Source organism: Pseudomonas sp. LS-2 (assembly GCF_003605735.1).
Lineage (GTDB): Bacteria > Pseudomonadota > Gammaproteobacteria > Pseudomonadales > Pseudomonadaceae > Aquipseudomonas.
Genome location: NZ_QXTJ01000015.1, coordinates 460,585 through 518,255, shown reverse-complemented (window position 1 = coordinate 518,255; position 57,671 = coordinate 460,585). Strand labels below are relative to the sequence as shown.

The 57,671-nt window shown below is 60.6% G+C and carries 50 protein-coding genes and 1 pseudogene; 30 read left to right on the top strand and 21 right to left on the bottom strand.

From position 1 onward, the window contains the following. Positions 1 to 215: 215 nt before the first annotated feature. Complete coding sequence (locus tag D3M70_RS10685; protein ID WP_120125719.1) at positions 216 to 1,430, top strand: zinc-dependent alcohol dehydrogenase; 1,215 nt, start codon at positions 216 to 218, stop codon at positions 1,428 to 1,430. A 71-nt stretch (positions 1,431 to 1,501) separates the two neighbouring features. On the opposite strand, the gene D3M70_RS10680 is transcribed toward D3M70_RS10685, so the two are convergent. The 6 genes from D3M70_RS10680 to cra all read right to left on the bottom strand — a co-directional run bounded on the left by D3M70_RS10680 (position 1,502) and on the right by cra (position 6,283). Beyond that, entirely contained in the window at positions 1,502 to 2,272 is a 771-nt protein-coding gene (locus tag D3M70_RS10680) for a S9 family peptidase (RefSeq protein ID WP_120125718.1), read from the bottom strand. Beyond that, positions 2,256 to 3,377: a DUF3182 family protein gene (locus D3M70_RS10675; RefSeq protein WP_120125717.1), complete on the bottom strand. Its 1,122-nt coding sequence runs from the start codon at positions 3,375 to 3,377 to the stop codon at positions 2,256 to 2,258. Before D3M70_RS10675 ends, D3M70_RS10680 begins: the two co-directional genes overlap by 17 nt. A 118-nt stretch (positions 3,378 to 3,495) precedes the next feature. Beyond that, complete coding sequence (locus D3M70_RS10670) at positions 3,496 to 3,879, bottom strand: Rho termination factor N-terminal domain-containing protein (RefSeq protein ID WP_120125716.1); 384 nt, start codon at positions 3,877 to 3,879, stop codon at positions 3,496 to 3,498. Positions 3,880 to 3,982: 103 nt separating this feature from the next. Beyond that, positions 3,983 to 4,411 (bottom strand): low affinity iron permease family protein, encoded by a 429-nt coding sequence (locus D3M70_RS10665; RefSeq protein ID WP_120125715.1) that lies wholly within the window; start codon positions 4,409 to 4,411, stop codon positions 3,983 to 3,985. A gap of 94 nt (positions 4,412 to 4,505) precedes the next feature. Further along, positions 4,506 to 5,291: a TatD family hydrolase gene (locus D3M70_RS10660; protein ID WP_120125714.1), complete on the bottom strand. Its 786-nt coding sequence runs from the start codon at positions 5,289 to 5,291 to the stop codon at positions 4,506 to 4,508. Beyond that, entirely contained in the window at positions 5,288 to 6,283 is a 996-nt protein-coding gene (gene cra / locus D3M70_RS10655; RefSeq protein ID WP_120125713.1) for a catabolite repressor/activator, read from the bottom strand. The genes D3M70_RS10660 and cra overlap by 4 nt, the downstream gene beginning before the upstream one ends. Positions 6,284 to 6,616: 333 nt before the next feature. Here cra and ptsP point away from each other — a divergent pair, with 333 nt between their 5' ends. From ptsP to D3M70_RS10630, 5 genes are all read left to right on the top strand, one after another. Continuing rightward, a complete protein-coding gene (gene ptsP / locus D3M70_RS10650; protein WP_120125712.1) occupies positions 6,617 to 9,478 on the top strand; it encodes a phosphoenolpyruvate--protein phosphotransferase in 2,862 nt (953 codons plus the stop codon). Beyond that, entirely contained in the window at positions 9,478 to 10,419 is a 942-nt protein-coding gene (gene pfkB / locus D3M70_RS10645) for a 1-phosphofructokinase (protein ID WP_120125711.1), read from the top strand. Before ptsP ends, pfkB begins: the two co-directional genes overlap by 1 nt. 13 nt (positions 10,420 to 10,432) lie before the next feature. After that, positions 10,433 to 12,169: a PTS fructose-like transporter subunit IIB gene (locus D3M70_RS10640; protein ID WP_120125710.1), complete on the top strand. Its 1,737-nt coding sequence runs from the start codon at positions 10,433 to 10,435 to the stop codon at positions 12,167 to 12,169. 185 nt (positions 12,170 to 12,354) lie between these two features. Further along, positions 12,355 to 13,917, top strand: a complete 1,563-nt coding sequence (locus tag D3M70_RS10635) for an alkaline phosphatase (protein WP_120125709.1) — start codon at positions 12,355 to 12,357, stop codon at positions 13,915 to 13,917. 196 nt (positions 13,918 to 14,113) lie between these two features. After that, on the top strand, positions 14,114 to 15,055 hold the full coding sequence (locus tag D3M70_RS10630) for an AEC family transporter (RefSeq protein WP_120125708.1): 942 nt from the start codon (positions 14,114 to 14,116) through the stop codon (positions 15,053 to 15,055). A gap of 134 nt (positions 15,056 to 15,189) precedes the next feature. On the opposite strand, the gene D3M70_RS10625 is transcribed toward D3M70_RS10630, so the two are convergent. The 5 genes from D3M70_RS10625 to gatC form a co-directional block, all read right to left on the bottom strand. Then, positions 15,190 to 16,242: a calcium/sodium antiporter gene (locus D3M70_RS10625; RefSeq protein WP_120125741.1), complete on the bottom strand. Its 1,053-nt coding sequence runs from the start codon at positions 16,240 to 16,242 to the stop codon at positions 15,190 to 15,192. 59 nt (positions 16,243 to 16,301) lie between these two features. Beyond that, positions 16,302 to 16,676: a septal ring lytic transglycosylase RlpA family protein gene (locus D3M70_RS10620; protein WP_120125707.1), complete on the bottom strand. Its 375-nt coding sequence runs from the start codon at positions 16,674 to 16,676 to the stop codon at positions 16,302 to 16,304. A gap of 136 nt (positions 16,677 to 16,812) precedes the next feature. After that, a complete protein-coding gene (gene gatB, locus D3M70_RS10615) occupies positions 16,813 to 18,258 on the bottom strand; it encodes an Asp-tRNA(Asn)/Glu-tRNA(Gln) amidotransferase subunit GatB (protein WP_120125706.1) in 1,446 nt (481 codons plus the stop codon). Positions 18,259 to 18,269: 11 nt separating this feature from the next. Beyond that, entirely contained in the window at positions 18,270 to 19,721 is a 1,452-nt protein-coding gene (gatA, locus tag D3M70_RS10610) for an Asp-tRNA(Asn)/Glu-tRNA(Gln) amidotransferase subunit GatA (protein WP_120125705.1), read from the bottom strand. 15 nt (positions 19,722 to 19,736) lie between these two features. After that, positions 19,737 to 20,024: an Asp-tRNA(Asn)/Glu-tRNA(Gln) amidotransferase subunit GatC gene (gatC, locus tag D3M70_RS10605; protein ID WP_074755999.1), complete on the bottom strand. Its 288-nt coding sequence runs from the start codon at positions 20,022 to 20,024 to the stop codon at positions 19,737 to 19,739. Between the two features lie 206 nt (positions 20,025 to 20,230). Between gatC and D3M70_RS33020 the strand changes: the two are divergent. The 9 genes and pseudogenes from D3M70_RS33020 to tldD form a co-directional block, all read left to right on the top strand. Continuing rightward, a pseudogene (locus tag D3M70_RS33020) lies at positions 20,231 to 20,314 on the top strand (hypothetical protein); the annotation flags it as partial. 1 nt (position 20,315) lies between these two features. Next, a partial coding sequence (gene mreB, locus D3M70_RS10600) for a rod shape-determining protein MreB (protein WP_256659795.1) occupies positions 20,316 to 21,213 on the top strand: 898 nt, incomplete at its 5' end. Positions 21,214 to 21,446: 233 nt separating this feature from the next. Next, positions 21,447 to 22,580, top strand: a complete 1,134-nt coding sequence (gene mreC, locus D3M70_RS10595; RefSeq protein ID WP_375232945.1) for a rod shape-determining protein MreC — start codon at positions 21,447 to 21,449, stop codon at positions 22,578 to 22,580. Then, a complete protein-coding gene (mreD, locus tag D3M70_RS10590) occupies positions 22,580 to 23,071 on the top strand; it encodes a rod shape-determining protein MreD (RefSeq protein WP_120125703.1) in 492 nt (163 codons plus the stop codon). Before mreC ends, mreD begins: the two co-directional genes overlap by 1 nt. A gap of 126 nt (positions 23,072 to 23,197) precedes the next feature. Then, entirely contained in the window at positions 23,198 to 23,809 is a 612-nt protein-coding gene (locus D3M70_RS10585; protein WP_120125702.1) for a nucleoside triphosphate pyrophosphatase, read from the top strand. Further along, the gene (rng, locus tag D3M70_RS10580) at positions 23,806 to 25,263 is read left to right on the top strand and encodes a ribonuclease G (RefSeq protein WP_120125701.1); all 1,458 of its coding nucleotides are present in this window, start codon (positions 23,806 to 23,808) and stop codon (positions 25,261 to 25,263) included. The genes D3M70_RS10585 and rng overlap by 4 nt, the downstream gene beginning before the upstream one ends. Positions 25,264 to 25,475: 212 nt before the next feature. Continuing rightward, a complete protein-coding gene (locus tag D3M70_RS10575) occupies positions 25,476 to 29,291 on the top strand; it encodes a YhdP family protein (RefSeq protein ID WP_120125700.1) in 3,816 nt (1,271 codons plus the stop codon). A gap of 310 nt (positions 29,292 to 29,601) precedes the next feature. After that, a complete protein-coding gene (locus tag D3M70_RS10570; protein WP_120125699.1) occupies positions 29,602 to 30,453 on the top strand; it encodes a carbon-nitrogen hydrolase family protein in 852 nt (283 codons plus the stop codon). A 2-nt stretch (positions 30,454 to 30,455) separates the two neighbouring features. Further along, complete coding sequence (gene tldD / locus D3M70_RS10565; protein WP_120125698.1) at positions 30,456 to 31,895, top strand: metalloprotease TldD; 1,440 nt, start codon at positions 30,456 to 30,458, stop codon at positions 31,893 to 31,895. 118 nt (positions 31,896 to 32,013) lie between these two features. On the opposite strand, the gene yjgA is transcribed toward tldD, so the two are convergent. Continuing rightward, positions 32,014 to 32,535, bottom strand: coding sequence for a ribosome biogenesis factor YjgA (gene yjgA, locus D3M70_RS10560; RefSeq protein ID WP_074755982.1), 522 nt, complete (start codon positions 32,533 to 32,535; stop codon positions 32,014 to 32,016). A gap of 107 nt (positions 32,536 to 32,642) precedes the next feature. Between yjgA and pmbA the strand changes: the two genes are divergently transcribed. From pmbA to D3M70_RS10525, 7 genes are all read left to right on the top strand, one after another. Continuing rightward, positions 32,643 to 33,989: a metalloprotease PmbA gene (pmbA, locus tag D3M70_RS10555; RefSeq protein WP_120125697.1), complete on the top strand. Its 1,347-nt coding sequence runs from the start codon at positions 32,643 to 32,645 to the stop codon at positions 33,987 to 33,989. A 286-nt stretch (positions 33,990 to 34,275) separates the two neighbouring features. Further along, the gene (locus tag D3M70_RS10550; protein ID WP_120125696.1) at positions 34,276 to 34,671 is read left to right on the top strand and encodes a FagA protein; all 396 of its coding nucleotides are present in this window, start codon (positions 34,276 to 34,278) and stop codon (positions 34,669 to 34,671) included. Continuing rightward, a complete protein-coding gene (locus D3M70_RS10545; protein ID WP_120125695.1) occupies positions 34,664 to 36,040 on the top strand; it encodes an aspartate ammonia-lyase in 1,377 nt (458 codons plus the stop codon). The genes D3M70_RS10550 and D3M70_RS10545 overlap by 8 nt, the downstream gene beginning before the upstream one ends. A 44-nt stretch (positions 36,041 to 36,084) precedes the next feature. After that, positions 36,085 to 36,546, top strand: coding sequence for a hypothetical protein (locus D3M70_RS10540; RefSeq protein ID WP_120125694.1), 462 nt, complete (start codon positions 36,085 to 36,087; stop codon positions 36,544 to 36,546). Between the two features lies 1 nt (position 36,547). Further along, positions 36,548 to 37,159 carry a superoxide dismutase gene (locus D3M70_RS10535; RefSeq protein WP_120125693.1) on the top strand — a complete coding sequence of 204 codons (612 nt, stop codon included), beginning with the start codon at positions 36,548 to 36,550 and terminating at the stop codon, positions 37,157 to 37,159. Positions 37,160 to 37,185: 26 nt separating this feature from the next. Beyond that, positions 37,186 to 38,073 (top strand): ZIP family metal transporter, encoded by an 888-nt coding sequence (locus tag D3M70_RS10530; RefSeq protein ID WP_120125692.1) that lies wholly within the window; start codon positions 37,186 to 37,188, stop codon positions 38,071 to 38,073. Between the two features lie 183 nt (positions 38,074 to 38,256). After that, on the top strand, positions 38,257 to 38,595 hold the full coding sequence (locus D3M70_RS10525) for a zinc ribbon domain-containing protein YjdM (RefSeq protein WP_256659794.1): 339 nt from the start codon (positions 38,257 to 38,259) through the stop codon (positions 38,593 to 38,595). Positions 38,596 to 38,717: 122 nt separating this feature from the next. Here D3M70_RS10525 and D3M70_RS10520 read toward each other — a convergent pair whose 3' ends face one another. The 4 genes from D3M70_RS10520 to D3M70_RS10505 are packed head-to-tail and all read right to left on the bottom strand — an operon-like array spanning position 38,718 to position 45,077. After that, positions 38,718 to 40,082 carry a heavy metal sensor histidine kinase gene (locus tag D3M70_RS10520; RefSeq protein ID WP_120125690.1) on the bottom strand — a complete coding sequence of 455 codons (1,365 nt, stop codon included), beginning with the start codon at positions 40,080 to 40,082 and terminating at the stop codon, positions 38,718 to 38,720. Then, entirely contained in the window at positions 40,072 to 40,749 is a 678-nt protein-coding gene (locus D3M70_RS10515; protein ID WP_120125689.1) for a heavy metal response regulator transcription factor, read from the bottom strand. The genes D3M70_RS10520 and D3M70_RS10515 overlap by 11 nt, the downstream gene beginning before the upstream one ends. Positions 40,750 to 40,773: 24 nt before the next feature. Further along, the gene (locus tag D3M70_RS10510) at positions 40,774 to 43,908 is read right to left on the bottom strand and encodes a multidrug efflux RND transporter permease subunit (RefSeq protein ID WP_120125688.1); all 3,135 of its coding nucleotides are present in this window, start codon (positions 43,906 to 43,908) and stop codon (positions 40,774 to 40,776) included. Beyond that, on the bottom strand, positions 43,905 to 45,077 hold the full coding sequence (locus tag D3M70_RS10505; protein ID WP_120125687.1) for an efflux RND transporter periplasmic adaptor subunit: 1,173 nt from the start codon (positions 45,075 to 45,077) through the stop codon (positions 43,905 to 43,907). The genes D3M70_RS10510 and D3M70_RS10505 overlap by 4 nt, the downstream gene beginning before the upstream one ends. Before the next feature lie 298 nt (positions 45,078 to 45,375). Here D3M70_RS10505 and D3M70_RS10500 point away from each other — a divergent pair, with 298 nt between their 5' ends. From D3M70_RS10500 to D3M70_RS10470, 7 genes are all read left to right on the top strand, one after another. Continuing rightward, positions 45,376 to 45,705, top strand: a complete 330-nt coding sequence (locus D3M70_RS10500) for a hypothetical protein (RefSeq protein WP_120125686.1) — start codon at positions 45,376 to 45,378, stop codon at positions 45,703 to 45,705. Between the two features lie 332 nt (positions 45,706 to 46,037). Beyond that, positions 46,038 to 46,616, top strand: a complete 579-nt coding sequence (locus D3M70_RS10495; protein ID WP_120125685.1) for a fimbrial protein — start codon at positions 46,038 to 46,040, stop codon at positions 46,614 to 46,616. A 63-nt stretch (positions 46,617 to 46,679) separates the two neighbouring features. Then, positions 46,680 to 47,435, top strand: a complete 756-nt coding sequence (locus D3M70_RS10490) for a molecular chaperone (protein ID WP_120125684.1) — start codon at positions 46,680 to 46,682, stop codon at positions 47,433 to 47,435. Positions 47,436 to 47,571: 136 nt separating this feature from the next. Further along, positions 47,572 to 50,136, top strand: a complete 2,565-nt coding sequence (locus D3M70_RS10485) for a fimbria/pilus outer membrane usher protein (RefSeq protein ID WP_120125683.1) — start codon at positions 47,572 to 47,574, stop codon at positions 50,134 to 50,136. Then, on the top strand, positions 50,133 to 50,894 hold the full coding sequence (locus tag D3M70_RS10480; protein WP_120125682.1) for a molecular chaperone: 762 nt from the start codon (positions 50,133 to 50,135) through the stop codon (positions 50,892 to 50,894). Before D3M70_RS10485 ends, D3M70_RS10480 begins: the two co-directional genes overlap by 4 nt. Continuing rightward, positions 50,888 to 51,889, top strand: a complete 1,002-nt coding sequence (locus tag D3M70_RS10475) for a fimbrial protein (RefSeq protein ID WP_120125681.1) — start codon at positions 50,888 to 50,890, stop codon at positions 51,887 to 51,889. The genes D3M70_RS10480 and D3M70_RS10475 overlap by 7 nt, the downstream gene beginning before the upstream one ends. A gap of 107 nt (positions 51,890 to 51,996) precedes the next feature. Next, entirely contained in the window at positions 51,997 to 52,233 is a 237-nt protein-coding gene (locus tag D3M70_RS10470) for a hypothetical protein (RefSeq protein WP_120125680.1), read from the top strand. Between the two features lie 9 nt (positions 52,234 to 52,242). Here the strand turns inward: D3M70_RS10470 and D3M70_RS10465 are convergent, their stop codons facing one another. From D3M70_RS10465 to D3M70_RS10445, 5 genes are all read right to left on the bottom strand, one after another. After that, on the bottom strand, positions 52,243 to 53,205 hold the full coding sequence (locus D3M70_RS10465) for a GlxA family transcriptional regulator (RefSeq protein ID WP_120125679.1): 963 nt from the start codon (positions 53,203 to 53,205) through the stop codon (positions 52,243 to 52,245). A 9-nt stretch (positions 53,206 to 53,214) separates the two neighbouring features. After that, positions 53,215 to 53,967 (bottom strand): YkgJ family cysteine cluster protein, encoded by a 753-nt coding sequence (locus tag D3M70_RS10460; RefSeq protein WP_120125678.1) that lies wholly within the window; start codon positions 53,965 to 53,967, stop codon positions 53,215 to 53,217. A 217-nt stretch (positions 53,968 to 54,184) separates the two neighbouring features. Further along, entirely contained in the window at positions 54,185 to 54,508 is a 324-nt protein-coding gene (locus tag D3M70_RS10455; RefSeq protein ID WP_120125677.1) for a hypothetical protein, read from the bottom strand. Positions 54,509 to 54,560: 52 nt separating this feature from the next. Beyond that, a complete protein-coding gene (locus D3M70_RS10450) occupies positions 54,561 to 55,022 on the bottom strand; it encodes an N-acetyltransferase (protein ID WP_120125676.1) in 462 nt (153 codons plus the stop codon). A gap of 41 nt (positions 55,023 to 55,063) precedes the next feature. Next, complete coding sequence (locus tag D3M70_RS10445) at positions 55,064 to 55,960, bottom strand: chemotaxis protein CheV (protein WP_120125675.1); 897 nt, start codon at positions 55,958 to 55,960, stop codon at positions 55,064 to 55,066. A gap of 291 nt (positions 55,961 to 56,251) precedes the next feature. Between D3M70_RS10445 and hmpA the strand changes: the two genes are divergently transcribed. Further along, complete coding sequence (gene hmpA / locus D3M70_RS10440) at positions 56,252 to 57,433, top strand: NO-inducible flavohemoprotein (protein WP_120125674.1); 1,182 nt, start codon at positions 56,252 to 56,254, stop codon at positions 57,431 to 57,433. Positions 57,434 to 57,671: the final 238 nt, after the last annotated feature.

Genomic DNA, 57,671 nt, shown 5'->3' with positions numbered 1-57,671 from the left:
CCGGCCGGGCGGTGTTCCGTTTGCCGGCGGTGGCGATTCTGAATGCGCTACCGCCGGCAAGCCGGACCGCTATAGGGGCGGAGCAAGCAAAACTCTCCCGCTGGTCACCTCATATCCACCTCCCTGAACTTCACAGTGTCCGCGCCTATCCTTATTTCATGCTTCTCAGAAGCCGTTTGCCTCTGCGGTTTTGCCTGCAAGACAAGGAGATGTTCATGCGTGCACTGACTTATCACGGCGCTCACGACGTACGCGTCGAAACCGTTGCCGACCCGATCATTCAGGAACCCGACGACGTGTTGCTCAAGGTCACGGCAACGGCCATCTGTGGCTCGGATCTGCACCTTTATCGCGGCAAGATTCCCGCCACCGAACACGGCGATATTTTCGGGCATGAATTCATGGGGATCGTCGAGGAAGTCGGGCCCCAGGTCACCGCCGTCAGGCCGGGCGATCGCGTGGTGATTCCGTTCGTGATCGCGTGCGGCAGTTGTTTTTTCTGCCAGATGGAGGCCTTTGCAGCGTGCGAAACCACTAACACCGGCCGTGGCGCGATTCTCAACAAAAAGTCCATTGCCCCGGGAGCTGCGCTGTTCGGCTACAGCCATCTGTACGGGGGCGTGCCGGGTGGGCAGGCGGAGTACGTGCGGGTGCCGAAAGGCAATGTCGGGCCATTCAAGGTCCCGGGAACCCTGGCTGACGAGAAGGTACTGTTTCTCTCCGATATCCTGCCCACTGCATGGCAGGCGGTGGTCAATGCCGGGATTGGCAAAGGCTCGAGCGTTGCGATCTATGGCGCAGGGCCCGTAGGGCTGCTCAGCGCGGCCTGCGCGAAAATGCTCGGCGCCGAGAAGATCTTCATGGTCGATCACCACGCCTATCGCCTGGCGTACGCGCAATTCACGTATGGGGTGATCCCGATCAATTTCGATGAAGACGACGATCCCGCTGACACCATCATTCGTCAGACCCCGGGCATGCGCGGTGTCGACGGTGTGATCGATGCCGTGGGTTTCGAAGCCAAGGGCAGCACCACGGAAACCATCCTCGCCACACTCAAACTCGAAGGCAGCAGCGGCAAGGCTCTGCGCCAATGCATCGCGGCAGTTCGGCGCGGCGGGACCGTCAGCGTGCCCGGAGTGTACGCAGGCTTCATCCACGGCTTCATGTTCGGTGATGCCTTCGATAAAGGCCTGACGTTCAAGATGGGCCAGACCCACGTCCACCGTTATTTGCCGCAATTGTTGAAGCTGATCGAGGAGGGTGCTTTGGCCCCCGAGGCCATTATCACCCACCGACTGTCGCTGGAAGAGGCTGCCGATGGGTACGCGATCTTCGACAAGCGAGAGGAAGACTGTCGCAAGATCATCCTCACGCCAGGGTTCGACAGTCGGGTAGATGCGTCGGCCAATGATGCTGAACTGTTGTAAGACGCTACCCGTTTATGTGCGCGACCGCGGTGAGTCAACTGACCCACCGCGCCTCCATTTGTGGGATGCACTCACGAATATGCCGCTGAATGATGCGGGTAATCCACAAGACGAGAGCCAATGACCATTTCGCTGATCCAGTCGGTCAGCAATGTGGTGTAGGCGTGCTGGCTGTTGTCGCTGCTCAAGCCGTGATCGGCACCATCGAGGAGGCGATACGTCAGCGAGTGCGCCAGATCGAACGCCGTTCGGTAACTCATCAACGTCGCGTGAGGCACGTAATCATCCTGTTCCGATTCCACCAGCAAGACATCGCCCTTGAAATCCTTGCACGCCGCCAGCGCGCGGTTATCGGCAGCGGTCACGGCCGAGCGGCGGTAGTGCGCGAGTTTGTCGCGGTCCAGCGCCTGCTTGGGCATGTCCCAGTCGGCGTCCCAGTACAGGGCGGGCACCCTCAGCGCCAGCCAGCGTACCGGGCGCATGCCGCTGAGAATGGTCGCCAGATAACCGCCATAGCTGCTGCCGATCACCGCGATGGCATTGTTATCCACAGCCGGATGGCTGGCGAGGCGGTCGTACGCGGCCAGCAAGTCTTCCATGCTGTGTTCGCGGGAAACCGAAGCGCGCATTTCATGGGTGCGCTCGTGGCCGCGCAAATCGAAGGTCAGACACACGCAACCCAAGCCGGTGATGTTCTTGGCCCGGGCCAGGTCCCGTTGCTGGCTGCCGCCCCATCCATGAACGAAAAGGATGCCCGGCATCTTTGCGCCAGGCGTCAGGATAGTGCCGGAAATGTGGTCGTCGCTGACACTGATATCGATGGTTTCACTGCGTACGGTCATAAGGCTGGACCTGTGTGAATTTGCTGATACGGCCGACCTCTGGATCGTCGCCTTCGTAGAGAACATGAGCATCGGCGGGCAACGTGGTCTGCCCGTAGATTTCGTGACTGGAGGCGCGAATGCGCTGCAAGGCAGGGTCGGCAGCGAACGCCATCAGGGCTTCCACTTCGGCCGGACTGGCTCCGCCGATACGCCAGGACTGTTCCAGCACGCCGGAACACACTTCGCCTCGCGAATTGGTCCCGTGGGCGATGTCGTAATTGCGTCGTGAGGCGAGGAAGTCGGGAAAGCAATCCAGGGCCGCCTTTTCGTAGCTCATCGCCTGATTGACCGAACGCCGCACATCCTCTTCGAGATCGAGTCTGAGCAGCTCATCATAGTCACCCCGAACCAGCCACAGCTGTGAGCCGCCATAGACGGTTTCGCCATTGTTGTCTTGGGTCAGGCTTTGGGTGCCGTGATAGCTGACCACGATGCCTGCGACCTGAACCTGGCCAACGCTGTAGGTAATGACGTCATGCAGGTCTTCTTCCAGCACCAGTCCCCACTGCTCAACCTCAGTCATGTCCTGTTCAGCGATGGCCTTGTCCAGATCGGCCTCTGTGGTCACCACGACCTGGCCCCGCCCCGCGGTTGCCAACACCGGCTTCAGGCGCACCGGGCCATCCTTGAGCAACTGACGGCCCGCGCGTCGTGCGTCGGCTTCGTTGAATACGCTGAAGCCGGTCAGCACTGCGTCGCCTGCGGCTTCACAAAAACGCTCGGACCAGCCGCTGGGTTTGGCCGTGGCGTCTTTGAGCAAAGGGTGAGAGATGGCTTTGGTTGCCATGAACGGGTGATCGATCAGGCCGCCGAAGAAGTCATCGGCGGTACGAATATTCAGCGCCTCGCCTTTCTCTTTGCCGATCAACGTGTCGGAAGGGATGTAATAAACCGCATGGTCCTTATGCAGCACTGGGTCATATTCGCCAGCAAACGTCGCGCCCAACAGCTTCGCGATGCGACTGCCCAGTGCTTGTTGGACAGCTACTTCATGGGTAGCCAGTTTTTTGTGTGTAGCCAGCAGAACAACTTCAGACTTTGCAGTGCTGCGTGATCCGCTCATAGGCGAACTCCCTGTTGGAATTGTGCAAGTCGTGGAGATCCCTGTAGGAGCGCGCTGGCCCGGGATCTGGACGCTATCGCGGGCAGGGGTGCTCTTACAAAAGCCAACCTACAGATCACTAAGCGGCCTTACGAATCGCGCTGATCAATTCCTGCTTGGTCATGGTTGAGCGGCCGGCGATGTTCAACCCCCGTGCGCGCTGCATGAGATCTACTTTGGTCTGTGAGTCAAGTGACTGACCGCTCGTGTTGCGTGGCGAGCCGTGCTTTGCCGAAACAGCACGTTTGGCGGAATCCTTGCGGTCATGGCTTTTGGCGCTGGCTGGCTTCTTCGTTCCAGAGCCGCCTTTCTTTTCACCGCCGCCTGACTGCTTGTTCACCGTGGCCCACGCCCGGGCTTCAGCCTCACCTCTGGAAACGCCTTTGGACTCGTAGCTGTCCTCGATATGAGCGGCTTTGCGTTTCTGCTCGGTGGTGTATTTGTCTTTGTTTTGAGTGGGCATTTTTCATTCTCCCGAATCATTTTCTTACCGCCAGCCGGCATGCAGGCTTTGCGGCCTTCATGGGTTAAGAAGGCCGTAGAGGCGTGTAGTTCCTGAGGCCTGATCAATGGTTGGCCATCTGGCCCGAATCTTCTCCTGCGTCATCTGCATCACATCTTGGAAAAGGTTTGGTGTGATCCATGTCGTGATCTTCGCCCATTGCCTTGTATTTCTTGCGCAGCTCGCGCAACTCCTTCTGATCCAGGTTATCCAGGCTCAGTACCGCATTCTGTGCATCCTTGGTCACGCGAAGCAGTTCATCGATTTTGATATGCAACTCATCTGTATCGCGGTTTTGGGTGTTCTGGATCAGGAACACCATGAGGAAGGTGATGATGGTGGTCGAGGTATTGATGATCAGTTGCCAGGTGTCGTTGTAGTGAAACAGCGGGCCGGTCGCAGCCCAGGCGCAGATCAGCAGCACAGCAACCAGAAAGGTCCGGGGGCTACCGGTCCATTTCGACAGAGCCTGTGCGAACTTCGAGAATTTCATTACCGGTGTCCTTAGCTATCAGGGGATATAGATAAGGGACCACTGGTCATCTTTGAAATTTCTTTTTACAAAGTAAATTCAGTCAAGCGGTGCTTCACTGCCAACCGAAGATTTCGTTGGCGTTATCAGTGCTGGCCCGGGCCAGTCGCTCGGGGGAGATATCCATGAGCTTCGCCAGTGCATCGCAGATCTGCGGCAGGTGTTCAGGGCTGTTGCGCACGCCCGGATACATGGCCGGCGCCATGTCAGGCGAATCGGTTTCCAGCACCACGCTGTCGAGCGGCAGTTCAGCGATGACCCGGTGCATGCGCAACGCCTGAGGCCAGGTCGCCGCGCCGCCCAGCCCGAGCTTGAAGCCCAGTTTGATGTATTCCCTGGCTTCTTCACGGCTTCCGGCGAACGCATGAACGATGCCGCTGCGCTTGAGCTTGAAGCGCTTCAGGGTGGCAATGGTGTCGGCGTGGCTGCGCCGGACATGGAGCAGGGCAGGGAGGTCGAATTCGGCGGCCATCTGCAACTGGCTGTCGAAGATCTCCAGCTGGCGCTCGCGGTCCAGGGACTCGACGTAGTAATCCAGCCCGATTTCTCCGACCGCGCAGAGCTTTGGGTGACCAGCCAGTGTCGACAGTCTGTCGCGTAACGCGTGCAGATGTTCGGGGCGGTGCTCGTCGAGGTAGATCGGATGCAGCCCCAAAGCGGCGTAAACCTGGGGCTCCGTCCGCGCAAGATTCCACACCCGCTGCAGATTGCGATAATAGACCCCCAACACCACCATGCGCTCGACACCCAGTTGCTTGCAGTGACTGAGCACGGTCTGGCGATCGGCATCGAAGTCGTCGAAATCCAGATGTGTGTGGGTGTCGATCAGCGTCACGATCAGACCTCGTGAATGCGCTGTTTGAACGTACGAACGATGGCATGCACGCCGGGCTCGTATTGATCCTGCTCGATGGCGGACAGCGCTAGCGCCAGGGCTTTTTCGGCGATCAGATGATGTTGCTGGGCCATGGCATTGACCGGCAGCGGCAGGAAGTCCAGCAACTGCGTGTCGCCGAAGGTGCCCAGATGAAGCTGATCCGGGTTCAGGCGCCGCTCTTGCAACAGATCGAACACACCCTGCAACAAAACATACGACGTGGTCACCAGCGCATCCGGGAAGTAACCCAGTCGATCAAGCATCTGTCCGGCAATCTGCAAGCCGCAGTCACGGCTGAAAGCCTCGCCATGCTCGACGATCACCGAACCCTTGAAATGGCCCAGTGCATCCTCGAAGCCGCTGGCACGAGCCTTACTGACACTCAGCTCAGGGCGGGCGCCGATCAGTGCGATGTGTTTAGGGCGGATTTCCAGCAGGCTACGGGTCAGTTGCTGGCTGGCGTCATGGTCATCGCTGACCACGGAGCAGAAGTGTTCCGGGTCCATCTCGCGGTCGATGGCGATGACAGGGATGCCCTGCTGTTGCAATTTGCGATAGCTGTCGTCGCTGGCGGGCAGGCAGCTGGCGACGAACAAGGCATCGCAGCGGCGGGCGCGGAACAGCTGCAACAGTTGAAGTTCGCTGATGGGATCGTCGTCAGAACTGGCAATCAGCAACTGATAACCTCGCGCTCGAGCGCCTTGCTCCAGTTGCTTGGCAATGCGGGCATAACTGGGGTTTTCCAGGTCCGGCAGAATGAAGCCCAACGTGCGGGTGTGCCGGCTGCGCAGACCGGCGGCTTGCGGGTTTGGCCGGAAGCCGTGGGCCTCGACCACCGCGCGCACGCGCTCGACCGTCGCGTTGCTGATGCGCTGCTGTTCGGCCTTGCCGTTGATCACATAACTGGCAGTGGTGACGGACACACCGGCCAGACGCGCAATATCACTGAGTTTCAAGCCAACGTTCCTTTTATTTTCGGCAGAGAGTCCTGAGGGCGCCGTGGATTCTCACTGATTCCCGGCCATCATTACAGCAGACCATCGCGATGAATGAAGGTCCTCGATTTTTTAGGAATCTTCCTACGCCAATCGACCGGATGCGCTTCAATCCGCAGAGATTATCGAGTAACGTGCCGGCCCATCTAGATTAAACGATTCAGCAAGCCTGTTTATTGCTGTAATCGAGCAAAAACGTAGGTCCGATGCCAAACGTTTCTTGCAGTGATCGACCGTCTTGAGCGGTCTTACAACAAAAATCAGGCGCGATTTTGCGCTGCACAGGAGAAAGGCATGCTCGAACTGACCGTTGAGCAAATTTCCATGGACCAATCGGCTATGGATAAACCCGCCGCGCTGCAACTGCTCGCTGATTTGCTGGTGGCCGATGGTCTGGTGGCCCCGGGTTATCTGGAAGGTTTGCAAGCCCGCGAACAGCAGGGCTCGACTTTTCTGGGGCAGGGCATCGCGATTCCCCATGGCACCCCGCAAACCCGTGATCAGGTCTTCGCGACCGGCGTGCGTCTGATGCAATTCCCGCAGGGCGTGGATTGGGGCGACGGGCAGAGGGTTTATCTGGCCATCGGCATCGCCGCCAAGTCCGACGAACACCTGCGCCTGCTGCAATTGCTGACCCGCGCCCTTGGCGAAACCGATCTGGGCGAAGCGTTGCGTCAGGCTCAAACCCCCGAAGCGCTGCTCAAACTGTTGCAAGGTGCGCCGCAAGAGCTGGCGCTGGATGCGCAGATGATCAGCCTGGGCGCTTCGGTGGATGATTTCGAAGAGTTGGTGTGGCGTGGCGCTCGGCTGTTGCGCCGTGCCGAGTGCGTGAACAACGGTTTCGCTGCGGTGCTGCAACAGGTCGAACCGTTGCCGCTGGGCGATGGCCTTTGGTGGCTGCACAGCGAACAGATGGTCAACAAGCCAGGGTTGGCTTTCGTGACCCCGGACAAACCCATGCGTCATCTGGGGCAGCCGCTGACCGGACTTTTCTGTCTGGCGAGCCTGGGCGAATCCCATCAGGCATTGCTCGAGCGTCTTTGCGCGTTGCTGATCGAAGGTCGCGGCCACGAGTTGGGTCAGGCCACCAGCAGCCGGGCCGTGTTGCAGGCGCTGGGCGGTGACGTGCCGCCCGACTGGCCCAGCGCGCGCGTGGCGCTGGCCAATGCTCACGGACTGCATGCACGCCCGGCGAAGATCCTTGCGCAACTGGCGAAGGGTTTCGAAGGCGATGTCCGGGTTCGCATCGTCGACGCCACTGAAAACCCGGTGTCCGCCAAAAGCCTGAGCAAATTGTTGAGCCTGGGCGTTCGTCGCGGGCAGACGCTGGAGTTCATCGCAGAACCCGCCATTGCCGATGACGCGTTGCCTGCGCTGCTCGCCGCAGTGCTGGAGGGCCTGGGCGAAGATATCGAACCGCTGCCCGTGGAAGTTGCACCGACGCCGATGGCTGCCGTGGTCGAGAAAACCCTGGAGGCCCCTGCGCACGGCTCGCATATCCAGGCCGTGCCAGCTGCGCCCGGCATCGCCATTGGCCCCGCCCACGTGCATGTGTTGCCGGTGTTCGAATACCCGCTGCGTGGCGAATCCCACAGCGCCGAGCACGAGCGCCTGCATTCGGCACTGGCCCAGGTGCGCGTGGACATTGAAGGCCTGATCAAGCGCAGTACGGCCAAGGCCATTCGCGAAATTTTCATCACTCACCAGGAAATGCTCGACGATCCTGAACTGGTCGACGACGTCGCGTTGCGTTTGAAGCAAGGCGAAAGTGCTGCCGCCGCCTGGATGAACGTGATCGAAGCCGCCGCGCAGCAGCAGGAACAACTCAAGGATGCGCTGCTCGCCGAGCGCGCCGCCGACCTGCGTGATGTGGGACGACGCGTGCTGGCGCAGATGTGTGGCGTCGACGATCTGGTGGAGCCCGAAGAACCCTACATTCTGGTGATGGACGAGGTCGGGCCCTCCGATGTGGCGCGACTGGACCCGGTGCGTGTTGCCGGCATTCTGACCGCCCGTGGCGGTGCGACCGCTCACAGTGCAATCGTGGCACGGGCCTTAGGGATTCCAGCGTTGGTCGGCGCTGGCGATTCAGTCTTGCTGATCAAGTCCGGCACGATGCTGCTGATCGACGGACAGCGCGGGCGTCTCGACATCGCGCCGGACCATCAGACGCTACAGCGGGCGTTGCTCGATCGCGACACTCGCGAGCAGCGTCTTAAGGCCGCTGCGGCCTTGCGAATGGAGCCGGCCATCACCAAGGACGGCCATCCGGTCGAAGTCTTCGCCAACATCGGCGACAGCGCCGGTACGCCGGCGGCAGTGGAACAGGGCGCCGAAGGCATCGGTCTGTTGCGCACTGAGTTGCTGTTCATGGCCCACAGTTCGGCGCCGGACGAGGCAACGCAGGAAGCCGAGTACCGCCGCGTGCTCGACGACCTCAAAGGCAGGCCTCTGGTGGTGCGGACACTGGATGTCGGTGGCGACAAACCCTTGCCGTACTGGCCCATCGACAAGGAAGAGAATCCCTTCCTGGGCGTGCGCGGCATCCGTTTGACCCTGCAACATCCCGATGTCATGGAAAGCCAGTTGCGCGCGCTGTTGCGCGCTGCCGACAACCGCCCGCTGCGAATCATGTTTCCCATGGTAGGCACCGTCGAAGAATGGCGTCTGGCGCGGGACATGACCGAGCGTCTGCGACAGGAAATTCCGGTGGCCGATCTGCAACTGGGGATCATGATCGAGGTGCCATCGGCCGCGTTGCTGGCCCCCGTGCTTGCCAGGGAAGTGGACTTCTTCAGCATCGGCACCAACGACCTGACCCAATACACCCTGGCCATCGACCGTGGTCATCCGACGTTGTCGGCGCAGGCCGATGGCTTGCACCCGGCGGTGTTGCAACTGATCGACATTACCGTGCGCGCGGCTCATGCCCACGGCAAATGGGTGGGCGTGTGCGGCGAACTGGCAGCGGACCCGCTGGCAGTCCCTGTGCTGGTTGGTCTGGGCGTGGACGAGTTGAGTGTCGCGGCGCGCAGTGTTGGTGAGGTTAAGGCCTGCGTTCGCGATTTGAATGTGATCGGCGCCCGACAGCTGGCGCAAGCCGTGCTGGCGGTCGGAAGCGCCGCTGAAGTGCGTGCCCTCGTGGAGGGGCTGTGATGGCGAAAATTCTGACATTGACCATGAACCCGGCGCTGGACCTGACCGTCCAGTTAGGCCCCTTGCACGTTGGCCAGGTCAACCGCAGCGAAGCGATGCTCTGCCACGCAGCGGGTAAAGGTATCAACGTTGCGCAGGTGCTGGCCGATCTGGGGCATGAGCTGACGGTGGCGGGTTTTCTCGGCGTCGACAATCAACAGCCTTTCGAAACGCTGTTCGCCAGACGCGGTTTCGTCGATGAGTTCGTTCGTGTGCCCGGCGAGACGCGCAGCAATATCAAGCTGGCCGAAAGCAATGGCCGGATCACCGACCTGAACGGTCCGGGTCCTGAGGTCAGTACTGAGGCGCAACAGGCGCTCGCGACGCGGGTTGAGCAGATTGCCGGCGATTTCGATGCCGTCGTGGTGGCGGGAAGTCTGCCCCGTGGCATCGATGCCCAGTGGTTGAAAACGTTGTTGCTGCGCCTCAATGCGATGGGATTGAAAGTGGCGCTGGATACCAGTGGCGCCGCCTTGCGCGCAGGCCTCGAAGCCTCGCCGTGGATGATCAAGCCCAACACCGAAGAGCTGGCCGACGCGCTGGACGCACCAATTATTTCCATCGCCGCTCAGGCCGAGGCTGCCGCTGCATTACGTCAGCGCGGTATCGAGCATGTGGTGATTTCCCAAGGGTCGGAAGGCGTGCATTGGTTCAGCGCTAACGTCGCCTTGCAGGCATTGCCGCCAAAGGTCACGGTTGCCAGTACCGTCGGCGCAGGCGATTCGCTTCTGGCGGGCATGGTTCATGGCCTGCTGGTGGGGAACACACCCGAGCAGACCCTGCGCACAGCCACGGCCATCGCGGCGATGGCCGTGACCCAGATCGGTTTCGGCATCAATGACACGGTGCAACTCAAGCGGCTGGAAGGTGGCGTCAGCGTGCGCACCTTGAGCGAAAAATAAGAGAGGAAGTGTGATGAAGTTAGCCATTGTTACGGCCTGTCCGAACGGCAAAATCAGCAGTGTCCTCAGCGCTCGCCTGCTCGATGCTGCCGCGCAGCGCCAAGGCTGGAGCACCTGTGTCGAAGTGCATGACCCGCGTCATCCGGAAAAAGAGCTATCAGGGGCTGATATCGAAGCTGCGGACTGGGTGTTGGTGGTCAATACCGGTCCGTTGGATCTGAAGCGGTTTTCCGGCAAGCGCCTGTATCAATCGACGCCATCCAGGGCGTTGCAGGATGTCGATGGTTTCCTGCGTTCGGCGAGCGAACTGGCTTCGCTCTACGTCGCCAGCGACGTCGCAGAACCTGCGGCGGCTGCCGGTGCCGTGCCTCGGCTGGTGGCAGTGACCGCGTGTCCGACCGGCGTCGCCCACACCTTCATGGCAGCCGAAGCGATACAGCAGGCCGCGAAGAAACTCGGCTACGACCTGCACGTTGAAACCCAGGGTTCGGTGGGCGCGCGCAACCCGCTCAGCGCACAAGCGATTGCCGATGCGGACGTCGTGCTGCTGGCGGCAGACATCGAAGTGGCGACCGAGCGCTTTGCCGGTAAACGCATCTATCGCTGCGGCACCGGCATCGCCCTGAAACAATCGGAAGCGACCCTGAAAAAAGCCTTGGCCGAGGCGGAAGTTGAATCTACCGCTTCGGCCTCGAAGCCTGCGTCCAAGAAAGAAAAGACCGGCGTCTACAAGCACTTGCTGACCGGGGTGTCATTCATGCTGCCGATGGTGGTGGCGGGCGGTCTGCTCATCGCGCTGTCGTTCGTATTCGGCATCACGGCATTCAAGGAGCAAGGCACGCTGGCCGCTGCACTGATGCAGATCGGCGGCGACGCGGCGTTCAAACTGATGGTGCCGCTGTTGGCCGGGTACATCGCCTATTCCATCGCGGATCGACCTGGGCTAGCGCCGGGCATGATCGGAGGTTTACTCGCCAGCACGCTGGGGGCAGGCTTCATTGGCGGCATCATCGCCGGTTTTCTTGCGGGCTACAGCGCGGCGGCAATCAACCGTTACGCAAGGCTGCCGGCCAGCGTCGAAGCGCTCAAGCCGATTCTGATCATCCCGCTGTTGGCGAGTCTGTTCACCGGCCTTGTGATGATCTACGTGGTCGGCAAACCGGTCGCGGGCATGCTTGAAGGCCTGACCCACTTCCTCGACAGCATGGGTACCACCAACGCAATTCTGCTGGGAGTGCTGCTCGGCGCGATGATGTGCGTCGACCTCGGCGGGCCGATCAACAAGGCCTCGTATGCGTTTTCGGTGGGCCTGTTGGCGTCGCAGAGTTATGCGCCGATGGCCGCTGCGATGGCGGCCGGTATGGTCCCGCCCATCGGCATGGGCATCGCCAGTGTCATTGCCCGCAACAAGTTCGCCCAGAGCGAGCGCGAAGCGGGCAAGGCGGCGTTCGTGCTGGGGCTGTGTTTCATTTCCGAAGGCGCGATTCCGTTCGCCGCCAAAGACCCGCTACGCGTGATTCCGGCCAGCGTGGTAGGGGGCGCTATCACGGGCGCGTTGTCGATGTTCTTCGGCTGCAAGCTCATGGCGCCACACGGCGGGCTGTTCGTGCTGTTGATCCCGAATGCGATCAACCATGCCTTGCTGTACCTGCTGGCAATCGTCGTCGGCAGCGTAGTGACGGGCGTGCTGTACGCGGTATTGAAACGACCGGAAGTGGCGGAGCTGGATGCGGTGCCTGCGGGCGCTTGATCCGGGGAATCACCCGACGCCATCGCGGGCAAGCGCGCTCCTACAGTAGGAGCGGTCCCATCTGTAGGAGCGAGCTTGCCCGCGATGGCGATGGAACCGCCTCCACAATACTCTTGTGCTGTCACACTCCCCCAACATTGCGTTGTTAGTTTCCTTGCTCTGGTATTTGCCTGAGGAGGATAAAAATGACCCCGTTCGACCTGACACGCCGTCGCATCATTCAAGCCGCTGGCGCCGGACTGCTTCTCCCGGGCCTGGCGCCTGCGGTCATCGCTTCGGTCAAGGACCGCCCGAAAATGACCGATGGCGTGCAGTCCGGCGACTTGCAGGGGGATCGCGCGATGGTCTGGAGCCGCAGCGATCGCCCGTCGCGGATGGTGGTCGAGTGGGACACTCGCAGTATGTTCAGCAACCCGCGCCGTACCGTCTCGTTGCTTGCCGATCAGCGCACCGATTTCACCGCCCGCGTTGAACTCACCGGACTGCCCACCGATCAGGCGATTTTCTATCGGGTATTTTTCGAAGATGCCCAGACCGGCGTCGCCAGCGAACCTTGGTTCGGTCATCTGCGCAGCGTGCCGCAAACCCGTCGCGACATCCGCTTCGTCTGGAGTGGCGATACGGTGGGTCAGGGTTTCGGCATCAATCCCGACATCGGCGGCATGCGCATCTACGAAGCCATGCGCCTGCGCCTGCCGGACTTTTTCATCCACAGTGGCGACACCATTTACGCCGACGGCCCGGTGCCCGCCGAGGTGGTCACGGAGAGCGGGCGCATCTGGCACAACATCACCACCGAAGAGAAGAGCAAGGTCGCCGAAACCCTGGATGAATACCGCGGTGCCTATCGCTACAACCTGATGGACGAAAACCTGCGTCGTTTCAATGCCGAGGTTCCGCAGATCTGGCAGTGGGACGATCACGAAGTGAGCAATAACTGGTCGCCGAGCAAACAGCTGGATGACCGCTACAAGGTCAAGGACATCCAGCTGCTGGCCTCTCGGGGGCGTCAGGCATTTCTCGAATACGCGCCCATGCGTCTGCAAAGTGCCGACAACGGCGGGCGGGTGTATCGCAAGCTCAATTATGGGCCGATGCTCGACGTGTTCGTGCTCGACATGCGCAGCTATCGCGATGGCAACGACGCCAACCTGGCCGAGACGCCGGGGCCGACTACGGCGTTTCTCGGTCGTGAACAACTGGACTGGCTCAAGCGCGAGCTGAAGGCATCCAGGGCTCAATGGAAAGTCATTGCGGCCGACATGCCGATTGGTCTCGGTGTGCCGGATGGTGAGGTCAGCCCCGGTGTGATGCGTTGGGAAGCCATCGCCAACACCGACAATGGCGCGCCGAAAGGCCGAGAGCTGGAAGTCGCCGAACTGCTCGGCTTTCTGCGCCAGCAGAAGATTCGCGATACGGTCTGGCTGACGGCTGATGTGCACTATTGCGCCGCCCATCACTATCACCCCGAACAGGCGGTGTTCCAGGATTTCGACCCGTTCTGGGAGTTCGTCGCCGGGCCGTTGAACGCGGGCAGTTATGGGCCCAACACGCTGGACAAGACTTTTGGCCCTGAACTTGTGTTTCAGAAAGCCCCGCCGGCGCAGAACACTTCGCCCTTTGCCGGGTTTCAGTTTTTTGGCGAGGTGAATATCGACGGGCAAAGCGGCGAGATGACCGTGACCCTGCGGGATCTGGATGGGGTGTCGGTGTTTGAGAAAAAACTGCAACCGGCGTCTCTCACCTGATCTGTGTAGGAGTGAGCTTGCTCGCGATTGCAATCTGTCTGCACCCCAAGGGGTGATGAGCACATTGCATCGCGAGCAAGCTCACTCCCACAGGATTTATTCCACAAGTTGTACGACCACTGTGCAATTGCCGGTAACACTTAGCCGCCTGCTGGCCTATCATTAGCTACCTAACGACGGCTCAGGGTTTGCGTGCATGCTGGCAATTTTTTGGGAAACCCTGAACATCACCGCACCGGTATTCGCCATGTTGTTTCTGGGCGTGCTGCTCAAACGTGTTGGCTGGATCAACGACAGCTTCATTCACACCGCGTCCTCGCTGGTGTTCAACTGCACGATGCCAGCCTTGCTATTCCTCGGCATCATCCACGCTGACCTGCATGCGGCCTTGCAACCTGGCGTGCTGATCTACTTCATCGTCGCCACGCTGCTGGGTTTTGCGCTGGTCTGGGGCTGGGCGATCTATCGCGTGCCTTTCGTGGAACGCGGGATCTACGTGCAAGGTGCGTTTCGCGGCAATAACGGCGTCATCGGCCTCGCGCTGGCCGCCAGCATGTACGGCGACTATGGGATTTCCCTCGGCGCAATCCTCGCTGCGCTGGTGATCCTTTTCTACAACACGCTCTCCACCGTGGTGCTGGCGGTCTACAGCCCGGTGATCAAATCCGATCCGTGGAGCATCTGCAAAAGCGTCCTGGCCAACCCGTTGATCATCAGCATCGTCGCGGCTACGCCTTTCGCCTATTTCGGCATCGGCCTGCCCAAATGGCTCGACACTTCCGGCAGCTACCTGGCGCAGATGACGCTGCCGCTGGCGTTGATGTGTATCGGCGGCACGCTGTCGCTGAAATCATTGCGCGAAAGCGGCACCTTGGCGGTCAGCGCGAGCATGATGAAGATGGTCTGGCTGCCGCTGATCTGCACCATTGGCGCCTGGCTGCTGGGCTTCCGGCATGCTGAATTGGGGATTCTGTTCCTGTACTTCGGCGCCCCGACAGCGTCCGCCAGTTTCGTCATGGCTCGGGCGGCTGAGGGGAACCACGAACTGGCTGCGTCGATTATCGTGATGACCACGCTGGCGGCGGCAGTGACCACCAATATCGGAGTGTTCATTCTGCAGTGGGGCGGGTGGATTTAGATCCTGAGGGCGCATCAGCCGTAGGAGCGCGCTTGCCCGCGATGGGGTGGGTCAGCACCTCATTTGTTGGCTGACATCATGCAATCGCGGGCAAGCGCGCTCCTACTGATCACAAAATCCTGGCAGATATTGAATCAATGCTGCCGACGCCACGTCCTGACTGTCCCGATCAGAACGCACACCCCCAGCACCGGCAGCGCATAGTGAATCATCAGCCGTTCCAGCCGGTCGGCCAGCGGCATGCCGGTGGTGAACGAGACGATGTGCAGCCCGTACACCGCATACAGCCCCAGCAAGAGCAGGCCTTCCAGCCGGGTGATTCGATACCCGGAGTAGAACAGCGGCAGACACAGGACGGCCACGCCCAGCATCACCGGCAGGTCGAAATCCAGCGCGTTCGGTGAGATCGACAGCGGGCCGGACGCGATCAGCGATGTGATCCCGAGCACGCCCAGCAGGTTGAACAGGTTGCTGCCGATGATATTGCCCACCGCAATGTCCCGCTCACCACGCAAAGCTGCGACCAGTGAAGTCATCAGCGCCGGGAGCGATGTGGCGACAGCGATCACGGTCAGGCCAATGACGCGCTCCGACAGCCCCAGATCCTGAGCGACGACGACGGCTGCACCGACCAGCAAGTGACTTCCCAGAATCAACAGCACCAGGCCGCAGGACACCATTGCCAGCCGGCCTAGAATGGGCCAGGTCTTGCGCCGCATGGGGGCATCCGGGGTCGCGGAGTGCCGAACGCCATGAGCGAACTGGCGTATCACTACGGCCAGATAACAGGCCATGCCGATGAGCAGAATCACCCCGTCCATGACGCTCAGCACCCCGTTCCACGCCAGTGCGGCGACCAGGGCCGTGGCGCCGATCATCAGCGGCAGATCGACCCGAACCAACTGCCGCGCGACGCGCAGAGGAATGATCAGCGCCGACAGTCCCAGCGTGACGAGGATGTTGAAAATATTGCTGCCAATCACACTGCCCACGGCGATGTCCGTGCTGTCGTTGAGGGCGGCTTGCAGCCCGACGGCCATTTGCGGCGCGCTGCTGCCCAGCGCGATCACGGTCAGGCCGAGAAACAGCGGGCGGGTTTTCAGCAGCGCAGCCAGCACCACGGCGGCACGCACCGAAAGTTCGGCACCGATGATCATCAGCAGCAGTCCGCCGATCAGTTCAATCAGCGTCGGCAGGGGCAAGGTCGAGAGCGAGAGAATTCAGGGCACCTTTGAATGGGTCAGGGTCAGTCGTCGAGGGCTTGTACCCGCACTTGGGCGGTTCCGCTGCGCAGCATACCCAATTGTTCGGCGGCTGCGCGGGATACGTCGATGATCCGGCCACGAGTGTGCGGGCCGCGATCGTTGATGCGCACGACGACCCTGCGATCATTATCGAGGTTGGTGACCTGCACGCGGGTGCCGAACGGCAGTTGGCGATGGGCGGCGGTCAGGGAATTCTGGTTGAAACGTTCACCGCTGGCGGTGCGTTTGCCTTGATGGCGAGAGCCGTAATACGACGCGCCGCCGGTGGCGTTGTAGCCGTGTGGATCGATGATGCCTTCACTGGCGCAACCAGCCAGTAGAGAGAGCAGGGCGCAAGCGCCGAGGAGCCGCCACATGGGTCACAGTCCTTTGATTCGATTGGAAGTCACCAGTAGGAGCGCGCTTGCCCGCGATGAGTTCGTGTCAGCCAGCCGATTCATCGCTGACAGAACCCTATCGCGGGCAAGCGCTCCTACAGGTGTGGCGTCGCTGTCAACCTTCCAGCTTGCGCTTCAGCAGCTCGTTGACCTGGCCTGGGTTGGCTTTGCCTTTGGACGCCTTCATCGCCTGGCCGACGAAGAAGCCGAACATCTTGCCGCGTTTGGCTTCATCGGCGGCGCGGTACTGTTCGACCTGCTCGGCATTGGCTGCCAGCATGTCATCCAGAATCGACTCGATGGCGCCAGCGTCGGTCACTTGCTTCAGGCCGCGCTTCTCGATGATCTCATCGGCACTGCCTTCACCATTGGCCATGGCTTCGAAGACCATCTTGGCGATCTTGCCGGAGATGGTGTTGTCGGTGATGCGCTGCAGCATGCCGCCCAGTTGCTCGGCACTGACCGGCGATTCATCGATCTCCACGCCTTGCTTGTTCAGCAGCGAGCCCAGTTCGACCATGACCCAGTTGGCGGCAAGCTTCGCGTCGCCGGCAATGCTCACCACCTTCTCGAAGTAATCCGCCTGTTCGCGGCTGGAAGCCAGCACGCTGGCGTCATACAGCGACAGGCCGAATTGCGACTGGAATCGCTCGCGTTTCTGCGGCGGAAGCTCCGGCAGACTGGCGCGAGTGGTTTCCAGGAACGAGTCCTCGATGATCACCGGCAGCAGGTCAGGATCGGGGAAGTAACGGTAGTCGTTGGCTTCTTCCTTGCTGCGCATGGCACGGGTTTCGTTGGTGTTCGGGTCGTACAGGCGAGTCTGCTGGATGACCTTGCCACCGTCTTCGATCAGGTCGATCTGGCGCTGGATCTCGCTGTTGATCGCCTTCTCGATGAAGCGGAACGAGTTGACGTTCTTGATCTCGCAGCGGGTGCCGAATTCGACCTGGCCTTTCGGGCGAATCGAAACGTTGCAGTCGCAACGCAGCGAGCCTTCGGCCATGTTGCCGTCGCAGATACCCAGATAGCGAACCAAAGCGTGCATGGCCTTGACGTAGGCGACCGCTTCTTTGGCCGAACGCATGTCCGGCTCGGAGACGATTTCCAGCAGAGGCGTGCCGGCGCGGTTCAGGTCGATGCCGGTCATGCCGCTGTAGTCTTCATGCAGGCTCTTGCCGGCGTCTTCTTCAAGGTGGGCGCGGGTCACGCCGATGCGCTTGATGGTGCCGTCTTCCAGGGTGATGTCCAGGTGGCCCTTGCCGACGATAGGCAATTCCATCTGGCTGATCTGATAGCCCTTCGGCAGGTCCGGGTAGAAGTAGTTCTTGCGGGCGAACACGTTGTGCTGGCCGATCTCGGCGTCGATCGCCAGGCCGAACTTGACCGCCATCTGCACGGCTTCCTTGTTCAGCACTGGCAACGTGCCCGGCATGCCCAGGTCGACGAGGCTGGCCTGGGTGTTGGGCTCGGAACCGAACGTGGTGGCGCTACCGGAGAAAATCTTCGATTGGGTGGTGAGCTGGGTGTGAATCTCCAGCCCGATGACGACTTCCCATTGCATGTGTTTTCTCCTTAGAAGCCGGCCGGCGAGCGGGTGTGCCAATCAGTGACTTGCTGGTACTGATGAGCGACGTTGAGCAATCGGCCTTCCTGGAAGTACGGCGCCAGCAATTGCACGCCAACCGGCAGACCGTCGGCGAAACCGGCAGGCATCGACAGACCCGGCAGGCCCGCGAGGTTCGCGGTGATGGTGTAGAAGTCTTCCAGGTACTCGGCGATCGGGTCGGCGTTCTTGGCGCCGATCTTCCAGGCCGGGTTCGGCGTGGTCGGACCCAGGATCACGTCGACTTCAGCGAATGCGTTCATGAAATCGTTCTTGATCAGGCGACGAATCTTCTGCGCTTGCAGGTAATACGCATCGTAGTAACCAGCAGACAGGGCGTAGGCACCGACCATGATCCGGCGCTGCACTTCAGGCCCGAAGCCTTCGCCACGGGAGCGCTTGTACAAGTCGGTCAGGTCTTTCGGGTCTTCGCAGCGATAGCCGAAGCGCACACCGTCGAAACGCGACAGGTTGGAGGAGGCCTCGGCCGGAGCGATCACGTAATAAGCAGGGATCGCGTGTTGCAGGTTCGGCAGGCTGACTTCCTTGACCACGGCGCCGAGCTTCTTCAGCTCTTCGACGCTGGCCATCACCAGGTCGGCGATGCGCGGGTCGAGCCCTGCGCTGAAGTATTCCTTGGGCACGCCGATGCGCAGGCCTTGCAGCGAGCCATTGAGGCCGGCGCTGTAATCCGGCACGGGCTCGTCGATGCTGGTGGAGTCGTTGATGTCGAAACCGGCCATGCCTTGCAGCAGCAGGGCGCAGTCTTCGGCGGTGCGCGCCATGGGGCCTGCCTGGTCCAGGCTCGACGCGTAGGCGATCATGCCCCAGCGCGACACGCGCCCGTAGGTCGGTTTCAGCCCGGTGAGGTTAGTCAGCGCAGCCGGTTGGCGGATCGAACCACCCGTGTCGGTGCCGGTTGCGGCAGGCAACAGACGAGCGGCAACCGCGGCAGCCGAACCACCGGACGAACCGCCGGGTACGTGCGCAAGATTCCACGGGTTCTTCACCGCGCCATAGTGGCTGGACTCGTTGGCCGAACCCATGGCGAACTCGTCCATGTTGGTCTTGCCCAGGGTCACGGTGCCCGCTGCGGCCAGCTTGGCCACTACGGTGGCATCGTACGGCGCCTTGAAGTTGTCGAGCATCTTCGAGGCGCAGCTGGTGCGGATGCCCTTGGTGCAGAACAGATCCTTGTGCGCCAGCGGGGCGCCCAGCAGGGCACCGGTTTCGCCTGCGGCACGGCGGGCGTCAGCGGCCTGGGCCTGGGTGATGGCCAGGTCTTCGGTGACGGAGATGAAGCTGTTGACCTGCGGGTCCAGCTGGGCGATGCGCGCCAGCAGCGTGCGGGTCAGCTCTTCGGAGGAAAACTTTTTGTCGGCGAGTCCGCGAGCGATCTCTGCCAGAGTCATTTGATGCATTGCAGGCTCATTCCCTTAGTCGATGACTTTCGGAACCAGATACAGGCCGTCTTCGACCGCTGGTGCGATGGCTTGATAGGAATCGCGATGATTGGCTTCGCTGACCACGTCTTCACGCAGGCGTTGCGACGCTTCAAGCGGGTGCGCAAGGGGTTCGATACCGGTGGTGTCGACCGCCTGCATCTGGTCGACCAGCCCTAGAATGCTGTTCAGTGCTTCGGTAGTACGCGGGATATCGGCGTCATTGAGTCCCAGTCGGGCCAGATGAGCGATTTTTTCCACGTCGGAGCGATCAAGCGCCATGGGGTTCTCCAGTGGAAGGCGTGCGGAATGGACCGTACGTCAGATTGCGGAACACTACGCCCTTTCAACGGTCATAAGGCCGCGAACGTCGAGGGTAGTGCTCGGAAAACCGCCAATTTAGCATATTGGCTCCTTGCCCAAAATCCCTGTCGTTGTTAGAGTTTGCCGCACTTTTTTACCCACGCGTTCCCTAGGGTCCCTTTCCCATGTTCAAGAAACTGCGTGGCATGTTTTCCAGCGATCTTTCCATCGACCTGGGCACTGCCAACACCCTTATTTACGTGCGTGAGNGCAGAGCGTCGTTGCTGTCGGGATGGAAGCCAAGCGTATGCTGGGCCGTACCCCGGGCAACATCGCTGCCATTCGTCCGATGAAAGACGGCGTCATCGCCGATTTCAGCGTGTGCGAAAAAATGCTCCAGTACTTCATCAACAAGGTTCACGAAAACAGCTTCCTGCAACCTAGCCCTCGTGTGTTGATCTGCGTTCCATGCAAATCCACCCAGGTCGAGCGTCGCGCCATCCGTGAATCGGCCCTGGGTGCCGGTGCGCGTGAAGTTTTCCTCATCGAAGAGCCCATGGCAGCCGCCATCGGTGCCGGCCTGCCGGTCGAAGAAGCCCGTGGTTCGATGGTCGTCGATATCGGTGGTGGTACCACTGAAATCGCCCTGATCTCCCTGAATGGTGTGGTTTACGCCGAATCCGTACGCGTGGGTGGCGACCGTTTCGACGAAGCGATCATCACTTACGTGCGTCGCAACTACGGCAGCCTGATCGGTGAATCCACCGCAGAGCGCATCAAGCAGGAAATCGGTACTGCCTACCCGGGCGGTGAAGTACGTGAAGTCGACGTACGCGGCCGTAACCTGGCCGAAGGTGTTCCACGCGCCTTCACGTTGAACTCCAACGAAGTGCTGGAAGCGTTGCAGGAATCGCTGGCAACCATCGTTCAGGCGGTCAAGAGCGCTCTGGAACAATCTCCGCCAGAACTGGCATCGGACATCGCCGAGCGCGGTCTGGTCCTGACCGGTGGCGGCGCGTTGCTGCGTGACCTGGACAAACTGCTGGCACAGGAAACCGGTCTGCCGGTGATCGTTGCCGAAGACCCGCTGACCTGCGTCGCTCGTGGCGGTGGTCGTGCGCTGGAAATGATGGACAAGCACACCATGGACCTGCTCTCCAGCGAATAAGTCGCCGGATTGCCCCATGATGTCGACCGGGTGGCGCTTATGGCGCTGCCCGTTTGTGTCTGACCTGTTGACGTCCTGCTGTTGTATTGAGAGCTTGATGCTGCAAGTCTGTCACTCCGTATTTCCGTCAATCCGCACCAGGCCGGTTTCATGTCGCATGAATAAGAACAGCCAAACACAAGCATCCCTGGAAGGAGCGGCCCATTAAACCGCTTTTCTCAAAGGGCCCATCGCTGGGCGTTCGTTTGTTGGTGCTGGTCGTCCTGTCTGTGGCCGTCATGGTCGTGGACGCGCGTTTCACCCTGCTCAAACCCGTTCGCAGTCAGATGTCACTGGTGCTGATGCAGTCCTACTGGATCGCCGACCTGCCCGAGCGTCTGTATCAGGGCGTTGCCAGTCAGTTTGGCAGCCGCACCGAACTCGCCGCCGAGAACGAAAAACTCAAGACCGAAAACCTTCTGCTCCAAGGCCGCCTGCAAAAGCTCGCCGCCCTGACCGAACAGAACGTGCGTCTGCGCGAGTTGCTCAACTCCTCCGCGCTGGTCAACGAGAAGGTCGAGGTCGCCGAGCTGATTGGCATGGACCCCAACCCCTTCACGCACCGCATCATCATCAACAAGGGTGAGCGCGACGGCGTGGTGCTGGGACAGCCGGTGCTCGATGCACGCGGTCTGATGGGGCAGGTGGTCGAGTTGATGCCGTACACCTCTCGCGTGCTGCTCTTGACCGACACCACTCACAGCATTCCGGTACAGGTGAACCGCAACGGTCTGCGCGCCATCGCCAGCGGCACCGGCAACCCGGAGCGACTTGAGCTGCGCCATGTCGCCGACACCGCCGACATCAAGGAAGGCGATCTGCTGGTGAGTTCCGGTCTGGGACAGCGCTTCCCGGCCGGGTACCCTGTGGCGACGGTCAAGGAAGTCATCCACGACTCCGGTCAGCCATTCGCCATCGTTCGCGCCGTGCCGACTGCCGCACTGAATCGCAGCCGATATCTACTCCTGGTGTTCTCCGACGGGCGCTCCCCCGAGGAGCGCGCTGCCGACGCGGCGCAGCAACAGGAGTCGCTGGACCGTCAGGCCGCAGATCCTTCCGCGGTGCCGTCGGCTACAGTGCCTGGCGCCGCGCCTGCTGCTACACCGAACAAGCCCGTGGTGCCTGCGACCGTGCCCAAGCCTGCGACCGGTCACAGCGCGCCGGCAGCGCCTGCTGCGACCACGACTGCTCCCGCCGCGGCACCTGCTGCCACACCCGCCAGACCCGCCGCGAGCAAACCGCCCGCCAAGCCACCGGCCAAGCCCGCAGCGCCGAAACCGGCCACGCCGGCTGCCGCCCCTGCGACAACTGGCCAGAGGGAAGAATAATGGCTCGTCACGCCCCCGCAAGAAACGGCTGGGTGGTCTGGTTGACCTTTGCTGTCGGCCTGCTGCTCAGCGTCTCGCCCCTGCCTCAATTCATGGAAATCTTTCGTCCGCTCTGGCTCGCGCTGCTCCTGGCGTTCTGGGCGTTGGCCCTGCCACACAAGATCGGCATGGTCACCGCGTGGATGCTCGGTCTGGCCGAGGATGTGCTGTACGGCACGCTGCTGGGGCAGAACGCATTGATTCTGACGCTGATCACCTTTCTGGTGCTGTCGCTGCAACAGCGCCTGCGAATGTTCCCGATGTGGCAGCAATGTCTGGTCATTCTGGTGATCTTCGGTCTGGCGCAGTTGGTACAACTGTGGCTGAGCGCGCTGACCGGTAACCGCCAGCCGACGCTCGCACTGGTCTTACCGGCTCTGGTCAGTGCCTTGCTCTGGCCGTGGGTCAGTTACGGCCTGCGCGGACTGCGCCTGCGTTTGAAGATCAACTAAGCCGAAGGGCTTCGAACGGTTGGCGCTTTCAATGGCGCCACCGCCGGCAAGCCGGACTGCTACAGGACCAGGCCCCACGGCCTTGAGGTTCGCCTAAGCTTGTGATCAATGACACGGAGACGTCCCATGCCACAACTTCTTCTCGCCTCCGGCTCCCCGCGCCGTCGTGAACTGCTCGCACAGATTGGTGTGCCGTTCACCACGCTCAGTGCGGAGATCGACGAAACCCCGCTCAAAGATGAAACCCCTGCTGCGTATGTAGAGCGTCTGGCCCGTGGCAAGGCCGATGCCGGCCTGCTGCAGCTCGCCAATGACCCCGCTTACCCGACTGCGTGCGTGCTGGGTGCCGATACCGCTGTGGTCCTCGACGGCCGCATTCTGGGCAAACCCGTGGATGAGGCCGACGCGCTGGCGATGCTCGCCGCCTTGTCGAATCGTGAACACGAGGTCCTGACCGCCATCGCCGTGGTCGACGAACAGCACTGCGAAACCCGCATGGTAAGCAGCCGGGTGCGTTTCCGTCCGATCACAACCCAAGAAGCCCGCGCCTACTGGGCCAGTGGCGAGCCGTGCGACAAAGCGGGCAGTTACGGCATTCAGGGTCTTGGCGCCGTGTTCGTGGAAAACCTGACCGGCAGTTACTCTGCGGTCGTGGGTTTGCCGCTGTGCGAAACCGCAGAAATTCTTCAGCGTTTCGGCATACCCTGTTGGCAATGCCTGGAAGGTGAAAAGCCATGAGTGAAGAAATTCTGATCAACATCACGCCGATGGAGTCGCGCGTGGCCGTCGTTGAGAACGGGGTTCTGCAAGAGGTTCACGTCGAGCGGACCCAGCGTCGCGGGATCGTCGGCAATATCTACAAAGGCAAGGTGGTGCGCGTGCTTCCCGGCATGCAGGCCGCGTTCATCGACATCGGTCTGGACCGTGCCGCGTTCATTCATGCCTCGGAAATATCGATGCGTGAAGGCCCGGCGGTCGAAACCATCAGTTCTCTGGTGCATGAGGGCCAGAGTCTGGTGGTGCAAGTCACCAAGGACCCGATCGGCAGCAAAGGCGCACGCCTGACGACCCAGCTTTCCATCCCCTCGCGCTACCTGGTGTACATGCCGCGTACGGCGCATGTCGGGATTTCCCTGAAAATCGAAGACGAAGCCGAGCGCGAGCGCCTCAAGCAGGTGGTCAGCGATTGCGTGGCGAAAGAAGGCATCAAGGAGAAGGGCGGTTTCATCCTGCGCACGGCCGCTGAAGGCGCCGGCGCCGATGAGATCATGATGGATATCCGCTACCTGCGTCGGTTGTGGGATCAGATCGGCGAGCAGATCAAGACCATCAGCCCGGCCAGCGTGATTTACGAAGACCTGGGGCTGGCGCTGCGCACCCTGCGCGATCTGGTCAATCCGAAAATCGAGAAAATCCGCATCGACTCGCGGGAAACCTTTCAGAAAACCACGCAGTTCGTCTCCGAGCTGATGCCGGAAATCGCTGACCGTCTTGAGCACTATCCGGGTGAGCGGCCGATCTTCGATCTGTACGGCGTCGAAGATGAAATCCAGAGAGCCCTTGAGCGCAAGGTGCCTCTCAAGTCCGGGGGCTATCTGGTGATCGATCCGGCTGAAGCGATGACCACCATCGACGTCAACACCGGCGCGTTCGTTGGCCATCGCAACCTCGAAGAAACGATCTTCAAGACCAATCTGGAAGCCGCGACGGCCATCGCTCGGCAACTGCGCCTGCGCAACATCGGCGGGATCATCATCATCGATTTCATCGACATGGAAGACGGCGAGCACCAGCGCCAGGTCTTGCGCACGCTTGAAAAGCAGCTTGAACGCGATCACGCCAAGACCAACATCATCGGCATCACCGAGCTGGGGCTGGTGCAGATGACCCGCAAGCGAACCCGCGAGAGCCTTGAACAAGTCCTGTGCGAACCGTGCAGCAGCTGTCAGGGACGAGGCAAGCTGAAAACCGCTGAAACCATTTGCTACGAAATCTTTCGCGAGATCCTGCGCGAAGCCCGTGCCTATCAGGCGCTTGGGTATAGGGTGTTGGCGAACCAGAAAGTGGTCGATCGTCTGCTCGACGAAGAGTCCGGGAACGTGGCCGAGCTTGAGGTGTTCATCGGCAGGACCATTCGTTTTCAGGTCGAAACCATGTACTCGCAGGAACAATATGACGTTGTACTGCTCTGAGTGTGCTCAACGGCGCAGACACAGAGCACCGCGTGGCTGTTGAGCACGGCAAATCAAGCCCGACATCGGGCCGACGGCAAGGATGCCCTTCAAAGAGATCTATGCGTGGCGAATGAGCAATTCCCGGACGTACCAGCATCAGCACCCCATTTCACTTCGGGACGAATGAGCCGGTCGCCATTTGCGGTCTCTCTGCACGGAGGCGTTGCGCCATGGAGCGTCTGACACGCTTTCTCTCGACCCTGACACGATGGGGACTGAGCCTGTGCGCGCTGATTGTCGTGCTGGTCGCGCTTTACGTCAGCGTGGGGCGCCAGTTGGTGCCCATGATTGCCGAATACCGTGCCGACGTTGAGGCCAAGGCTCAGGCAGCGGTCGGTATGCCCGTCAGCGTCGGGCGGCTGGAAGGCAGCTGGAGCGGGTTTTCGCCGATTTTCGTTGCGCGGGACGTGATGGTCGGGCAGGGCGCCAACACCGTTCGCCTGGATCACGTGCGCGCAGTGCCCGACCTCTGGGCGAGCATTACGACCCGTGAGGTGCGAATCTCCCGTCTTGAGGTCGATGGCCTGCAACTGGGTCTGAAGGAAGACAAGGACGGTCACTGGGCATTGCAGGGCTTGCCGGTTCAGGACGACAAACCGTTCGACCCCGAGCAGACCCTCAAGCAGATGCAGATGATCTCCCAACTGTCGTTGTTCGACAGCCAGATCACGCTGCAACCCTACGACCAGGCGCCGCTGACGCTGACCTACGTCAGCATGACCTTGAAAACCGGCAGCCTGCACCAGCGCCTCGATGCGCGTGTCACCCTGCCGGACGGTCAACCGGTTTCGGTCAATGTGCGCTCCAGAGTGCAAGCTAGCGCCTGGCGTGACGGTGAGGCCGAGGCGTATCTGAGCCTGCCGCAAAGCGACTGGTCCAAGTGGCTGCCCCAAAGCCTGACCCGCGACTGGAAGATCGACGCGTTCAAGGCCGGTGGCGAATTCTGGATGACCTGGGGCAAGAGGAATCTGCAAACCGCCGTTGCTCGATTCAACGCCCCGCAGTTTCATGGGGCTTATGCCGATCACAAGGTTTCGAAGATCGACAACCTGGCACTCAATGCGTGGTTTCAGCGCGATGACAAGGGGTTCACCCTCTCGCTGGACTCACTGGGGATGGACATCGCCAGCAAGCGCTGGGAAAGCCGGATTCAACTGAAGCAGACAGCGGCGACTTCCGACAGCGAAGAGCTCTGGCATGTACAGGCGGACCGGATGGACCTGACGCCGATCACCCCGCTGCTCGATTCCCTTGCGCCCCTGCCTGACAAGCTCATGGTGGTCCTTAATCACCTGAACTTCACAGGGGGTGTGCGCAATCTGTTGCTCGATTACCGTCCTCAGGCGCAAGGCCCGAAACGCGTGAGTTTCGCTGCCAATCTGGACAAACTCGGCTTTGACGCCTATCACGGCGCACCGGCTGCCGGAAACGTCAGCGGTGCGGTCAGCGGTGATTTGGGACAGGGCGAACTACGCCTCAACACCGACGATTTCATGCTGCATCTGGACCCGATCTTCAAGAATGAGTGGCGCTACAACCACGCCGAGGCGCGCCTGACTTATGCCCTCGACGATCAGGGTTTCACGCTCATCGCCCCCTACATCAAGGTACAGGGCGACGAAGGCAAGATTGCCAGCGACTTCCTGATTCGCCTGCATTTCAACCACGATCAGGAAGACTACCTGGACCTGCGCGTGGGCATGGTCGATGGCGATGGCAAGTACACGTCCAAATACCTGCCTGCCATGCTCAATCCCGGCGTCGATCAATGGCTGCGCACAGCGGTATTGAGCGGTGACGTGAAGCAAGGCTTCTTCCAGTATCAGGGTTCGATCAACCACGACGCGCCGGACGTGGCGCGGGTGATCACGCTGTTCTTCAAGGTGCAGAACGCCAATCTGGCGTTCCAGCCGGGCTGGCCGCAACTGACTGGCGTGGATGGCGATGTGTTCGTCGAGAACAGCGGCGTTCGCGTTCGGGCCAGCAAGGGCCAATTGCTCGGGACCCAGGTGCGTAACGTTGCCGTGGATGTGCCCCATACGCCGCCCGGCCAGCCCAGCCATCTGTTTGTGGATGGCGACTTCAACGGCAGCCTGCAGGACGGCATGAAGATTCTGCAGGAGGCGCCCATTGGCACCGGTCAGACGTTCGCCGGCTGGCAAGCCGAGGGGCCGCTGCAAGGTCACATCAATCTCGACGTCCCGTTGGTGAAGGGGCAAGAGCCCAAGGTCGTCGTGGATTTCAACACCGATAGCGCACGCCTGCGTCTGTCGGATCCGGTGCTGGACCTGACCCAGCTCAAGGGCAACTTCCGTTTCGATTACGCAAAGGGCTTGAGTGGCAAGAACATCCGGGCCACGGCGTTCGACAAACCGATCAGCGCCGAGATATTCGCCGAAGGCAAGCCGGGCGCGCCGGTGACCCGTATCACGGCCAGCAGCCAGATTGCGACCAAGCGCCTGACCGATTGGCTGAACGTCACTCAGCCGCTGCCCGTTTCGGGCGATCTGCCGTATCAACTGGAGATCTCGCTTACCAATGGCGACAACCAGTTGCGCATCGACTCGAATCTCAAAGGCGTGAACGTCGACCTGCCTGCGCCGTTTGGCAAGACTGCCGACGAGACACGGGACACGGATTTTCGTATGAATCTGCAAGGCCCCGAGCGGCGGATCACCGTCGGATACGGCAATCTGGCGAACTTCGCGTTCGCGTCACCGCCGGCAAACTTCGCCGATGGTCGAGGCGAGCTCTACCTGGGGCAGGGCGGCGCGATTGTGCCGGACGCCAAGGGCTTGCGCGTCCGTGGGTCGTTGCCCGAGCTGGACATCGCGCCATGGCAGGCCATGGTTGAGCGCTACGTCGGCAAGGATCCGGGCGGGAGTGCGAAACAACTGGTCAACAGCGTGGATCTGCAGATCGGCAAGCTGACCGCCATGGGGACGACCCTCGAACAGGCCGACGTGCAGCTCAAGCGCAACGACGCCAGTTGGGGACTGGCGCTGGACAGTTCGAAAATCAAGGGCACCGCGATGCTGCCCGATAACAAGGCCACGCCTGCCGACATCAGCCTGCTGTTCGTGAAGTTGCCTGCACCGGACCCGAATGCCACGGTGGTGGAGAACGCCCCCGATCCTTTGGCTGATGTCGATCCGCGCAACATTCCGGCGATGAACATCAAGATCACACAGCTGTTTCAGGGTGATCAACTGGTCGGTGCCTGGTCGCTGAAAGTACGCCCAACGCCAACCGGGATTCAGATGCAAGACATGAGCATGGGCCTCAAGGGCATGTTGCTGCAGGGCAGCGGTGGCTGGGAAGGTACGCCAGGGGCGACCAGCAGTTGGATCAAGGGGCAGGTGACTGGCAAGAATCTGGCTGACGTGCTGCAGGCTTGGGGCTTTGCGCCTACCGTGACGAGTCAGGAGTTCGAGCTGAACGTCGATGGACGCTGGCCGGGTTCGCCCGCGTGGGTTGGCCTCAAGCGCTATTCCGGGAGCCTCGATGCGACCCTCAAGCGCGGCCAGTTCGTCGAAGTGGAGGGCGGCGCCCAGGCGCTGCGCGTGTTTGGCCTGCTCAACTTCAATTCCATTGGCCGTCGCTTGCGCCTGGACTTCTCCGATTTGCTCGGCAAAGGCTTGAGTTATGACCGGGTCAAGGGATTACTGGTGGCCAGTGACGGGGTTTACGTGACCCGCGATCCGATTACCTTGATCGGGCCGTCGAGCAACCTTGAACTCAATGGCACGCTGGACATGGTGCGTGACCGCGTCGATGCCAAGCTGCTGGTGACGCTGCCGGTGACCAACAACCTGCCGATTGCCGCGTTGATCGTAGGCGCACCGGCAATTGGCGGGGCGCTGTTTCTGGTCGACAAGCTGCTGGGGGACCGAGTGTCGCGTTTCGCCAGCGTGCAGTACAAGGTCGAAGGACCGTGGAAAGAGCCTAAAATCACCTTCGACAAGCCATTCGAAAAACCGCAGTGAGCGGGCTGGCACTCCGGCGGCCTACGGCCAGAATCAAACGCTGGAATCGCGCTGCAATCCCGTTTCTGTCGGAGGCGTGGGAGCTGGCTAGCCTGCGATCTACTGCGAAGCAGTAGCGAAACCTTACAACTCGATGTGGTTGATGCGCCGCGTGTACAGGTTTCACTGCCGCTGCGCGCCAGATCGCAGGCAAGCCAGCTCCCACGCCTTCGGCAGAAGCAGATCGCGAAAGGCCTTCAAATCGCGTTCCGGGCAAGCTCAATCTCTGCGCTTGGAGTAGAGTACGAAGCCTATCGATCAAGGAGCATGTATGTCCTTCGCAGTGATTCAGATGGTCAGCCAGAGCGACGTCGAGGGCAACCTGGCCCGGGCGCGCAGCCTGCTTGAACAGGCTGCGGCGTCCGGCGCAAAGCTTGCGGTGCTCCCGGAGAACTTCGCAGCCATGGGCCGTCGCGACATCGCTGCCATCGGTCGAGCAGAGGCATTGGGCGAAGGTCCGATCCTGCCATGGTTGAAACTTGCCGCTCGTGACCTCAAGTTATGGATTGTCGCCGGGACAGTGCCGCTGCCGCCTGAAAGTCAACCGCAGGGCAAGGTCACGGCGTGCTCGCTGCTGGTTGATGATCAAGGTCAGCAAGTGGCACGGTACGACAAGCTGCACCTGTTCGATGTGGACGTAGCGGATGCCCGGGGTCGTTACCGCGAATCCGATGACTATGCTCACGGCAGCAATGTCGTGGTGGCCGATACACCGGTGGGAAAGCTGGGACTGACGGTCTGTTACGACCTGCGCTTTCCCGAGTTATACACAGCCCTGCGTGAAGCAGGCGCCGAATTGATTACCGCGCCGTCGGCCTTTACCGCCGTGACCGGCGCGGCGCACTGGGAGATCCTGCTGCGCGCGAGAGCCATCGAAACCCAGTGCTATGTGCTGGCGGCCGCGCAAGGCGGGGTTCATCCGGGGCCGAGGGAAACCTTTGGGCACGCGGCGATCGTAGATCCATGGGGCCGCGTGCTGGCCGAGCAGGCACAGGGTGAAGCCGTGCTGCTGGCCGAAAGAGACAGTGAAGAACAAGCGTCCATACGGGCGCGAATGCCGGTATCCAATCACCGGCGATTTTTTTCGCAGGACGCCTTGCGGCCTGCTAACACCCCGGAGTGAATATGAGCGACTTGTCCTCTGTCAGTGAACACCTACTGGCGCCAGGCGGCCTGAGCATCGATAGCCTGCAATCGGTGCTGGGGGAGCTTGCCGGTCCCGGGATCGACGCCGCCGACCTGTATTTCCAGGGCCAGATTTCCGAGTCTTGGGCGCTGGAAGACGGCATCGTCAAGGAAGGCAGTTTCAACCTCGATCAGGGGGTCGGCGTGCGTGCGCAATCGGGTGAGAAAACCGGTTTCGCCTACAGCAACGCTATTACCCCGGAAGCCCTGACTCAGGCCGCGCGTGCTGCACGCTCGATTTCCCGTGCGGGCCAGAACGGTCGGGTTCAGGCGTTCACCACGCAAGACGTCGCCCAGCTGTACGCACCGGATAACCCGCTGGAGGTCATGACCCGCGCCGAAAAGGTCGAGTTGCTCAAGCGTGTCGACGCTGCGACCCGAGCGCTGGATCCGCGCATTCAGCAGGTCACCGTGAGCATGGCCGGTGTCTGGGAGCGCATTCTGGTGGCTTCGACCGATGGCGGGCTGGCGGCCGATGTACGCCCTCTGGTGCGCTTCAACGTCAGCGTCATCGTCGAGCAGAACGGTCGTCGCGAGCGTGGCGGCCATGGTGGCGGCGGGCGTACCGATTACCGTTATTTCCTCGCCGAAGACCGCGCCATGGGCTATGCCCGGGAAGCGCTGCGTCAGGCGCTGGTCAACCTGGAGGCGATTCCGGCTCCGGCTGGCACCCTACCGGTAGTGCTTGGTTCCGGCTGGTCCGGCGTGCTGCTGCACGAAGCGGTCGGCCATGGTCTGGAGGGCGACTTCAATCGTAAAGGCAGCTCAGCCTACAGTGGTCGCATGGGTGAAATGGTTGCTTCCAAACTCTGCACCATCGTTGATGACGGCACATTGGTTGACCGTCGTGGCTCGCTGAGCGTCGATGATGAGGGCGTCCCAACCGAGTGCACCACGTTGATCGAAAATGGCGTGCTCAAGGGCTACATGCAGGACAAGCTCAACGCGCGCCTGATGGGGGTTGCCCGCACCGGTAACGGTCGTCGCGAATCCTATGCGCACCTGCCGATGCCGCGCATGACCAACACCTACATGCTGGGCGGCGAGAGCGATCCGGAAGAAATCATCAAATCGGTGAAGAAGGGCATCTACTGCGCCAATCTCGGCGGCGGTCAGGTGGATATCACCAGCGGCAAATTCGTGTTCTCCACGAGCGAAGCCTACCTGATCGAAGACGGCAAGATCACGGCCCCCGTCAAGGGCGCGACGTTGATCGGCAATGGTCCGGAGTGCATGAGTCGGGTGTCGATGGTGGGCAACGACCTGTCGCTGGACAGCGGCGTTGGGACGTGCGGCAAGGATGGGCAATCGGTGCCGGTGGGTGTGGGGCAGCCGACCTTGAAGATCGATGCGATCACCGTAGGTGGTACAGGGTCGTAAGAAGGAACGATGCCTTGTAGGAGCGCGCTTGCCCGCGATAGCGTCAGGCCAGACGCCTTGATGTCGGCTGATACACCGCCATCGCGGGCAAGCGCGCTCCTACAGGGGCGCGGCAGGTTTAACGCAATCCGCGCTTGGTTTCGTCCAGCTCGCGGATGTATTTGAAGATTTTGCGGGTCGCGGTCGGGGCCTTGTTCTGCTTGGCCTCGTGTTGAGCCTGGCGGATCAACGAACGCAGTTGCTGACGGTCGGCTTCCGGGTACTCATTGACGAACTGTTCGAGCACGTCGTCGGTACCGGTCACCAGGCGATCGCGCCAGCGTTCCAGATTGTGAAAGCGCTCGTTGTATTGGCGCGTGGAGGCATCGAGCTGATCGAGCAGGACCAGGATTTCATCCAGGTTCTGATCGCGCATCAGCCTGCCAATGAATGAGATGTGGCGTTTGCGCGCGATGTGCGCGGTGTGCTTGGGAGCATCGGCCAGCGCCCGACGCAATTCGTCGGTCAGAGGCAGCTTGGCCAGCACATCGGGCTTGAATGTCGTCAAGCGTTCGCCCAGATCCACCAGAGCGTGAAGCTCTTTTTTGATCTGGGTTTTGCTTTTCTCTCCGTCGAAGGAGTCGTCGTAAGAATCAACCATGGGGGCCGTCCGCAAATAAACGCCGCCATGATAACCAGTCAGGGGCCAGTTGTCCGGCCCAGTCGGTATTCGGTCACTGCCGAAATCAGAATTTGATGGAGAAAGTCATGAGTGCATCAGAAAGCGTCGGCCCACAGGCCTTGCCGGCACTGCAACAACAGGTCGAACAGATCGTCGCCGAAGCCAAGCGTCAGGGCGCGACGGCCTGCGAAGTCGCCGTATCGCTGGAGCAGGGGCTGTCGACATCGGTTCGCCAACGCGAAGTCGAAACCGTAGAGTTCAACCGTGACCAGGGCTTCGGCATCACTTTGTACGTCGGCCACCGCAAGGGTTCGGCCAGCACCTCGGCCAGTGGCCCTGACGCGATTCGCGAGACGGTCGCCGCAGCGCTCGCCATCGCCAAACACACCTCCGAAGACGAAAGTTCGGGCCTGGCCGATGCGGCGTTGATGGCCAAGGATCAGCCGGATTTCGACCTGTTCCACCCTTGGGATATCACGCCCGAGCAAGCCATCGAGAAGGCGCTGATCTGTGAAGCTGCCGCGTTCGACGCCAACAGCCTGATCAAGAACGCCGATGGCACCACGCTGAATGTGCATCAGGGCTGCCGCGTCTACGGCAACAGCCACGGCTTCATCGGCGGTTATGCGTCGACTCGCCACAGCTTGAGCTGCGTGATGATCGCCGAGAAAGACGGCCAGATGCAGCGCGATTACTGGTACGACGTGAATCGTCAGGGCGATTTGCTGATGGATGCCAGACTCATTGGCAAGAAAGCCGCCGAGCGCGCGGCGAGTCGTTTGGGTGCGCGTCCTGTGCCCACTTGTGAAGTGCCGGTGTTGTTTTCGGCGGAGCTGGCTGGCGGTCTGTTCGGCAGTTTCCTGGGGGCGATTTCCGGGGGCAACCTGTACCGCAAGTCGTCCTTCCTTGAAGGTGCAATCGGTCAGCGTCTGTTCCCGGAATGGATGACCATCGACGAGCGTCCTCACCTGATGCGCGCCATGGGCAGTTCGGCGTTCGACGGTGACGGCCTGGCGACCTACGCCAAGCCGTTCGTCGAAAACGGCGATCTGGTCTCGTACATCCTCAGCACCTACTCGGGCCGCAAGCTGGGCCTGCCTAGCACCGCGAACGCGGGCGGCGTTCACAACCTGTTCGTCTCCCATGGCACTGAGGATCAGCAAGCGCTGATCCGTCGCATGGGGCGCGGGCTACTGGTTACCGAACTGATGGGCAGCGGCCTGAACATGGTCACCGGCGACTATTCGCGCGGTGCAGCGGGCTTCTGGGTTGAGAACGGCGAGATCCAGTTCCCCGTTCAGGAAGTGACGATCGCTGGCAACATGAAGGACATGTTCAAGCAAATCGTCGCCGTTGGCAGCGATCTGGAGATGCGCAGCAACATCCGCACCGGCTCCGTGCTGATCGAGAAGATGATGGTGGCCGGGAGCTGATGCTTCCCTGAGTCCGGTGTCACCCAAGGCCTGCCATGTGCAGGCCTTTTTATTGGGCTTCGAAACGCACTCGGTCCCTGTAGCAGTCCGGCTTGCCGGCGGTAACGATTCCAACGACGCCACCGCCGGCAAGCCGGACTGCTACCGAGGATAGAGTTGCCGATCCGAATGATGGGCGCTAGCAACTTTCGCGACCCTTTCCTCGACCCAAAACCCAAATGTCGGGGTTGTTTTGATTCTTAAACTCATTTAATAATGAATATCATTCGCTAAGTGAGCCTCGGTCATGGGTACTGTTCTGCACGAGCCGCCGTATCTGGAAAACTGGCGTGCGCTGAGTCTGCGGATTCGCTGTGCCCTGGATCCCGACGAGCCACGTGTCATTGAACATTACCTGGCGGAAGGCCGCTATCTGGCGCGCTTCACCGCCACGCCCCAAACCCTGATCGCCGAAAGCACATTCCGGCTGCTGGTCGACACAGCCCGGGACACCGCGCTGCCCTGGCATTGGCGCTGTCTTTGTCTCGATCAGGCCTGGCGCCCATTGCGGGACATGCAGGCCCTCGCTCATTCCTCCTTTCAACGCCAGCGCTGGCAGGCTTGCTCGCACCAGCTGGCGACCTGCGTATTGCAGCCTTCGATTTCTCTCGCTGAACTGATGCAAGGATCTACCGATGAGTAATACCCGTATTGAACGCGACAGCATGGGCGAGTTGCAGGTCCCGGCCGAGGCCCTGTACGGCGCGCAGACCCAGCGTGCGGTGAACAACTTCCCGATCAGCCAGTTGCGCATGCCCAGCCAGTTCGTGCGCGCGCTGCTGCTGGCAAAAGCCGCGGCCGCACAGGCCAATCTTGAGCTGAAACAGATTTCAGAAGGCCAGAGCAGAGCCATCGTCACGGCCTGCAAGGAACTGCTGGCGGGCGATTACATGACCCATTTCCCGGTGGACGTGTTCCAGACCGGTTCCGGCACCAGCACCAACATGAACGCCAACGAAGTGATCGCGACCCTGGCCAGCCGCGTGCTGGGTGAGCCGGTGAACGCCAACGACCACGTCAACTGCGGCCAGAGCAGCAACGACATGATCCCGACCACCATTCACGTCAGCGCCGCCCTGGCGATTCACGAGCAGTTGCTGCCAGCGCTGGCGCACCTGATTCAGGTCGTAGAGCAGAAAGCCGAGCAGGTTCACCCTTACGTCAAAACCGGCCGTACGCACCTGATGGACGCCATGCCCGTGCGCATGAGCCAGGTGCTCAACGGCTGGGCTCAGCAGCTCAAGGCCAATGTCGAGCACATCGAAAACCTGTTGCCGAGCCTTCAAGCGTTGGCGCAGGGCGGCACGGCAGTCGGCACGGGCATCAACGCACACCCTGAATTCGCCTCGCGGTTCGCCACGCAACTGAGCCGTCTGAGCAACGTTGGTTTCGTACCGGGCAAGGACTTGTTCGCGCTGATCGGCTCGCAGGACACCGCCGTCGCCGTGTCCGGCCAGCTCAAGGCGACCGCCGTGTCGCTGATGAAAATCGCCAATGACCTGCGCTGGATGAACTCCGGCCCGCTGGCAGGGCTGGGGGAAATCGAGCTGGAAGGCCTGCAGCCGGGCTCGTCGATCATGCCGGGCAAGGTCAATCCGGTGATTCCGGAAGCCACCGCCATGGTCGCTGCACAGGTGATTGGCAACGACGCTGCGATCACCGTTGCCGGTCAGTCGGGCAACTTCGAACTGAACGTGATGCTGCCGATCATTGCCCACAACCTGTTGCAGAGCATCGAGTTGCTGGCCAACTCCAGCCGTTTGCTGGCGGACAAGGCCATCGCGACCTTCAAGGTCAACGAAGCGAAGTTGAAGGAGGCGTTGTCGCGCAACCCGATTCTGGTCACCGCGCTGAACCCGATCATCGGCTATCAGAAGGCCGCCGAGATCGCCAAGACCGCCTACAAGGAAGGCCGGCCGATCATCGACGTCGCGCTGGAGCACACCGACCTTGATCGGACCCAGCTGGAAACCCTGCTCAATCCGGAAAAACTCACTGCCGGCGGCATCTGACCGCCCGCGTTTCTGTTCACCTCAGCGCCTGTGGAGGGCACGCCATGGAGCATTGGAAAAGCACCATTCTGAAAGGCAATAGCTGTTTCAACCGTGGCGACCTGATCGACGCCCGCGAACTCTATCTGCAAGCCCTGGCCCTCGCGCAGGTGCTGCTGGAGCGCTGGAACGACCCCGACGAGGCGGTGGCGGCGTTCGTGATTTCCCATCACAACCTGGCCGATCTGCACCTGAGCCTGCATCAGCCGGAGGAGAGCGCCGAGTATCTCTGCGCGGCGCATCAACGCCTGCTGCAAGTGATCCAGAACCCGCGTCTGACGCCTGCATTGCGTCAGGCCGCGTTCCGTCACAGCAACAAGACCTACAGCGAACTGTTGGGCTTCATCAACGAACACGGTGAATACCCACGTACCCATCGCCTGCTCAACAGCAGCGGCGAACACTCACGCTCGGCGCTTCAGCGCAACGCCGCTACCGCCGGCACACTGTCCTTTGGAGTCCATTGATATGCCGTATACCTTGCCTGCCTTGCCATACGCTTACGATGCCCTTGAACCGCACATCGATGCGCAGACCATGGAGATCCACTACACCAAACACCACCAGACCTACATCAACAACCTCAACGCCGCCGTCGATGGCACCGAATACGCTGAATGGCCAATCGAAAAACTGGTCGCCAGCGTCGGGCAACTGCCGGAAAAACTGCGTCCAGCGGTGATCAATCAGGGTGGCGGTCACGCCAACCACTCGCTGTTCTGGGACGTCATGAGCCCCAAAGGCGGTGGCTTGCCAAGCGGCGAGCTGGCCAAGGCGATTGATGAGCAACTGGGCGGTATCGAAGCCTTCAAGGAAGCGTTCACCAAGGCTGCGCTGACCCGCTTCGGCAGCGGTTGGGCCTGGCTGAGCGTGACCCCGGAAAAGAAACTGGTCGTGGAAAGCAGCGGCAACCAGGACAGCCCGTTGATGAACGGCAACACGCCGATCCTCGGTCTGGACGTCTGGGAGCACGCTTACTACCTGCGCTACCAGAACCGTCGCCCGGAATACATCGCCGCGTTCTACAACGTCGTGAACTGGGATGAAGTTGCCAAGCGCTATGCCGCTGCGCTGGCTTAAATCCCCTCACGAGAAGTAGACGATCTATGCCTTCGGATTTCCTCACCATCAGCAGCGGACGCCTGTTTCGACTGGCCATCGGTTCGATTCTATTACTGGCCGGAACCGGGCTGCTCATCGCTCAGGGGCTTTCGTGGTTGAGCCTCGAACCGCGCATGTTGAGGGCTCTGGAAGGCGGAGCATTGTGCGCCTTGGGCACGGCCCTCGGCGCAGTTCCAGTGCTGGTGATTCGCGGCATGCCCGTGGCGGTGTCCGACGGGTTACTGGGTTTCGGCGCGGGCATCATGCTCGCGGCGACGGCCTTTTCGCTGATCGTGCCGGGTCTGAGCGCTGCTCAAGGTCTGGGCTTTTCGCAGTGGGGCGCGGGTGCGCTGATCAGTTTCGGCATTCTGGCTGGCGCTGTCGGCTTGTTCGTCGTCGACACGCTGGTTTCCCGGGGGCCGCAGCTGTCGGATGTCAGCGAAAAACCGGCGATCCCTTCGAATATCTGGCTGTTCGTCATCGCGATCATCGCCCACAACATTCCGGAAGGCATGGCCGTGGGTGTCTCGGCCGGCGGCGGTCTGGCGCACGCTGACAGCCTGGCCATGGGCATCGCGTTGCAGGATGTGCCAGAAGGGCTGGTGATCGCACTGGTGCTCGCCGCTGCGGGCATGTCTCGTTTGAACGCTTTTCTGATCGGAGCGGCGTCTGGCCTGGTCGAACCGGTGTTTGCCGTGCTCTGTGCCTGGCTGGTGGAGATTGCCGCGTTGTTGTTGCCGCTCGGACTGGCACTGGCCGCCGGTGCAATGCTACTGGTCGTGACCCACGAGATCATCCCGGAATCTCGCCGCAACGGGCACGACAAGATCGCCAGCTTCGGGCTGCTGGTCGGGTTCTGTCTGATGATGGTGATGGATACGGCGTTGGCGTAACGCGAAACAGACCGACAACCTGTAGGAGCGCGCTTGCCCGCGATGGCGGTGTGCCTGTCCCAACTGCTCCGACAGACACACCGCTATCGCGGGCAAGCGCGCTCCTACATTGATTTGCGTGCGTTACGTATCCAGAAAAACCCTTATAATCCTGCGCCTATTCATTCTGATGCGAGATCCGCCGTGAGCTTACCGCCGTGCCCGAAATGCAATTCCGAATACACCTATGAAGACGGCGCTCAGCGCGTCTGCCCGGAATGTGCCCACGAGTGGTCCGCCGACGGCGCCGCTGACGCAGGCGATGACGTGAAAATCATCAAGGATGCAGTCGGCAATACTCTGCAGGACGGCGACACCGTGACCGTGATCAAAGACCTCAAGGTCAAAGGCTCGTCGCTGGTGGTCAAGGTCGGCACCAAGGTCAAGAACATCCGTCTGGTTGACGGCGATCACGACATCGACTGCAAGATCGACGGCATCGGTGCGATGAAGCTGAAGTCCGAGTTTGTGAAGAAGGGCTGATGCGCGAGCACCGCGCAGTCACACGACCTGTGTAGCAGTCCGGCTTGCCGGCGGTGGCGTCCTTGAATTTGCTACCGCCGGCAAGCCGGACTGCTTCCGTAATGCCCAAAGGTGATGCCGTTTCAACACGGCAAATTGATCCCGAACGTGTTCTCTCCGTGCTCGCTGCGCGCGAACACACTCCCGCCGTGCATCAATGCAATGGCCTTGACGATTGCCAGCCCCAACCCGTGATTGGCGCCGCTGTTGCTGCGTGACGCGTCCACCCGATAAAAGCGCTCGAACAGCTTGGGCAGGTGCTCGTCCGATATCTGCGTGCCAGGGTTGCTCACCGCGATGCTGACGTGGTCGCCCTCAACCTTGATGTCCACATGAATGATCTTCCCGCCAGAGGTGTGTTGCACCGCGTTGTGCAGCAGATTGATCAGCGCACGCCGAAGGTGGGCCTTCTCGAACGGGACGTGAGCGTCGCCCCGCACCTGAACCTGTACGTGTGCGTCTTCCAGAATGAAATCCAGATAGTCCAGCGTCGTTGCCACCTCTTCGGCCAGGGAGGATTGGGTCAGTTCGGTGGCTTTGCTGCCCTGATCGGCGCTCGCCAGAAACAGCATGTCATTGATGATTGAGCGCAACCGTTCCAGCTCTTCCAGATTCGACTGCAAGACCTCGAAGTAATGCTCCGCTGAACGACCCCGCGTCAACGCCACCTGAGTCTGGCCGATGAGGTTGGTCAGGGGTGAGCGCAACTCATGGGCAACGTCGGCATTGAACGACTCGAGCCGGGAATAGGCCTGTTCAACCCGCTCCAGCGTCGAATTGAACGAGGTCACGAACTGATCGAGTTCGGGCGGCAGAGGCGACAACTGGAGGCGTCCGGACAAACGCGGTGGTGCCAGTTTGCGGGCCTCCAGCGACAGCGCATGCAGCGGTTTAAGACCGATGCGCGCCACCCAGTAGCCCAGCGCCGACGCCAGCGCGATGCCGACGGCCGCCAGACTGATCAACGCAATCAGCAGCGAGTGCTGAGTCTCCCAGAATGTTTCGGTATCGATGGCAGTCAGAAAACGCAGCGGCGGACGTTGGTCCTTGGCCGGGAACTGGCTGACCAGCACCTTGAACGGATAATCATGATCGCTCAGGTTCAGGTCGCGCATGCCCAGCGGACCGTTGGCGAACGTGCGAATCTGGGCGTCAGGATTGCCGAACTCGTAGGTTGGATTGTCGCTGACCACCCAGAACCGCAGGCGTTTGTCTTCTTCGCTGAGCAACCTGAGCTTGGCATTGATCTTGGCCCAATGCTCCGGGTTGCCGTAACGCTGCACGGCAGACTCAAGCACGCTGTAACGCGCATCCACTTCGGCTTCCGGCAACAGGCCCAGACTCTTGTCCACCTGCAGGTACAACGCCCAGCCAATTAGCAGAAACACCAGCAACGCCACCAGCGCGAACATGCCGCTCAGGCGAATGGCGATGGAGTTACTCGACACGACGGCTCTCCAGCACATAGCCCATCCCACGGATGGTGTGCAGCAGCTTCTGTTCGAATGGACCGTCGAGTTTGGCGCGCAGGCGTTTGATCGCGACTTCGACGACGTTGGCATCACTGTCGAAATTGATGTCCCAGACCATTTCGGCAATCGAAGTCTTGGACAGGATTTCCCCCTGCCGTCGGGCGAGCACGCTGAGCAGCGAAAACTCCTTGGCGGTCAGGTCCAGACGTGCCCCCGAGCGGGTCGCCTTGCGGCTGATCAGGTCGATCCACAAATCGGCGATGCTGATCTGAACCGGTTCATGGCCGCCACTGCGTCGGGTCAATGCTTGCAAACGAGCCACCAGTTCCAGAAACGAAAATGGCTTGCCCAGATAATCATCGGCGCCTTCACGCAGGCCACGAATCCGATCGTCGACGTTCTCCCGAGCGGTGAGCATGATCACCGGCGTCTGCTTACGTGCGCGCAAGGCCCGCAACACGCCATAACCGTCCAGGCCCGGCAGCATGACGTCAAGGATGATCACGCCGTACTCGCTCTCCAGCGACATGTGCAGACCTTCGATACCATCCCGGGCAACGTCCGTGGTGTAGCCCTGTTCGGTCAAACCGCGATGCAGATAGTCAGCGGTTTTCTCTTCGTCTTCGATAATCAGGACACGCATCGGTCCACTCTCACTTTTCCGTGCTTACTTTTCAGTAGCGAGTATTGCCGCAGGTTTCTTGGCCGTTGAAGGCGGGGTCGGTGTGGCCGTTGGATGCCGGCGATGGAAAACCCGTTCCAGTTGCAGGTAAATCACCGGCGTGGTGAACAGCGTCAGCGCCTGGCTCACCAGCAAGCCTCCGACCACCGCGATACCCAATGGCTGGCGCAGCTCGGCACCGACACCATAGCCGAGCATGAGCGGCAGGGCACCGAGCAAGGCCGCCAGCGTGGTCATGATGATCGGCCGAAAGCGCGTCAGACAGGCTTCATAAATCGCCTCCTGCGGCGTAAGGCCGCGCTGGCGTTGCCCCTCCAGCGCGAAATCCACCAGCAGAATGCCGTTCTTCTTGACGATACCGATCAGCAGCACGATACCGATCAGCCCCATGATCGAGAAATCCTGACCCATGAGCCACAACAGCAGCAATGCGCCGATACCGGCGGAGGGCAGGGTGGAGATGATCGTCAACGGATGCACGAAGCTTTCGTAAAGCACCCCCAGAATGATGTACACCGCCACCAGCGCCGCCAGGATCAGCCACGGCTGATTGGCCAGCGAGCTTTGGAATGCCTGGGCCGCGCCCTGGAAATTACCGATGATCGAGGCGGGCATGCCGATCTCGTTCTTGGCCTGATCCAGCAGCAGCACCGCATCGCCAAGAGCGACACCGGCCGACAGGTTGAACGACAGGTTGGCGGCGGGGAACATGCCGTCATGGCTGATCGACAACGGTCCCATCTTCGGCGCCCCGACCTTCGCCAACGCTGATAACGGAACCATCTCGTTGGTCAGCGGGGAACGCAGATAGAAGTAGTTCAGGCTTTCGGCCTTGCCCCGTTGTTGAGGTTCGAGCTCCAGGATGACCTTGTACTGGTTGATGTCGGTCTGGTACTCGTTAATTTGCCGTTGGCCGAAGGCGTCGTAAAGCGCCTGATCGACGTCTGCGGTGCTCAGGCCGAATCGCGCAGCGGCACTTCGGTCGATGTCCAGATGGGTCACGCTGCCGCCCAATTGCAAGTCGTTGGACAGGTCGCGGAACGCCGAAATCGATTTCAGTTTTTCCGTGAGCTTCTGCGTCCACTCGTTGAGCAAGGCGCCGTTGTTGCTCTTGAGCACGTATTGATATTGCGCGCGGCTCGGGCCTGAACTCAGGTTGATGTCTTGCCCCGCGCGCAGGTACAGCACGATGCCTGGAATCTTCGCCAGTTTGGGTCGGATGCGGTCGATGAACTGGCTCGCGGAAACATCTCGGTCGCCGCGGTCCTTGAGCGCAATCCAGACCCGGCCATTGGCGATGGTCTGGTTGCTGCCGCTGACCCCCACCGAGTGGGAAAAGGCTTTGACGGCGGGATCGGCTGCGATGATTTTCGCCAGTTGTTTGTGTTTCTCGACCATGTCCGGATAAGAGATGTCCGCGGCCGCTTCACTGGTGCCCAGCACCATTCCGGTGTCTTGAACCGGAAAGAAGCCTTTGGGGATCAACACATAACCGGCCACCGCGAGCACCAGCGTCAGGCCGAAAATCCCCATCATCATGCGCTGATGGGCGAGGGCATACCGCACCCCCCGGGCATAATGCGCCAACAGTTTTTCACCGAAGCCTGGGTTGGCTTGCGCGTCGTGTTTGGGCGCGCGCATGAACAGCGCGGCCAGCGTCGGTGCCAGGGTCAGCGACACCAGCACCGAAATCAGAATGGTGGAGGTCGCGGTCAGCGCGAACTCCTTGAACAGCCGGCCCACCACGCCGCCCATGAACAGCAGCGGGATGAACGCCGCGATCAGAGAAAAGCTGATGGACACCACGGTAAAGCCGATCTCGCCCGCGCCCTTGATCGCGGCATCGCGCATGCTTTCGCCGGCTTCCAGATGCCGGTGAATGTTCTCCACTACCACGATGGCGTCGTCGACGACGAAACCGACAGCCACGACGATGGCCACCAGCGTCAGGTTGTTCAGGCTGAATCCGAGCACATACATCAGGGCAAAACTGGCGACCAGCGACACCCCCAGAACGGCGGTGACGATCAGGGTCGCGGACAGTTGGCGCAAAAACAGCGCCATGACCGCGATTACCAGCGCAATGGCGATGAGCAAGGTCATTTCGACTTCATGCAACGAGGCACGAATGGTCTTGGTCCGGTCGCTGAGCACCGAGACGTCCACCGATGCCGGCAGCATTTCCTGCAAGCGCGGCAGTTCGCCCAGCACGCGGTCCACGGTTTCGACGATGTTGGCGCCGGGCTGGCGGAAGACCACGATGTTCACGCCCTGCTGGTCTCCGGACCAGGCTCTGACGTAGGCGTTCTCCGAGCCGTTGATGACCCGTGCGACATCCCGCAGGTGAACCGGCGCGCCGTCTCTGTAGGAGACGATCAGGTTTTCGTAGTCCTTGGCCTGAAACAGTTGGTCGTTGGAGGCCAGGGTAGAAATGCTGTCCTTGCCGTACAACGCACCTTTCGCCAGGTTCAGACTGGTCTGCTGCAAGGTGCCGCGCAGATCGGCCAGTGTCAGACCAATGGAGGCCAGTTTCTCCGGCGCTGCCTGGACGCGAATCGCGGGACGTTGTTGCCCGGTGATGGCGACCTGGCCTACGCCATTGATCTGACTAAGCTGGCGCGCCAGAAGCGATTCGGTGATATCGCTCAGCTCGGTGCCCGGCATCAGATTGGAACTGACGCTGAGGATCAGCACAGGGCTATCGGCCGGATTGACCTTGCGCCAGGTCGGCGCGGTCGGCAGGTCGGCTGGCAAACGTCCCGAGGCCGTATTGATGGCTGCCTGCACCTCCTGCGCGGCGGTGTCGATGCTTTTGTTCAACACGAATTGCAGCGTGAGGTTGGTCGAGCCGAGTGCGCTGCTCGACGTCATCTGAGTCATGCCGGGAATGGCGCTGAACTGGACTTCAAGCGGCGTTGCAACCGATGAAGCCATGGTTTGCGGACTGGCACCGGGCAATTGCGCGGTGACTTGAATGGTCGGAAATTCAGCTTCCGGCAACGGTGCGACCGGCAAACGAGGAAACGCGATACACCCCAGGAGAATCAGCGCGAACGTCAGCAGAACCGTGGCGATCGGGTGATTGACGCACCACGCGGAAATCGATCCATGGCCTTTCATTTCGAGCCACCGCTGGCGGCGTCAGCAGAGGCGGCCAGCGTGTCGACAGCCTCGGCCTTGACTACTTCAATGTGCGCGCCGTTCTTGAGACGCGACTGACCATCACTGACCAGCACGTCGTTGGCGTTCACACCGTTTATCAGTGTCAGGTCGCTGTCCTGGTACAGCACCTTGACGGGGACCACCTCGACTTTGTCACCCTTGACCCGATACACGAAGTGCTGATCGATCCCCCGTTGCACCACTTGCGGCGGGACCTTCAAGGCGTCGCGGTCGATGGCGGTCTGAATGCGCACCGTCACCAGTTGGCCGGGCCAGAGTTTTTCGCTGGCATTGTCAAAGGTGGCCTTTGCGCGAATGGTCCCGGTGGTGGCGGCGACCTGATTGTCGATGAGCGTCAGCTCGCCTTCGCCCAGCAGCGTGCCATTGGCGCCTTCGCCCAGATAGGCGTTGACCTTGGCGGGGGAGGGCGCTTTGAGCAGGTCGTGCAAGGTTGGGAGCATCTGTTGCGGCAGGGAAAACTCCACCGACACCGGGTCGATCTGCGTCACGGAAAACAGGCCCGTCGCGTCGCTGACCCGCAGAAAGTTGCCTTCGTCGACATTGCGAATGCCCACCCGGCCGGTCACGGGGGAGCGGATTTGCGTATAGGAAAGCTGCACTTGCGAGGCGTTGATCGATGCCTGATTACCGAGGACCGTGGCCTTGAGCTGGTTGACCAACGCCTGCTGCTGATCGTACTGCTGTCTGGAAATGCTGTTGTCCACCGTCAGCAGCTTGTATCGCTTGAGATCCACCTGGGCGACATCCAGTTGCGCCTGGCTCTGGCTCAACTGCGCTTTGGCCTGCTCCAGCGCTGCACGAATCGAGCGGTCATCGATTGTCGCCAGCAGGTCCCCGGTCTTGACCTGTTGACCTTCCTTGACCAATAGCCTGGTCAGGATGCCGTCCACCTGCGGGCGAACCACCACACTTTGCAGCGAGAGCACCGAACCGATGCCGGTGACATAGCGCGGTACATCCTTCTTAACGACGTTGATCACCTGAACCGGCACTGCAACCGGCGCACTGACTTTCGTGGTCTTGGGGCGCGTCACGAACCAGGTACCTATCGCAATCAGTGCAACCAGAGCGGTAATGGCTACCACAGATTTTTTCTTCTTGTGCATACAGGGATAACGCCAGCGAAAGTGTGGTGGGCGGATAATCGAGAGCTTCCTTTATAACCCCTCGACCCGGTCAGCAAAATGACTGCTACCTGTCAATATTGTCAGCTGGAGAAGGGCGGAGGATGAAGTGGCGTAAAGAATATGCGCACCGAGGCGATAACAGGGAAGAGGCGAGGATTTCGATGAGCAAGCATCCCTGTTCTAGGGATATTTCCTACATGGATCTTCCGGATTTCTTGTCGGCTGTCCCAGGCTCGACTTAACTTCAACGGGTCAGTCATCACTCCGGAGTATGGCGATGAAAAGCAAGAAGACTGTTTCGATGTTTTTTTCGATCGCGTTTATCGGGGCCTGTGTCGTGGGCGCGCCATCGGCCTCGGCGAAGGAGAATGCACTGATGTTCCACGGACAGCTCGTCAACGCTGGCTGCGACGCCAGGGTGGTCACAGGTACCGGACAACAGGAGGGGCTCAAGGCGCTGAAGGTGAGTGACAGACTCAGTGTCGGGCTCATGAATCACGACGACGCATGCGAGGGCGCGACCGTGCCGGTTTCGACCGCCTATGCCGAACACACCTCGATCACGGCCGATCTTCACGGCGGCATCGTCACCCTGACCTATCAGTAATCCACCGCTTGCGACTGCAAGCGCAAAAAAGGCCGCTGGGCTGCTTCGGCACAGGCGGCTTTTTCATGCCTGCGATTCGTCCACCGGCATCAATCCTTAAAAATCGAATGCAAAGGTTGGATCACTCTTTTATTTGAACGATATCCCGCCAGGCCACGTGTTATCAGGCGGCTGACTTAATTCTGTCATTTCCTACAGAAAGTTCTCGCAAGCCACACTGTCGTTTCTGCGCTCTCAAGGTAGATAGCCTGACAGCCGCTCGCCGGCGGCGCACTTATAGTTCTCGTCGTCCTCTTGGGCACACACGAACTGACACAAGGAACGTCGTTAACATGAAGAAGATTTCTCTTTCTCTGGCCATCCTGGCCGCGCTGGGTCTTAGCGTAGCGAGCACTGCCAACGCTGCAAACAACGGCAAGCTGATTTTTACCGGAACGCTCACGGATATGACCTGCGACGTGACAGCGGGCAGCGGCACCAGCCCTGGCAACGGCACAGACATCAACGTGGACCTGGGCAACGTTTCGTTCTCCGACATCGGCGACTTTGCAACTGCCAAACTCGAAACCGCTTCGCCGATCCAGCTGCTGGTGGAGTGCAGCGGCGGCACCGGGCAGTACAGTCAGGTGGACATGCGTTTCGTCGCCCGCCAGGGCAGCGGCCTGGACAATCTTGATCAACGACTGCTGCGCACCACGGGTGCTGCGGACGGTGTTGGCATCGGCTTGATCAATACCGCTGACCAATTGATGGAACTCAATGGTGACGAGAAAATCTCCGCTGAACTCGTTGAAGATGCAGGCGTTCTGCGAGCTGAACTCAACTTCGGCGCCGTTTATGTATTGAACGGGGCGGCCACCAATCCTGGTCAGGCCGATGGCTTCCTGCCATTCGTAATGGAATACCTGTAATGCAGCGGGCGGGGCGAGCATCGCTCGCTTCGCCTTCTTCTGAACCCAAGGCGGTTTCCTCTCATGGTTTCAAACCTTATTCGTAGCTCAGGCCTGTGGTTGTGGTCGGGGCTGGCGATGACGCTGGCTGCCCAGGCGCAGGCGGGCATCGTGCTGAACACAACACGCGTCATTTACTCGGGCGCCGACAAGGAAGTCTCTCTTCAGGTGCACAACACCGGGACCGGCGACATCCTTGCGCAGTCCTGGCTTGAAGCAGACCGGGAATCGGTAACGTCGACGCCTCCACCTTTCGCGATTACCCCGTCTCTGGCGCGAATGTCCGGCGACGGCAGACAGCTCATCAGGCTCATCTATTCGGGCGAAGGCCTTGCCCAGGATCGCGAGTCGGTGCTCTGGCTCAACGTTCAGGAAATACCGCAAACCGGTGATGAAAACCAACTGCAGATCGCCATCCGACAACGCATCAAATTGTTCTACCGGCCCCAGGGTTTGATCGCAGATCCCTCCAAGGCAGCGCAGTCTTTGAAGTGGCAACTGCGCGGTCGCCAGCTTGAGGTCATCAACCCGGGGCCTTACCACGTATCGATGCTCAAAATTGAGGGCCGGCAGAAAGGGCAGGTGATGCTCCTCGACGAGAACCGCATGCTCGCACCTGCGCAGCGGTTGCTATTGCCCCTCAAACAGGCGTCCGGACCCGGCCCGTTGGAGCTGGCGTTCACCAGCATCAATGACTTCGGCGCTCAAGAGTCTTATCGCGCCAGTGTGCTTGGGGACAGAGCGACCCAGGCGAGCAAGACCGAGTCTCGTCCCGACTAGCGATTTTCCACGCTGGCCGGGATTTTTTCCGTTGACCCCTTTTTCCAGTCGGAGGCAACCCCGGCTGGGGCGTCGTGCGCCTGCGGGAAAGGAATTGGCAGCGCATCGACACTCAGAGTACGAGTGAAATTAGCGAATGGAACGGCGAGAAAAGAACAACGAGGGACACATCCCCGGATCTGTTTCGCTTTGCGCCTGTGAGCGCAAGGCAGACGGTCGAAAGACGCACAAGCGTCACCCATTGTCCGCCTGTATCGCAGCGACCACTGCATGGATGATCGGCTCCAGCGCCATGGCCATGACCGATGAAGGCGGAGTGAAATTCAACACGGCATTCATTCAAGGGACGGATCAACCAGCGGACCTGAACACCTTTCTGCAAGGGAACAGCGTGCTACCAGGCACCTACCGTGTCGACGTTTATGTCAACCGCAAGCTGAGCGGACGACGCGACATCAGCTTTGCTGCCAATCCGGCCTCCGGCGCCATCGAAGCCTGCCTGACCGTGGAGATGCTGAGTCAGTTCGGTGTGGATACCCGTGATATGAAGAGCACAGATGCGGGGGCGAATGGCTGTTTCGATTTGCCAAGGAACGTCGAATTCGCCCACGTTGACTATCAGCCCGCAAGTCTGCGGCTGAACGTCAGTATCCCTCAGGCAATGATGACGCGCAGCGCGCGAGGTTACGTGCCTCCAGAACTGTGGGATGAGGGCGAGACGGTCGGCTTCGTCAATTACAACTTCAGCGGTTCGCGCCGCACGCGCGACGGTCAGTCCCGAGACCAGTATTACCTTGGTTTGCGCAACGGGTTGAACGTCGGAGCATGGCGATTGCGCAACGAGTCTTCCGTCACCTACGGCGACGATCAGCCCTACCGTTTTCGAAGCAACCGCACCTTTGTCCAGCGCGACATCAGTTCGTTGAAGAGCCAGTTGACGCTGGGTGAAACCTTCACCGAGTCGCAGGTGTTCGACAGCGTACGCTTTCGCGGGGCCATGCTTGAGTCCGATGACGGGATGCTGCCGGACAATGAACGCGTCTATGCGCCGGTCATTCGCGGCATCGCCGAAACCAACGCCACGGTGGAGGTGAGGCAGAACGGCTTCATGCTCTACAGCGGGAATGTTTCTCCCGGGCCATTCGAGATTTCCGACATCTATCCCAGCGGTTCCAACGGCGATCTGGAGGTGACGGTGGTCGAGGCCGATGGCCGCAAGCGTGTTTTCATCCAGGCTTACGCGTCGTTGCCGATCATGGTGCCGAAGGGCGCGTTGCGTTACAGCCTGGCCGTGGGTCAGTACGACAGCAACGCTCAGGGTGGCGAGTCGCCGAGTTTCGGCAGCGGGACGTTGGTCTATGGTCTGACGGAACGCGTGACGGCTGCCGGTGGGGCCCAGATCGCTGAGGACTATCAGGCGGGGAATATCGGCGCCGGGGTCAATACCGGGCTAGGCGCTGTCTCTCTTGATCTCACGCAATCGATCAGTCAGCAGCGACTGCAGACGTACAGCGGGCAAAGCCTGCGTCTGCGCTACGCCAATACTCTCGACCTGACCAACACGACCGTGGCGGTGGCCGGATACCGTTACTCCACCGACCAGTACCGCACGTTCGATGAGCATGTCGAAGAGTTGCAGAGCTTCAACCCGACACGTTATGGGCGGGCCAAGGATCGCGTTGAATTCAACCTCACTCAATCCCTGCCCGAGCAGGCCGCGTCGCTGAGCTTTACCGGATCCGAGCAGCGTTATTGGGACATGGCCGGCAAGACGCGACAGTTTTATCTGTCCTGGAACGCCGGGTGGCGGAGTCTGAGTTACAGCCTTGCCGTAGAGCGCAACCAGACCTTTGAGCGTGACGGGCACAGTCAGTCCGACAACCGCATCGCACTGACTTTGAGCCTGCCGCTGGGCGACAGCTCCGGGTCGTCGCGAGCGTTTTTCAATGCGGTACATGACGGTAGCGGCGACTACGACCTGCAGGCTGGCCTCAATGGCCAGGTGCTCGATGATCGCAATACGTTCTATTCGGTTCAGACCGGCCACGATAACCGGTCCGGTTCTGCCGGGTTCGGCAAACTCACGACCACCAAGCCGTACGGACGGTTCGACGCAGGATACGGTCAAGGACGTGACTATCGCACAGTCAGTCTGGGGGCTGCGGGCTCCGTCGTGGCTCATGCGGGCGGGGTGAACTTCGGTCAGCCCCTGGGTGAAACTTTTGCGCTGGTTCAGGTCAAGGACGTCGATGGCGCACAACTGACCAACTTCAGCAACGTTGAAACCGGACGCAATGGTTACGCGATCCTGCCTTACGCTCAGCCTTATCGTGCGAATTGGGTCAGTCTCGATACGCGTCAGTTGGGCGCCGATGTGGAACTGGAGAATGCCGTTTCACAGGTCGTCCCTCGTCGGGGTGCCGTGCCTTTGGTCAGCTTCAAGGCGGCAGTCGGACGTCGTGTGCAGTTCGAGTTGGTCCGCCCGGATGGCAGCCGACTGCCGCTTGGTGCAGTGATCGAAGACGAACATGGAAAGCTGCTGGCCGCAGTCGATCCCACCAGTCGCGCGCTGGTATTGAGCGAGCAGGACACGGGCGAGCTCATCGCCAGATGGTCCGATCAGCAATGCCGTGCACGATTCGATCTTCCTCCCCGAAACCCACAACGGACCTATGACCGGGTCAAGGTGCTTTGCCAATGATCTGGAAGACAGTGGTGTGCGCGCTCGTGGCGTTTTTCAGCAGCGATGCAGTCGCGGTGGTGTCGTTGGCTGGAACGAGGCTGATTTTCGATGGCCGCTTCCCAGAGGCCGCGATCGAGGTGGGCAACCCCGGCAGCGATCAAGTGCTGATCCAGGCGTGGCTGGCTGATGCCAACGCGCCCCCAGGCGGTAAATCGACGCTGCCGTTTGTCGTCACGCCGCATCTGGCACAGCTGCCCGCCAAGGGCAGACAAATGATGAGGGTGCTGTACGAGGGGGTTGGCATGCCGATCGACCGCGAATCTTTGTTGCACCTGTACGTGCTGGAGGTGCCGCGCCGCAGCGAGGCCAACCAGCGACTGAGCATCGCGGTGCGTCAGCGCATTAACGTGTTTTATCGCCCCAAGGGGCTGACTGGCGATCCGGCGCAGGCGGCGCAGATGCTCGCCTGGCATTGGCGCGCTGCCGGTCGCGGAACACTGAGCGTGCGTAACCCGACGCCTTTTCACGTTGTGCTTCAACGTCTGGCCCTCAACGGCATCGAGGTCACTGAGGACCTGATGATCAAACCTTTTTCCGAGCGCACGTTGCCCGTGACCGGGAGTGTCAGTGACCAGGCAGCGTCTGGCAGCCTGAATTTCAAGGCGCTGACCGACTACGGAGGACAGCGCGAGTTCTGCGCCAACGTTCTGACCGATACACCGTTCAACGCCCGGTTGCGCAGACCGGGTGCCCAATCATCCATAGGGAAATGCTGACTGTGTTGACTTCCTGTTATACCCGCTGGTGTCCGACCTTTCTTCTGACTTTTCTGCTCCCAGCCACCGGGATGGCGATGACCTGCAAGACGCAAGGAGCCGGTGAGACCGTGATCCGAGCCGATCTGAGCAGCAGCGTTGCCATTCCCGCGACATTGCCCGATGGCAGCGCGGTCTGGCGTTCAGAGCGGCTGAACATTCCCGTCGAGTGTTCCCGGAATCAACCGGGCGGTGCAGAGGAAGTGTTCCTGTATCTGAACCCCGAAAACCTTCAGATAGGTCAGGGCATTCGTGCCGGGCTGACACTCAATGGCGTTGATTATGTGCAGGCTCAGGGACGAATTCCCACGCAGCAACTGCTACCTGCGTGCAGTAATGCCGGTGAAAACCTCAAGGCGTGTCCGAGCGTCAGTTTCAGTCTGCCGTTTTCGGTGTTCATTCAGAAGTTCGGTCCGACCCCGCCATCCGGCGTCGCGAGCGATCTGACCGACTACCGGATGTTCCAGATCGACGGCGCCAGCGGGATGACCCCGGTGCCTGACAGTAACCTGAACTACGTGATCAACAATCTTGGCGGGTTACGTTTCGTCGCCTGTGATGCCGAGTTGCGCGTCATGCCGGAAACCGTTGAGTTCGGCGATGTCGCCATCAGAAATGTGCGGGTGGGGGAGGTGGCGACCTTCCAGCGTTTTGCGCTCGCGACCAGTCGCACCTGCGATTCGCCCTTCAGCCTGAACGCGCGCTTCACTCCGGTTTCCGGCACGTTGTCCGGCGATGTCCTGATCCCCGTGAACAACGACAGTATTGGTATTCGCATCACCAATGCGATCACCGATCAGCCTGTCCCCTACCATGAACCCTTTCACATTACCGACCTGCCAGAGGGCAACTATTCGGCGACTGCCGATTTCAACGCCGAGCTGATATGGCAAAACAGTGTGCCCAGACCCGGGCCCTTTTCGGCAGAGCTGATGGTGGACTTGTTCTACAAATAAGCCGCTGCTCGGTTGTCACAGGCAGTCGTTCGGCGATTCAGGTATGCTGCGCGCCCTGCGGGCACTGCCTGATCACCCATCGACCGTTTCACGATTACGGAGCTTTCATGACCACCCCTGAACACACCTCAGCTCCTGACACTGCCATTGAACCGGTCGATGCCAACGTCGCGTCGAACGACGTCAAACCGGCCATCCCGGCTTTTCGCTTTCCCTTCAAACCAGCCGAGCTGGCGCAGGCAAAGAAAGATCAGCCGTACTACAAGGGATCGGGCAAGTCCAATCACGACAAGCGCCCAGGCGCTGCGCCTTCCGGTACTCGTCGCTCCATGGGCAAGCGCTGAACACGGCTGTCAGCCTTCCTTGCGAAAACTGTCGCGGTATTGCGTTGGCGTCACGCCAAGGCGCTGACTGAAGATCAGCCGCATCCGCGCTGCGCTGCCGAATCCACAGTGATAGGCCACGGCCTTGATCGCCATTTCGCTGCCTTCCAGCAAATGGCGCGCTGCGTCGATCCGCGCACGTTGTACGAACTCGGCGGGCGTGACCTTTGCGTCGCGAGCGAACACTCGGGCGAAGCTGCGCGGGCTCATGGAAACCACTTCTGCCAGCCGCTCCACTGAAAACGGTTCGCTGATGTGTTCCATGACATAGCGCTGGATCTTGGCGACGGGCGAGTCATCGTCCACCGAAGCAGTAAGGTAGGGGCTGAACTGCGACTGACCGCCCTGACGCTGCGCTACCACCAACAACCGTTTGGCGACAGCCAGGGCAATGGCCGGGCCATGATCTTCGGCGACCAATGCCAAGGCCATGTCGATGCCTGCGGTCACACCCGCCGACGTCAGCAGTTTCCCGTCGCGAACGTAGATTCGGTCGGGTTCCACCTGCGCCAGTGGAAACCGATCAGCCAGTTGCTGCGCATGGCTCCAGTGGGTGGCAGCGCTCTTGCCATCCAGCAGGCCCGCGTGGCCAAGGATGAACGCGCCGGTGCAGATCGATCCATAGCGCCCCGCCAACGGCGCGGCCTCATGAAGCCAGGCCGTGATGTGCGGCATTTCCTTATCCGTCGGCAGCAGTGGACCTCCCGGCACCAGTAGAATATCGAACTGCTTCGGTGCATCGGCCAGATCATGGCGAGCGCCCAACGGCATACCGTTGGACGCCATGATCGGGTAGGGAGCGGTGCCGATGGTGGTGATCTGGTAGGCATCTTCCTGGGCCACGAACCCATTGGCTTCGGCAAATACGTCCAGCGGGCCTGCGACGTCCAGTGACTGAACGTGGGGGAACAGCACGATCGCGACGCTTTTCATCGAACGGCCTCAGTCGCTCTGCAACGGGATGAACATATAGCTCATTGACTCCCCTGACTCCAGCCTGACGCCTGTCTGTTGCAACCGTCGTGTCGCCGTTTCGCCAGTCACGCGGAAGCCCCAGCCATCGTTCGATACTTCTGGCAACGTTCCAGCGCCCGATTGAGCGACTGCCGAAGCGAAGGCGTTCATGTCCGGTAGATAGGCCACGAAGCCGTTGCCTTTGAGCGCCGTGGTATTGATACCCAGCGCCATGCAGATCGCCTGCTTTTGGGCGATGTCGTCACGATCCGCCTGCCGAGACTGCTCGATCAGCGCCATCAACTGTTGATCCACCAACTGACCGCCAACGATCAGGTCCGGTCCCTGGGCCCAGGATTCGCTCGGGCAGTCCTTGGCTTGCGGCCGCAGCGGGATATGCGGATTGATCTCCATGGGATAGATCCGGCACACCAGCGGGCGCCGCTCGTAGATGCGGCAGAGATTGTCCGCGTCAAGATTTCGGCATCGGCCCGCGTTGTAAGCAGCAAAGGTGATGGCCACCAGGGCCTGTGCCGAGCCGCTGTTGACGGGGTGCGAGCGGCGTGTCGCGTGGCTGATCTGCTCGGGAGGAACGCCGTAGCCATCGGCCAGGAACGCTTCGGTCAGCACGATGACCGAACCGCCGTCAGCCGCCCAATGCGCGGCCTCCACGAGTGTCAAAGGAACGTGATGGTCGGTGCAGCACTTGCCGCAGCCGACGCAGGAAAACTGAGTGTTCATCGGAAGAAAACGCCGCCAGCTCATAAAGAAGAAACCCCGCAGCCTCGCGCTGGTTATCTGTCAGCGCGGGAGAGGATTCTGTAGATGGCGGGAAATGCAGCAAGTTATGCGCCAGCGTCATTGGCTGAACTCGCAATCTTCGGCAGTCCAGCTTGCCGGCGGAGGGCATCCGCCGACCAGCCGGGGCATTGAGGGAGATTTCTGAATAGTCAGCGGGTTATTTCTTCGGCAGCGTCGTCACGTTATCCCACTCGGTGATCAGGGCTTTCTTGTTCTTGCGGTCATACAGGCACAGTTCTGTGCCGGTCTTGTTTTTCATGAAGGCCTGTTTGTACTGGCCTTTGATAAGCAGCGCGCTGTAGCCCACGCTGTCATCGAACATCGCCGAAGCGCCGGCGGGTTTGGCATTCTTCAGCGAGCTGGCTGCGACACAACTGTCCACCAGCGTCTTGTCGAACGCTTTCCAGGCGTCATCACTGGATGCGCTCGCCTGGCCCGCGAGTGCGCTCAGGCCCAGCAACAGCAGGGTGGTCGTTTTCATGGGTATCTCCGTCGTTGTCTCGTTGGAATATAGGACAGCGACTTGGACTGGCTCAGCGCGGGTCGAGTTCGCAGCGGTGAACATAATCCATGCCCGCGCGCTCATAGAGCTGCCTTGCGGCCCGGTTGCTTTCCATGACCTTGAGATCGACATGGCCTTCGCGGCGTTCGGCGAAGGCTTCGAATGCACGGTCTAGCAGGGCGATGCCCAGGCCGCGACGCTGTGCGCGAGGGTGAACGACGAGGTTGCGGATAAACGCGCTGGTCCAGCCCTGAGCCACGGCGACCACACCCAAGGGATCTTCGACGACGAAACACAGTTCGCGATCAAATTCCGGATCACGCTCGAAGGCCTCCAGCCACGTCGTGAAATCCGCTACCCGGCCACCGCCATCACGCGTGCCGAGCATGAACAGCTGATGCACGTCAAAAGCGTTCTCCACACAGAATGGGACTTCGCGCATTGAAAGCGGCCAGACCACTGGACGGCGCGGCAGGTTGAGGTCGCGACGCATCAGCCAATAATGGCGGGCGGAGGCGTCGTCGATTCCGGGCCTCAGATTCCCTGGGCTTCGACCGTACGTGCGGCTTCGATCAAGCATCGTGTGAGCTCGGGCGAGGAGAATTTGGTCAGCACGGCGTTGGCGCCAGCGGCCTTGGCTTTCTCTGCGTTCATCGCACTGTCCAGTGAAGTGTGCAACAACACGTAAAGCTCCTGGAAATTAGGGGTTTCACGCAGGGTGCGTGTGAAAGCGTAGCCATCCATTTCGGACATTTCGATGTCCGACACGACAACGTTGATCTGCTGCGCAGTGCCTTGCAAGTCCAGCAAATGATCGATGGCTTCCCGGGCACTGCGTGCGGTATGGCATTCGATCCCCAGATTGCGCAGGGTAATGACCGACTGTTGGAGCGCAACCTGGCTGTCGTCGACCACCAGAATGCGCGCCTTGGTCAGCACTTCGATTTCTTCCGGGCTAAGCTCGGTGGGCTCGGCGAGAATCCGCGCCGGCGCGATGCCGTGGATGACCTTTTCAATGTCCAGCACTTGAACCAGCGTGCCATCGACCTGTGTCACGCCGGTGATGAACGACTTGTTGCCGGAACCGAAGGGCGGCGGGCGAATGTCGGTGGTCAGGCAGTGGACGATCTTGCTCACCGCCTGCACATGCAGACCCTGCTTGGACCGGCTGACATCGGTGACGATCAGACAACCGCCGTCCGGGTCGAGCAGTGGACGCTCGCCGATGGCGCGACTGAGATCGATCACCGACAGCGAATTGCCGCGTAATGTCGCGACGCCTTTGACGTGTGGGTGCGACTCGGGCAAGCGGGTCAGGGGAGGGCAGGGAATGATCTCACTGACCTTGAGCAGGTTGATCGCCATCAGCTTTCCGCTGCGTAACGTGAACAGCAGAAGCGAGAGTGAATCTGCGCGGACGTTTTTGGACATATGAACCTTCTGTGATGCGGTGTCTGTTGCCTCTGAAAGAGCGAACAGCTTTCGATGACGGTTTATCGACCCCGCGCAGGCAGGCTTTAGCGCTTTCTCAGCGCGGTCCACTCTATGGGCGGAGTGGACAGTGTTGTCAAAATGACGTCTGACCAGTCTTTATGACTGCACATGCGATTGGGTCAAAATGACAAACACTCATTATCTCGTTGATTTAAAAGGTTTTAATAGCTGGCACGCTTCCTGATATACACAGAACATCACTTACTCATCGAGTCTCAGGAGTCAATCATGTTGAATGCGTCGGATCGTGCCATCGTCAAATCCACCGTTCCCTTGCTGGAAAGTGGCGGTGAAGCGCTGACCACCCACTTTTACAAGAAACTGCTCAGCCGATACCCTCAGGTGCGCCCGCTGTTCAATCAGGCGCATCAGGCCAGTGGCGATCAGCCCCGGGCGCTGGCCAACGGCGTTTTGATGTACGCCCGCCATATCGATCAGCTTGAGCAGTTGGGGGATCTGGTCGCCAAGATCATCAACAAACACGTCGCGCTGCAGATCCTGCCGGAGCACTATCCCCTGGTCGGCGAATGCCTGCTGGAAGCCATCCGCGAAGTGCTCGGCGAGGAGATCGCCACTGACGAAGTCATCTCTGCCTGGGGCAATGCCTATGGGCAACTGGCCGACATCCTGATTGGCGCCGAAAAATCCATCTACGACGAAAAGGCCCAGGCGTCAGGGGGCTGGCGTGGGGCGCGGGAATTCAAGATCGTGGCCAAGATCCCGGAAAGCGCCGAGATCACCTCGTTCTACTTCGCACCGGCTGACGGCCAGCCGATCCTTGATTTTACCCCCGGCCAGTACATTGGCATGCAGCTGTTCCTGGACGGCGAGGAAGTCCGCCGTAATTACTCGCTGTCAGCCCGAGCGGGCAATAACCAGTACCGCATCAGCGTCAAGCGCGAACCCGGTGGTCGCGCCTCAAACTACCTGCATGACCACGTGCAAGTGGGTGACAGCATCAACCTGTTCACGCCATCCGGCGAGTTCACCCTGACCCACAGCGAGAAACCACTGGTGCTGATCAGTGGCGGGGTCGGCATAACCCCGACGCTGGCAATGCTGGAGGCGGCCCTGGAGACTCAACGCCCGATCCATTTCATCCACTGCGCCCGCAACGGCTCGGTGCACGCTTTTCGCGACTGGGTCGAAGACCTCGCAGCCAGGCATCCACAGCTCAAGCGTTTCTACCTGTACAGCGAAGACGACGGCGCCAGCCCGGCGGGGCATGGCATTGGCCTGCTCGACCAGGCGCGTCTGGAACAATGGCTGCCGGAAAATCGTGATGTGGATGCGTACTTTCTCGGGCCTAAAGGCTTCATGGCATCGGTCAGGCGTCAACTGAGGGCAGCGGGCGTTCCGGATGGCCAGGCTCGTTACGAATTCTTCGGCCCGGCTTCCGCGCTGGAGTGAGTCTGGTGTGCGACAAATAGACGCATGCTCCTATATATAGAAGGGGTGCGACGTTCGGTCCCTGCGGCAGAGTGTCGCACTCTTCTATATATAAGGAAGAGGTCGGGTTCGGTGTCGGTCGATTGTTGCGTGTTGTGCTTAATGTTCGGGTAATGCCGACCTGTTCACCTTCTGCGCCAGCGTACGGCTGCGACGATGGTAGAATTGCCGGCTTTCCGGGGGAGCCGGGCCACGCGAC

Excerpts from the sequence above, each read along its gene's own strand:
- D3M70_RS10680 (WP_120125718.1), bottom strand. The coding sequence starts at position 2,272 with ATGACCGTACGCAGTGAAACCATCGATATCAGTGTCAGCGACGACCAC.
- D3M70_RS10465 (WP_120125679.1), bottom strand. The coding sequence starts at position 53,205 with ATGAAAAGCGTCGCGATCGTGCTGTTCCCCCACGTTCAGTCACTGGAC.
- D3M70_RS10475 (WP_120125681.1), top strand. The coding sequence starts at position 50,888 with ATGCTGACTGTGTTGACTTCCTGTTATACCCGCTGGTGTCCGACCTTT.
- tldD (WP_120125698.1), top strand. The coding sequence starts at position 30,456 with ATGAGCGACTTGTCCTCTGTCAGTGAACACCTACTGGCGCCAGGCGGC.
- D3M70_RS10460 (WP_120125678.1), bottom strand. The coding sequence starts at position 53,967 with ATGAACACTCAGTTTTCCTGCGTCGGCTGCGGCAAGTGCTGCACCGAC.
- pmbA (WP_120125697.1), top strand. The coding sequence starts at position 32,643 with ATGAGTGCATCAGAAAGCGTCGGCCCACAGGCCTTGCCGGCACTGCAA.
- gatA (WP_120125705.1), bottom strand. The coding sequence starts at position 19,721 with ATGCATCAAATGACTCTGGCAGAGATCGCTCGCGGACTCGCCGACAAA.
- mreD (WP_120125703.1), top strand. The coding sequence starts at position 22,580 with ATGGCTCGTCACGCCCCCGCAAGAAACGGCTGGGTGGTCTGGTTGACC.
- D3M70_RS10450 (WP_120125676.1), bottom strand. The coding sequence starts at position 55,022 with ATGCGTCGCGACCTCAACCTGCCGCGCCGTCCAGTGGTCTGGCCGCTT.
- D3M70_RS10620 (WP_120125707.1), bottom strand. The coding sequence starts at position 16,676 with ATGTGGCGGCTCCTCGGCGCTTGCGCCCTGCTCTCTCTACTGGCTGGT.
- gatC (WP_074755999.1), bottom strand. The coding sequence starts at position 20,024 with ATGGCGCTTGATCGCTCCGACGTGGAAAAAATCGCTCATCTGGCCCGA.
- D3M70_RS10665 (WP_120125715.1), bottom strand. The coding sequence starts at position 4,411 with ATGAAATTCTCGAAGTTCGCACAGGCTCTGTCGAAATGGACCGGTAGC.
- D3M70_RS10480 (WP_120125682.1), top strand. The coding sequence starts at position 50,133 with ATGATCTGGAAGACAGTGGTGTGCGCGCTCGTGGCGTTTTTCAGCAGC.
- D3M70_RS10640 (WP_120125710.1), top strand. The coding sequence starts at position 10,433 with ATGAAGTTAGCCATTGTTACGGCCTGTCCGAACGGCAAAATCAGCAGT.
- D3M70_RS10455 (WP_120125677.1), bottom strand. The coding sequence starts at position 54,508 with ATGAAAACGACCACCCTGCTGTTGCTGGGCCTGAGCGCACTCGCGGGC.
- D3M70_RS10505 (WP_120125687.1), bottom strand. The coding sequence starts at position 45,077 with ATGCACAAGAAGAAAAAATCTGTGGTAGCCATTACCGCTCTGGTTGCA.
- D3M70_RS10675 (WP_120125717.1), bottom strand. The coding sequence starts at position 3,377 with ATGAGCGGATCACGCAGCACTGCAAAGTCTGAAGTTGTTCTGCTGGCT.
- D3M70_RS10550 (WP_120125696.1), top strand. The coding sequence starts at position 34,276 with ATGGGTACTGTTCTGCACGAGCCGCCGTATCTGGAAAACTGGCGTGCG.
- rng (WP_120125701.1), top strand. The coding sequence starts at position 23,806 with ATGAGTGAAGAAATTCTGATCAACATCACGCCGATGGAGTCGCGCGTG.
- D3M70_RS10570 (WP_120125699.1), top strand. The coding sequence starts at position 29,602 with ATGTCCTTCGCAGTGATTCAGATGGTCAGCCAGAGCGACGTCGAGGGC.
- D3M70_RS10510 (WP_120125688.1), bottom strand. The coding sequence starts at position 43,908 with ATGAAAGGCCATGGATCGATTTCCGCGTGGTGCGTCAATCACCCGATC.
- D3M70_RS10500 (WP_120125686.1), top strand. The coding sequence starts at position 45,376 with ATGAAAAGCAAGAAGACTGTTTCGATGTTTTTTTCGATCGCGTTTATC.
- D3M70_RS10515 (WP_120125689.1), bottom strand. The coding sequence starts at position 40,749 with ATGCGTGTCCTGATTATCGAAGACGAAGAGAAAACCGCTGACTATCTG.
- D3M70_RS10530 (WP_120125692.1), top strand. The coding sequence starts at position 37,186 with ATGCCTTCGGATTTCCTCACCATCAGCAGCGGACGCCTGTTTCGACTG.
- gatB (WP_120125706.1), bottom strand. The coding sequence starts at position 18,258 with ATGCAATGGGAAGTCGTCATCGGGCTGGAGATTCACACCCAGCTCACC.
- ptsP (WP_120125712.1), top strand. The coding sequence starts at position 6,617 with ATGCTCGAACTGACCGTTGAGCAAATTTCCATGGACCAATCGGCTATG.
- D3M70_RS10545 (WP_120125695.1), top strand. The coding sequence starts at position 34,664 with ATGAGTAATACCCGTATTGAACGCGACAGCATGGGCGAGTTGCAGGTC.
- D3M70_RS10575 (WP_120125700.1), top strand. The coding sequence starts at position 25,476 with ATGGAGCGTCTGACACGCTTTCTCTCGACCCTGACACGATGGGGACTG.
- D3M70_RS10670 (WP_120125716.1), bottom strand. The coding sequence starts at position 3,879 with ATGCCCACTCAAAACAAAGACAAATACACCACCGAGCAGAAACGCAAA.
- D3M70_RS10485 (WP_120125683.1), top strand. The coding sequence starts at position 47,572 with ATGGAACGGCGAGAAAAGAACAACGAGGGACACATCCCCGGATCTGTT.
- D3M70_RS10470 (WP_120125680.1), top strand. The coding sequence starts at position 51,997 with ATGACCACCCCTGAACACACCTCAGCTCCTGACACTGCCATTGAACCG.
- D3M70_RS10585 (WP_120125702.1), top strand. The coding sequence starts at position 23,198 with ATGCCACAACTTCTTCTCGCCTCCGGCTCCCCGCGCCGTCGTGAACTG.
- yjgA (WP_074755982.1), bottom strand. The coding sequence starts at position 32,535 with ATGGTTGATTCTTACGACGACTCCTTCGACGGAGAGAAAAGCAAAACC.
- D3M70_RS10635 (WP_120125709.1), top strand. The coding sequence starts at position 12,355 with ATGACCCCGTTCGACCTGACACGCCGTCGCATCATTCAAGCCGCTGGC.
- pfkB (WP_120125711.1), top strand. The coding sequence starts at position 9,478 with ATGGCGAAAATTCTGACATTGACCATGAACCCGGCGCTGGACCTGACC.
- D3M70_RS10630 (WP_120125708.1), top strand. The coding sequence starts at position 14,114 with ATGCTGGCAATTTTTTGGGAAACCCTGAACATCACCGCACCGGTATTC.
- D3M70_RS10495 (WP_120125685.1), top strand. The coding sequence starts at position 46,038 with ATGAAGAAGATTTCTCTTTCTCTGGCCATCCTGGCCGCGCTGGGTCTT.
- D3M70_RS10685 (WP_120125719.1), top strand. The coding sequence starts at position 216 with ATGCGTGCACTGACTTATCACGGCGCTCACGACGTACGCGTCGAAACC.
- D3M70_RS10535 (WP_120125693.1), top strand. The coding sequence starts at position 36,548 with ATGCCGTATACCTTGCCTGCCTTGCCATACGCTTACGATGCCCTTGAA.
- D3M70_RS10445 (WP_120125675.1), bottom strand. The coding sequence starts at position 55,960 with ATGTCCAAAAACGTCCGCGCAGATTCACTCTCGCTTCTGCTGTTCACG.
- D3M70_RS10490 (WP_120125684.1), top strand. The coding sequence starts at position 46,680 with ATGGTTTCAAACCTTATTCGTAGCTCAGGCCTGTGGTTGTGGTCGGGG.
- D3M70_RS10540 (WP_120125694.1), top strand. The coding sequence starts at position 36,085 with ATGGAGCATTGGAAAAGCACCATTCTGAAAGGCAATAGCTGTTTCAAC.
- hmpA (WP_120125674.1), top strand. The coding sequence starts at position 56,252 with ATGTTGAATGCGTCGGATCGTGCCATCGTCAAATCCACCGTTCCCTTG.